Source organism: Dyella flagellata (assembly GCF_030160275.1).
Lineage (GTDB): Bacteria > Pseudomonadota > Gammaproteobacteria > Xanthomonadales > Rhodanobacteraceae > Dyella_B > Dyella_B flagellata.
Genome location: NZ_BSOA01000012.1, coordinates 173,014 through 230,684, shown reverse-complemented (window position 1 = coordinate 230,684; position 57,671 = coordinate 173,014). Strand labels below are relative to the sequence as shown.

49 protein-coding genes and 1 pseudogene (2 of these 50 only partly in view) are annotated in these 57,671 nt (G+C 60.3%); 33 read left to right on the top strand and 17 right to left on the bottom strand.

The window, feature by feature from the left end; all coding sequences use genetic code 11:
* From QQJ96_RS07410 to QQJ96_RS07390, 5 genes are all read left to right on the top strand, one after another.
* Positions 1 to 89, top strand: the 3' end of a protein-coding gene (locus QQJ96_RS07410; protein ID WP_284331336.1) for an efflux RND transporter periplasmic adaptor subunit. It extends 835 nt beyond the left edge of the window; only the last 89 of its 924 coding nucleotides appear in the window; its start codon lies beyond the left edge, outside the window; it ends in the stop codon at positions 87 to 89.
* Entirely contained in the window at positions 89 to 1,492 is a 1,404-nt protein-coding gene (locus QQJ96_RS07405; RefSeq protein WP_284331350.1) for an efflux transporter outer membrane subunit, read from the top strand. The genes QQJ96_RS07410 and QQJ96_RS07405 overlap by 1 nt, the downstream gene beginning before the upstream one ends.
* A gap of 145 nt (positions 1,493 to 1,637) precedes the next feature.
* A complete protein-coding gene (locus QQJ96_RS07400; protein WP_284331335.1) occupies positions 1,638 to 2,339 on the top strand; it encodes a hypothetical protein in 702 nt (233 codons plus the stop codon).
* A gap of 106 nt (positions 2,340 to 2,445) precedes the next feature.
* On the top strand, positions 2,446 to 3,705 hold the full coding sequence (locus QQJ96_RS07395) for an acyltransferase family protein (protein WP_284331334.1): 1,260 nt from the start codon (positions 2,446 to 2,448) through the stop codon (positions 3,703 to 3,705).
* 58 nt (positions 3,706 to 3,763) lie between these two features.
* Positions 3,764 to 4,999, top strand: a complete 1,236-nt coding sequence (locus tag QQJ96_RS07390) for a PQQ-dependent sugar dehydrogenase (protein WP_284331333.1) — start codon at positions 3,764 to 3,766, stop codon at positions 4,997 to 4,999.
* Between the two features lie 22 nt (positions 5,000 to 5,021).
* On the opposite strand, the gene QQJ96_RS07385 is transcribed toward QQJ96_RS07390, so the two are convergent.
* The 6 genes and pseudogenes from QQJ96_RS07385 to QQJ96_RS07360 all read right to left on the bottom strand — a co-directional run bounded on the left by QQJ96_RS07385 (position 5,022) and on the right by QQJ96_RS07360 (position 12,949).
* A complete protein-coding gene (locus QQJ96_RS07385; protein WP_284331332.1) occupies positions 5,022 to 6,503 on the bottom strand; it encodes an asparagine synthase-related protein in 1,482 nt (493 codons plus the stop codon).
* A 107-nt stretch (positions 6,504 to 6,610) separates the two neighbouring features.
* Positions 6,611 to 7,963: pseudogene (locus tag QQJ96_RS07380) on the bottom strand (FAD-dependent oxidoreductase); the annotation flags it as partial.
* Positions 7,964 to 8,348: 385 nt separating this feature from the next.
* Complete coding sequence (locus QQJ96_RS07375; RefSeq protein ID WP_284331330.1) at positions 8,349 to 8,699, bottom strand: DUF3147 family protein; 351 nt, start codon at positions 8,697 to 8,699, stop codon at positions 8,349 to 8,351.
* 28 nt (positions 8,700 to 8,727) lie between these two features.
* Positions 8,728 to 9,756, bottom strand: a complete 1,029-nt coding sequence (locus QQJ96_RS07370) for a YncE family protein (RefSeq protein ID WP_284331329.1) — start codon at positions 9,754 to 9,756, stop codon at positions 8,728 to 8,730.
* A gap of 148 nt (positions 9,757 to 9,904) precedes the next feature.
* Entirely contained in the window at positions 9,905 to 11,560 is a 1,656-nt protein-coding gene (locus QQJ96_RS07365) for an ankyrin repeat domain-containing protein (protein WP_284331328.1), read from the bottom strand.
* 189 nt (positions 11,561 to 11,749) lie between these two features.
* Positions 11,750 to 12,949, bottom strand: a complete 1,200-nt coding sequence (locus tag QQJ96_RS07360; RefSeq protein ID WP_284331327.1) for a M24 family metallopeptidase — start codon at positions 12,947 to 12,949, stop codon at positions 11,750 to 11,752.
* 280 nt (positions 12,950 to 13,229) lie between these two features.
* On the opposite strand from QQJ96_RS07360, the gene QQJ96_RS07355 reads away from it, so the two are divergent.
* The 11 genes from QQJ96_RS07355 (at position 13,230) to hmpA (ending at position 32,750) form a co-directional block, all read left to right on the top strand.
* Positions 13,230 to 13,637: a DUF1801 domain-containing protein gene (locus QQJ96_RS07355; protein WP_284331326.1), complete on the top strand. Its 408-nt coding sequence runs from the start codon at positions 13,230 to 13,232 to the stop codon at positions 13,635 to 13,637.
* A 533-nt stretch (positions 13,638 to 14,170) separates the two neighbouring features.
* On the top strand, positions 14,171 to 14,356 hold the full coding sequence (locus QQJ96_RS07350; RefSeq protein WP_284331325.1) for a hypothetical protein: 186 nt from the start codon (positions 14,171 to 14,173) through the stop codon (positions 14,354 to 14,356).
* A gap of 82 nt (positions 14,357 to 14,438) precedes the next feature.
* The gene (locus QQJ96_RS07345) at positions 14,439 to 15,290 is read left to right on the top strand and encodes an isocitrate lyase/PEP mutase family protein (RefSeq protein WP_404649141.1); all 852 of its coding nucleotides are present in this window, start codon (positions 14,439 to 14,441) and stop codon (positions 15,288 to 15,290) included.
* 203 nt (positions 15,291 to 15,493) lie between these two features.
* Positions 15,494 to 16,822: a response regulator c-di-GMP phosphodiesterase, NosR family gene (gene nosR / locus QQJ96_RS07340; protein WP_284331323.1), complete on the top strand. Its 1,329-nt coding sequence runs from the start codon at positions 15,494 to 15,496 to the stop codon at positions 16,820 to 16,822.
* A gap of 29 nt (positions 16,823 to 16,851) precedes the next feature.
* A complete protein-coding gene (locus QQJ96_RS07335) occupies positions 16,852 to 18,636 on the top strand; it encodes a histidine kinase (RefSeq protein WP_284331322.1) in 1,785 nt (594 codons plus the stop codon).
* 249 nt (positions 18,637 to 18,885) lie between these two features.
* Entirely contained in the window at positions 18,886 to 21,852 is a 2,967-nt protein-coding gene (locus tag QQJ96_RS07330; RefSeq protein WP_284331321.1) for a bifunctional diguanylate cyclase/phosphodiesterase, read from the top strand.
* 295 nt (positions 21,853 to 22,147) lie between these two features.
* Positions 22,148 to 22,786 (top strand): carboxypeptidase regulatory-like domain-containing protein, encoded by a 639-nt coding sequence (locus tag QQJ96_RS07325; protein WP_284331320.1) that lies wholly within the window; start codon positions 22,148 to 22,150, stop codon positions 22,784 to 22,786.
* Positions 22,787 to 22,790: 4 nt separating this feature from the next.
* Complete coding sequence (locus tag QQJ96_RS07320) at positions 22,791 to 25,136, top strand: putative bifunctional diguanylate cyclase/phosphodiesterase (RefSeq protein ID WP_284331319.1); 2,346 nt, start codon at positions 22,791 to 22,793, stop codon at positions 25,134 to 25,136.
* On the top strand, positions 25,133 to 26,359 hold the full coding sequence (locus QQJ96_RS07315) for a porin family protein (RefSeq protein ID WP_284331318.1): 1,227 nt from the start codon (positions 25,133 to 25,135) through the stop codon (positions 26,357 to 26,359). The genes QQJ96_RS07320 and QQJ96_RS07315 overlap by 4 nt, the downstream gene beginning before the upstream one ends.
* 534 nt (positions 26,360 to 26,893) lie before the next feature.
* Positions 26,894 to 31,312, top strand: a complete 4,419-nt coding sequence (locus QQJ96_RS07310; RefSeq protein ID WP_284331317.1) for an autotransporter domain-containing protein — start codon at positions 26,894 to 26,896, stop codon at positions 31,310 to 31,312.
* A gap of 229 nt (positions 31,313 to 31,541) precedes the next feature.
* Positions 31,542 to 32,750 (top strand): NO-inducible flavohemoprotein, encoded by a 1,209-nt coding sequence (gene hmpA, locus QQJ96_RS07305; RefSeq protein ID WP_284331316.1) that lies wholly within the window; start codon positions 31,542 to 31,544, stop codon positions 32,748 to 32,750.
* A gap of 10 nt (positions 32,751 to 32,760) precedes the next feature.
* Here the strand turns inward: hmpA and QQJ96_RS07300 are convergent, their stop codons facing one another.
* Positions 32,761 to 33,195, bottom strand: coding sequence for an RrF2 family transcriptional regulator (locus QQJ96_RS07300; protein WP_284331315.1), 435 nt, complete (start codon positions 33,193 to 33,195; stop codon positions 32,761 to 32,763).
* 120 nt (positions 33,196 to 33,315) lie between these two features.
* Between QQJ96_RS07300 and QQJ96_RS07295 the strand changes: the two genes are divergently transcribed.
* The 4 genes from QQJ96_RS07295 to QQJ96_RS07280 all read left to right on the top strand — a co-directional run bounded on the left by QQJ96_RS07295 (position 33,316) and on the right by QQJ96_RS07280 (position 37,462).
* Positions 33,316 to 34,398 (top strand): sensor domain-containing diguanylate cyclase, encoded by a 1,083-nt coding sequence (locus QQJ96_RS07295; RefSeq protein WP_284331314.1) that lies wholly within the window; start codon positions 33,316 to 33,318, stop codon positions 34,396 to 34,398.
* 369 nt (positions 34,399 to 34,767) lie between these two features.
* A complete protein-coding gene (locus tag QQJ96_RS07290) occupies positions 34,768 to 35,157 on the top strand; it encodes a hypothetical protein (protein WP_284331313.1) in 390 nt (129 codons plus the stop codon).
* Between the two features lie 77 nt (positions 35,158 to 35,234).
* Positions 35,235 to 35,918 carry a hypothetical protein gene (locus tag QQJ96_RS07285; RefSeq protein WP_284331312.1) on the top strand — a complete coding sequence of 228 codons (684 nt, stop codon included), beginning with the start codon at positions 35,235 to 35,237 and terminating at the stop codon, positions 35,916 to 35,918.
* A gap of 650 nt (positions 35,919 to 36,568) precedes the next feature.
* A complete protein-coding gene (locus QQJ96_RS07280) occupies positions 36,569 to 37,462 on the top strand; it encodes a DUF3800 domain-containing protein (RefSeq protein ID WP_284331311.1) in 894 nt (297 codons plus the stop codon).
* 196 nt (positions 37,463 to 37,658) lie between these two features.
* Here QQJ96_RS07280 and QQJ96_RS07275 read toward each other — a convergent pair whose 3' ends face one another.
* Both QQJ96_RS07275 and QQJ96_RS07270 read right to left on the bottom strand, forming a co-directional pair.
* Positions 37,659 to 38,339, bottom strand: coding sequence for a response regulator (locus tag QQJ96_RS07275; protein WP_284331310.1), 681 nt, complete (start codon positions 38,337 to 38,339; stop codon positions 37,659 to 37,661).
* Between the two features lie 65 nt (positions 38,340 to 38,404).
* The gene (locus tag QQJ96_RS07270) at positions 38,405 to 39,172 is read right to left on the bottom strand and encodes an Hpt domain-containing response regulator (protein WP_284331309.1); all 768 of its coding nucleotides are present in this window, start codon (positions 39,170 to 39,172) and stop codon (positions 38,405 to 38,407) included.
* A 171-nt stretch (positions 39,173 to 39,343) separates the two neighbouring features.
* Here QQJ96_RS07270 and QQJ96_RS07265 point away from each other — a divergent pair, with 171 nt between their 5' ends.
* The 10 genes from QQJ96_RS07265 (at position 39,344) to QQJ96_RS07220 (ending at position 48,685) form a co-directional block, all read left to right on the top strand.
* Complete coding sequence (locus QQJ96_RS07265) at positions 39,344 to 39,577, top strand: helix-turn-helix domain-containing protein (protein ID WP_284331308.1); 234 nt, start codon at positions 39,344 to 39,346, stop codon at positions 39,575 to 39,577.
* Positions 39,578 to 39,760: 183 nt separating this feature from the next.
* Positions 39,761 to 40,285 carry a hypothetical protein gene (locus QQJ96_RS07260; protein WP_284331307.1) on the top strand — a complete coding sequence of 175 codons (525 nt, stop codon included), beginning with the start codon at positions 39,761 to 39,763 and terminating at the stop codon, positions 40,283 to 40,285.
* 142 nt (positions 40,286 to 40,427) lie between these two features.
* A complete protein-coding gene (locus QQJ96_RS07255) occupies positions 40,428 to 41,018 on the top strand; it encodes a hypothetical protein (RefSeq protein WP_284331306.1) in 591 nt (196 codons plus the stop codon).
* Positions 41,019 to 41,630: 612 nt separating this feature from the next.
* The gene (locus tag QQJ96_RS07250; protein ID WP_284331305.1) at positions 41,631 to 41,981 is read left to right on the top strand and encodes a helix-turn-helix domain-containing protein; all 351 of its coding nucleotides are present in this window, start codon (positions 41,631 to 41,633) and stop codon (positions 41,979 to 41,981) included.
* Positions 41,917 to 42,906: a reverse transcriptase family protein gene (locus tag QQJ96_RS07245; RefSeq protein WP_284331304.1), complete on the top strand. Its 990-nt coding sequence runs from the start codon at positions 41,917 to 41,919 to the stop codon at positions 42,904 to 42,906. The genes QQJ96_RS07250 and QQJ96_RS07245 overlap by 65 nt, the downstream gene beginning before the upstream one ends.
* A 210-nt stretch (positions 42,907 to 43,116) precedes the next feature.
* Positions 43,117 to 43,554: a hypothetical protein gene (locus tag QQJ96_RS07240; RefSeq protein WP_284331303.1), complete on the top strand. Its 438-nt coding sequence runs from the start codon at positions 43,117 to 43,119 to the stop codon at positions 43,552 to 43,554.
* 2,390 nt (positions 43,555 to 45,944) lie between these two features.
* Entirely contained in the window at positions 45,945 to 46,247 is a 303-nt protein-coding gene (locus tag QQJ96_RS07235) for a hypothetical protein (protein WP_284331302.1), read from the top strand.
* A gap of 36 nt (positions 46,248 to 46,283) precedes the next feature.
* A complete protein-coding gene (locus tag QQJ96_RS07230; RefSeq protein WP_284331301.1) occupies positions 46,284 to 46,790 on the top strand; it encodes a hypothetical protein in 507 nt (168 codons plus the stop codon).
* Between the two features lie 114 nt (positions 46,791 to 46,904).
* On the top strand, positions 46,905 to 47,324 hold the full coding sequence (locus QQJ96_RS07225) for a hypothetical protein (protein ID WP_284331300.1): 420 nt from the start codon (positions 46,905 to 46,907) through the stop codon (positions 47,322 to 47,324).
* Between the two features lie 707 nt (positions 47,325 to 48,031).
* On the top strand, positions 48,032 to 48,685 hold the full coding sequence (locus tag QQJ96_RS07220) for a GNAT family N-acetyltransferase (protein WP_284331299.1): 654 nt from the start codon (positions 48,032 to 48,034) through the stop codon (positions 48,683 to 48,685).
* A gap of 134 nt (positions 48,686 to 48,819) precedes the next feature.
* Here QQJ96_RS07220 and QQJ96_RS07215 read toward each other — a convergent pair whose 3' ends face one another.
* Positions 48,820 to 49,497 carry a hypothetical protein gene (locus tag QQJ96_RS07215; protein ID WP_284331298.1) on the bottom strand — a complete coding sequence of 226 codons (678 nt, stop codon included), beginning with the start codon at positions 49,495 to 49,497 and terminating at the stop codon, positions 48,820 to 48,822.
* A 21-nt stretch (positions 49,498 to 49,518) separates the two neighbouring features.
* The gene (locus QQJ96_RS07210; RefSeq protein ID WP_284331297.1) at positions 49,519 to 49,764 is read right to left on the bottom strand and encodes a hypothetical protein; all 246 of its coding nucleotides are present in this window, start codon (positions 49,762 to 49,764) and stop codon (positions 49,519 to 49,521) included.
* Between the two features lie 144 nt (positions 49,765 to 49,908).
* Between QQJ96_RS07210 and sctU the strand changes: the two genes are divergently transcribed.
* Positions 49,909 to 50,982 (top strand): type III secretion system export apparatus subunit SctU, encoded by a 1,074-nt coding sequence (gene sctU, locus QQJ96_RS07205; protein WP_284331296.1) that lies wholly within the window; start codon positions 49,909 to 49,911, stop codon positions 50,980 to 50,982.
* 301 nt (positions 50,983 to 51,283) lie between these two features.
* On the opposite strand, the gene sctT is transcribed toward sctU, so the two are convergent.
* From sctT to QQJ96_RS07175, 6 genes are read right to left on the bottom strand one after another with little or no spacing between them, the layout of a single operon-like run.
* Entirely contained in the window at positions 51,284 to 52,075 is a 792-nt protein-coding gene (gene sctT, locus QQJ96_RS07200) for a type III secretion system export apparatus subunit SctT (protein WP_284331295.1), read from the bottom strand.
* Between the two features lie 10 nt (positions 52,076 to 52,085).
* On the bottom strand, positions 52,086 to 52,352 hold the full coding sequence (gene sctS / locus QQJ96_RS07195) for a type III secretion system export apparatus subunit SctS (RefSeq protein ID WP_284331294.1): 267 nt from the start codon (positions 52,350 to 52,352) through the stop codon (positions 52,086 to 52,088).
* Between the two features lie 9 nt (positions 52,353 to 52,361).
* Positions 52,362 to 53,027, bottom strand: a complete 666-nt coding sequence (gene sctR, locus QQJ96_RS07190) for a type III secretion system export apparatus subunit SctR (RefSeq protein WP_284331293.1) — start codon at positions 53,025 to 53,027, stop codon at positions 52,362 to 52,364.
* Positions 53,028 to 53,040: 13 nt separating this feature from the next.
* The gene (locus tag QQJ96_RS07185; protein ID WP_284331292.1) at positions 53,041 to 54,024 is read right to left on the bottom strand and encodes a hypothetical protein; all 984 of its coding nucleotides are present in this window, start codon (positions 54,022 to 54,024) and stop codon (positions 53,041 to 53,043) included.
* Positions 54,025 to 54,621 (bottom strand): response regulator transcription factor, encoded by a 597-nt coding sequence (locus tag QQJ96_RS07180; protein ID WP_284331291.1) that lies wholly within the window; start codon positions 54,619 to 54,621, stop codon positions 54,025 to 54,027. It abuts the gene before it with no gap.
* Positions 54,621 to 55,712 carry a sensor histidine kinase gene (locus QQJ96_RS07175; RefSeq protein ID WP_284331290.1) on the bottom strand — a complete coding sequence of 364 codons (1,092 nt, stop codon included), beginning with the start codon at positions 55,710 to 55,712 and terminating at the stop codon, positions 54,621 to 54,623. Before QQJ96_RS07175 ends, QQJ96_RS07180 begins: the two co-directional genes overlap by 1 nt.
* A 204-nt stretch (positions 55,713 to 55,916) precedes the next feature.
* On the opposite strand from QQJ96_RS07175, the gene QQJ96_RS07170 reads away from it, so the two are divergent.
* Positions 55,917 to 56,255: a FliO/MopB family protein gene (locus tag QQJ96_RS07170; protein ID WP_284331289.1), complete on the top strand. Its 339-nt coding sequence runs from the start codon at positions 55,917 to 55,919 to the stop codon at positions 56,253 to 56,255.
* Between the two features lie 381 nt (positions 56,256 to 56,636).
* Positions 56,637 to 57,671, top strand: partial view of a type III secretion system export apparatus subunit SctV gene (sctV, locus tag QQJ96_RS07165; protein ID WP_284331288.1) — the 5' portion only. The gene runs 1,032 nt beyond the window's last position; only the first 1,035 of its 2,067 coding nucleotides appear in the window; the start codon lies at positions 56,637 to 56,639; its stop codon lies off the right edge, out of view.

The following is a 57,671-nucleotide window of genomic DNA, read 5'->3' as shown; positions in this document are numbered from 1 at the left end:
TGCCGGCGGGCATTCGCCTGGTGGCCGGCCAAACGGCTACGGTAGTGGTGCATTCGCCCGGCGCCAAGCAGGATCTGTTGTCGTGGTAATGCATCGAATTGCGCTGGCATTGTGTGTTTGTACCCTCGTTGCCGGTTGTGCCGCGGTCGGTCCTGACTACCATCTTCCTGCGCAGGCCACGGTGAATGCGCCGGCGGCGCAGGGCGGCTTTGTTTCCGCTTCCAATGGAACGAGTATCTCGGCGCTGCCGGAGCATTGGTGGAAACTGTACGATGATCCCGCGCTGGATCGCCTGATCGGGCAAACGCTAGCCGCCAATACCCAGCTGCGCGTGGCTGAAGCGAATCTTCAATACAGCGATGCCTTGCGCACCGAAGCGGATTCACAGCACTTCTCCGGCAGCGTGGACGCCGCCACCGCATGGAACCATCCATCGGAAGAAGCGGTATTGAAGCATGTTGGCGTCACGCCTTATCAGAATTACAACGGCGGCGTTTCGGTCAATTATGACCTTGACCTGTTTGGGGCGATACGTCGCGGTGAAGAGGCCGCCCGTGCGAACGACGAAGCGGCCGAAGCCGCACGCGATCTGGTGCGCATCAACGTAGTTGCCGAGACGGTGCGCGCCTATGCCGATGTCTGCAATGCGGGCCATGAAATTTCGCTGATGCGACAGCGCATCGGCGTCGAGCAGAATGACGTTCGGCTCACCCAGTTGATGGTCTCGCACGGACGCACGTCGCCGGTCGAGGTTGCGCGGCAACAGGACACAATGGCAACCGTGCAGGCCCAGTTGCCAGCGCTGGAAGCGGCGCAGCGCAATGCGCTGTTCCGCCTGGCGACCTTGGCCGGGCAGCCGCCAGCGAATTTCGATCGGGCACTGCTGGCCTGCGATGCGCCCTTGCAGTTGGATCAGCTGCTGCCGGTTGGCAATGGACAAGCCATGCTCAAGCGGCGGCCGGATGTGCGCGCGGCAGAGCGACACCTCGCGGCGGCCACCGCGCGCATTGGCGTGGCGACCGCGGCGTTGTATCCAGATATCAAATTCGGCGTTTCGGTGGGCTCCACTGGCAAGGCCGTGGATGCGTTGACCGGATACACCAACCGTTTTGCCATCGGCCCGCAAATCAGCTGGAACCTCAATCGTAACGTCGTGCGCGCGCGCATCGAGCAAGCCAACGCGCAAACCCGCGCCAGCCTCGCGGCTTTCGATGGCACGGTGCTGGAGGCCTTGCGCGAAGTTGAAACCAGCTTGAACAACTACGCCGCCGATCTCGATAAGCAGCACCAGCTGCAGCTTGCGCGCGACAATGCGGCGCATCGTACCGAGCAGATGGAAGAGCTGCAAAAAGGCGGGCGCATCGACAGCCTGACCCTGCTGGCCGCGGAGCGTGACCGCTGGGCCGCGGAGCAGCTGCTCGCCACCGGTGAGGCGACGCTCAATCACGATCAGGTCGCGATCTTCCTGGCCCTGGGCGGCGGCTGGCGGTAATGTCGGCCTGGGCGGATGTCGATCCGCCGCCTGCTTGCTCGTCGTTCAAGGGCACGGCTTGAGTTGGGCTGCACATAAGTCCCGACCAGATAGCCCGAGTGCGCTTTGACCATCTGCATGGGGTCCACCTGAGGGGAGCCGAAAGATGAAGACAAATGCCCGCTTTTTCAGCTGCTTGCCGATGTGCTTCGCCCTGATCGCCGCTGCCGCTGCGGCGCAGCAGCCACCGACCAGCTACCCCCGCATGGCGCCACTTTCCCAATACCTGATGGCCGACCGGGCGGCGGAAATCGCCCTGGCGCGCAGCGCGGCTCCAGCGGCGATCTCCGACCATGCCACGGTCCTGGTCCTTCAGCCGCATGGTTATGTGACGGCGGTTGAAGGCAACAACGGCTTCGTTTGCGCGGTCGAGCGCTCGTGGATGTCGCCTTTCGACGCCCCGCAGTTCTGGAATCCAAAACTGCGCGGGCCGATCTGCTTCAACCCCGAGGCGGTCAAGTCGATCCTGCCCATCACGTATAAGCGGACCTCGCTGGTGCTGGGCGGGAAGTCCAGGGAAGAAGTGAAGAAGGCCATCGAAGCGGCCTATGCGGCCAAGCAATTGCCGCCGCTGGAACCCGGCGCGATGTCCTACATGATGTCCAAGCAAGGCTATCTCGACGACCAGTACGGGCACTGGAAGTCGCACCTGATGTTCTACACCGCCACGAATGCGAACTGGGGGGCGGACCAGACCGGATCGCCCGTGATGTTGAATCCGCAGTTCCATGGCGAGCCCGAGCCGGTCAACGTGCTGATGATAGCGGTCGGCCAATGGTCCGATGGCAGCGCCGCACCAAGCATGTAGTCCCGCGAGCGTACCGCCGACTTGAGTAGGCTGGGATGGTAATCCCAGCTCTTCTTTGGACTATCATCCAGGTAGTCGCCGTTGGCCATCTTCACAAGGAACGTGCATGCCTGACGCATTTGGTGGTTCCAGCGACGTTGTCCGGTCCAATGGCAACCACCGGGTGAGTTCTTCCGCAATTTCGACTGCCGAAAACGCGGGACGCAATCTTTATATCGACATCTTGCGCGGCATCTCCATCATGCTGGTGATGTTGCTGCATTACAGCCTGGCCTATCATCTGCAGACCAGTCCGCTGCAGGCGTGGATTTCGATCCCAACCTTGCGGGCCATCTTCTATAACGGCAATTACGGCGTCGACATGTTCTTCGTGATTTCGGGCTTCCTGATCACGTCCAACATCCTAGGTCGCTATAGCTCGCTCGCCGGCATCGACAGCGTACATTTCTATAAGCTGCGCTTTTTCAGACTCTACCCATTGGTCGTCGTGGCCTTGGCGATCATCACTGCGCTGGGTCTGGCTGGGCTATCTCATTTCTCCAACATCCATCGCGGCACCAACCTGGGCAACGGGTTCTTCCTGATCGCGGACCTGTCGGTGCTTACGTTCTGGCATAACATGCTTATGCAAGGGGTGGGCTACTTCAACTATGCGATGAACATCTACTGGTCGCTGTCGGTGGAAGAAGTGTTCTATCTGCTGTTTCCGTTGGTGCTGGTGATCGCACGGCGACGTTGGCAACTGATTGCCCTGGCAAGTCTTTGTGTGATGGTGGCGCCGATCTACCGTGGCCTGCACCAGGACGACGAACTGTTTTTCATGTATGGCAACGTGGCTTGCGTCGATATGCTGGCCTACGGCTGCGTGGCGGCTGTCGTCGCAAAAAACCTGCAGTGGCCGAACGCGCTGCGCTGGAGCCTTGCCGTTTTGGCCTGCGTGGCGATGGCTTCGATCTATATGCAAGGCATCAACGGCCATGAGGCGCTCGGAGCCACATTCCTGGGTATCGCAACGGCGCTGTTTCTAATCGCCGTGTCCCGGCTTCCCGCTGGCCGCTACTCCCGTCGATGGGGAGGCCCCATGGCATGGCTAGGCGCACACAGCTACGAACTGTACCTGTTCCATATCGTGGTGCTAGGCATCATCGCGGAACTGGTGCCGAGGGCTGCAATGACGGCAGGGCACAAGCTGCCTGTGCTTGCGATGTTTTTCATTTTGTCCGCGATGCTGGCCTGGGTTGCTGCCCGGTTCTGTGGCGATCCGCTGAATCGATGGTTGCGCCGCCGTTTCGCGCAGCGCGGCGCCGAGTCGCGGGAGTTTGCTCAGGAACTCGCCGCCAGGGATGGGGTTCAAGCGGTGGATTGAACTAGTATGCGTAGGCGCCGGGGGGCGCAGCGCATTTAGGGATGAAATGGGGAATGCTATGAGTCGTCATGATGACAGTCGTTGGCGCCATCTTCTTGGCGGTCTTGCCGTTTGCGCCGTATTCGCGCTCGGTGCCGCGCCTGCGGCGCAAGCCCGCCAGGGCTATCAGACTACGGGCCACTGTGGCGATTACCCGCGCGTCAACCTGCAGACCGCCCCGGGGGTCTGTGTTGGCCTGGTGGCGCAGCATCTGGGTTTTCCACGTGGCGTGGCCACGCTGGGCAACGATATTTACGTAGTCGACAACGGAGACTGGGTTGCCGACAAAGGCAGGCTGTTGCGGCTGCGTGGCCATCAGCCCCCTGAAGTGCTGCTCGATCGGCTAGACCGGCCCAATGCGATCTTGCTGACGCCGGACAAACGGCTGCTGATTGGCCTGGCCGGCCGCATCATCAGCGTCGACCCCGAGGCGGCCAACCCGGCTGCAAGCGTACGCGACGTGGTGGTGAATCTTCCCATTACCGGCCGCCATCCGCTGCCGGCGATGGCGCTGGCGCCGGATGGGACGCTGTATATCAACGTAGGTAGCGCCAGCGACAATTGCGACCAGGATCTGGGCAAGCCGTCCCGGCCGGCGGTGTGTCCCGAGACCCAGGAAACGCCGCCACGCGGAGCCGTGTTGAGTGCGAAGCTGGGGACAGGAGAGCCACTGGATGCCGTGCGGTTGCCGGTATTCGCGCGGGGCTTGCGCAACAGCATGGCGCTGGCGGTAGGCGAAAACGGGCAAGTCATCGATGCCGTCAACGCACGCGACGCCATCAACGCGATCGACCCCAGGCTTTCAGACGAGGAACTTCCTCACGATACACTTGATTACCTGGTCGCCGGGGCTGACTACGGTTGGCCGTATTGCTTCGACAACGATCGCCCGAGCCCCGAATACGCACAGTACGACTGCAGCAAGAAAGCGGTGCCGGCGCGCTTGTTACCACCGCATGCCGCGCCGCTGGGCATGCTGATCTACCACGGTCATGCCCTGCCGGGTCAGCAGCGCCATTTGATCATCGGCTATCACGGCTACCGCAACCTGGGGCACCGCGTCGTCAGTCTGGCGCTGGATGAAAAGCTTCGTCCGCGCGGCGAGCCGCAGGACCTGGTTTGGGGCTGGAGCAGCGCGCCGGGCGATCATCCCATGGGGGCGCCCGTATCGCTGGTGGAAATGCAGGACGGAAGCCTGTTGGTTACCGAAGACCGCAATGGGACCTTGCTGAGGATCGCACCGTCCAAGCCCTAGGCGGTGTGAGCCGATAAAAAAGCTAGCGAGGGGAGGAGGGCGCATCCCCCCCTGTGGGGTCATCCAGATGAGCTATCAGCCACGGCAGCGTCACCGCCAGCAGATAGAACTTGGACGCGAAAAACTTGTTGTCCAGGCAATGCCGGTGCTGTTCCAGCCATTTCGGTGCGCCAGGTAGAAGTTCGCATGCCTGCAAGGCGAAAGCGTGGACCTGCTCGAAGCGCCGCTTGGCCAAACCCTGCACATCGAAGCGGAACGAGCCCTTGGCTTTTACGTAAGGCAGCCGGTCAAAGTGGCGCGCGATGTGTCGGCGCATCAAGACCTTGCTCTCGCCGCGGGGGCCGATAAGGCGATCGTCCGGGACGTCGTTGAAAATCCAGTCGCAAAGCAGCCGATCGCAATACGGGTAGGCCAGCTTCAAGCCCATGGCTTGCGCCGGATACATGCCCTTGGCGAAACCGGCCGCCTCCAGCACGACCAGCACGATCCGGCGCACGGCTTCGGCCGACCGCGCCGATTGCATGTCCTCCTGGAACGCTTCCATGCGCTTGCGCGAATAGCTGGATACATGCCAGCCGAGCAGTTCATCCACTTCGTCGTCGCTGAAACGGGAGCCCGGAAAATGGCGTTCGAACGCGTTCATCTGCAGCGTGCCGAGTGTAAAGCACAGCCTGAAACTGCGACGGACGAGCGGGTGCTTGAGCCATGCGCCAGGCATGCGCACGCCTCTGGCAATCAGCCCAAGCAGGTGGTCCTTGAGGTGCAAGGGCGAGCCAATGTACGGGTCCACGCCCAAGCCATCGATGATGCCATCGCCTTGCTGATGACTGATCTCGGCGGCGAGATCCGCGTAAGACAAGGTCGCAAAGTCGGCGGTGAGCAGCGGCATGCGTGGCGCCATGGCCAGGTAACGGTCGTAAGCCCGCACCGGGTCGCATACCAAGCCTTCATGGCGCAGGCCAAGCTGGTTGGCCACGAATCGCGCGGATTCGATTTCGTTCTCCTCCTTGCCGCCCAGATAAGTGATGCAGGTGGTATCCGGGCGCGCGTCCGCGAGGGCGATGGCCAGCGAGGTGGAATCCTTGCCGCCGCTTTGCAAATGCCAAGGGTTGCGCATGTTGGCCGTGCTTTGTTCCACTGCACGAACAAGGAGCTGGTGGTAAGTGTTCAACAGGATCTCGTCACTTACCGCACCCGAAGGCGGCCGCGACAGGGCCGAAGTCGACTGATAGGCAAAGTGAAAACGCAGCTCGTCTTCCATGCCGTGCGGCAAGGCGAAGCCGGTGGCAACGTTCTTTACATCCCGATAGATGGTGTGCGGCGGATAAACGAAGGCATTGCGCAAAAGATCGGCGAGCGAGACATGATCGATGGAGCTGCGGTTGGCGCAGCGCGATGCCAGGCAGGAAAAATCGGCGGCACCGGCATAGGGGCTGGTCTGAAGATAAGTCTTCCTGCTGGTTCTGGGCGTCTCTGGCGGCCACCCAAAAAGCCAGGTATTCATGCTAGACCCGCAGTCGACTCAAGCGTACGCGTAGGCAGGGGCAGCATGGGGTGCGGACGTGCGGCGCGCTCTGCGCCCATGGGGCCTGCACCCAGGCAAGGCAAGGAGAGTGGCGAAAGAGTGGCTCGCAGGGCGGATACCGCCGTATCCATCGATACAGCGGCAGGATTGGGGGCATCGCGCAGCAAGCGTTCCAGCAATTGATCCTGCGCGCGACCACGCTCATAGGCGTAAGCGTAGGGAAGCTGGGTAAAGGTGACCATGCGGTAGCGCGACATGAAATGCTGTGGCGCCCATCGAGTCAGCCGTGCACCGAGTTCAAGCTTCGCCACATAGTGCGGATCGGCGACCGAGTCGCGCATTTCAACGTAGTTTTCCAGCGTCATGGCCGCAATGGCATCGGCATTGGGCTTGCGCAGGTGCTGGAACTGCGCAAAGGCATCGGCCGTATCGCGGTGGGAGTTCGCCAGCAGGTCGGCCAGAGCCAGGGTGTCTTCGAAGCCGCAGTTCATGCCCTGGCCATGAAAAGGTGCGATGGCATGTGCCGCGTCGCCGACCAGCAGGGCGCGGCCATCGATATGCCAGCGATCGAGATAGAGCGTGGAAAGCTTGCCGACCGGATGGCCATCGTAATCCTCCGCAAATCGCGGCATCCGCGGCAACAGATCGGGGAACTCCTGCTGGAACAGGGCTGCGGCGGCCGCAGCGTCGGGTGCCGTATCGAAGCTGGGATGAGGCCCATGCGTGGGCAGGAACAGCGTGACGTTGAAGCTGCCGCTGATATTCGGCGTTGCGATGCACATGTGACGGCCGCGAGGCCAGATGTGCAGCGCATGGGGTTCGATGGCGAAAGGATAGGCGCCGGCGCTGGGCGGAATTTCCAGCTCTTTGTAGCCATGGCCCAGTGGCTCGACCCGAATGCCGAGCGGCCGGTGCAGATTCATGCTGGCCCGCAAGGCGGAGCCAGCGCCGTCAGCGCCGATCAGCACGCCTGCGTCATGCTCGCGCATCATGCCAGTCTCATCGGCCAGCGTGATGCGTTGCGCATCGATATCGGCAGCCGCCAGCATCTGGCCAAAGTGGAACTTGGCGCCGGCCGCTTCCGCAGCATCGAGCAGCAACGTATTGAGGCCATTGCGTGAAATCGACCAGATCACTTCGCTGTCGTCCACGCCATAACGCTGCAGTCCGGAAGCTCCGTGCAGCGGATGCACCATGCGGCCACGCATCATCACCGATCGCTGCAGCGCATGTTCGGCAAGTTCGGCCACGCGTAACGCCTGCAAACCGCGCTCGGCAATGGCCAGGTTGATCGTGCGGCCACGCGAGAAGCCTGTAACGCGTCGCGGATCGGCGCGCTTTTCGAACACTTGCACCGCAAAACCGCGCATCGCCAACAGCCGGGCGAGCAAGGCTCCCACTGGACCACCACCGATCAAAGTCATTGCTTGCTTGGCCATGCCGGTTCCTAGTCACGTGGATATTCATGAACGTGCGAGCTCGGCCATGAAGACTCTTAGGGCGGCTATGAAAAACTTATAAAGCGGTTGTCACGAATCGACGGCAACGCAAGCTCACACCGGGCCGTCAATGGTTTGTCGAAGCGGTGTCTTTTGAGGGAGGTCGCGCAGCAGCGACGTCGACGCCGGGAGATCTGCAAAATAAGGCGAATCGTTGCGATGGGTTTTGTGAAGCTCAAGCACGAATAGCCTGGACCGTGGCCGTGAAGGTCATGTCTGACTTGTGTGATTAATCGTACTTATGGCCGATCCGCATAAACGGGATCAACTTTTGGCGGTGTTCACATTCCTTGACGGCTAATGGGTGCGCCCTTGGCCAGGGCGATCAAAGCAATTTGATGCCGAAGGGTTTGACCGCGAAGGCGAACAGCACGAACGAGATGATGGTGATCAGCGCGCTCAGCCCCAGCGCCGGCCAGAAGCCGAAGCGGGTGTACAAGGACGGAAAGGCCAGGAACATCGGCAGTGTGGGTACCACATACCAGAACGTATACCAGGCATGGTTGGTGATTTTCGAGGCGGGCTGCTTTTCGACATGCAGCCAGGTCAGGGCCAGCAGCGTGACCAGCGGCAGCGATGCCAGCAGCGCACCCAGGCGATCGCTGCGCTTGGCCACTTCGGATACCGCGACCACGATCGCGGCAGTGATCAGATACTTGGTGATGATCCAGGGCATGGGCAGGCTTTGGGCGGGGCCGATGGGATTAGGGGGTAGCCTGGCTGGGCTTGGTGATTCGCAGCTGAGGTCTGCCTGCCACGGACTTGAGCGGAAAATAAGCCTGATGGGTGGTTTCGTCCACAGCGACGACGTGGGCATTGGGGCCCAGCATGGAGGTGCCCAACAGGCTGACCGAATGGCCTTGCACGCGGAACACCGAAACCTCGCCGGATTCCCCCGCGACGTAGAGCCAACCTAGCGCGGAGTCGAAGGCCAGCACATCCGGATCCTTGGCTACATCGAAGCTCGACAGAATGCGCCGCGTGGCAAGATCCAGCACGATCAGCTTGTCGTTGTCCTCGCAGGCGATGAACGCAAGCCGCGTGGACGGGTCGATATATAGCCCGTGGTTGCCCTCCGCACCAGGCAAGTCGATCCGGCTGATCACTTGATCGGTGGTCGGATCAATCTCCACTAGCTGTTCACGGGTCTGCACGTTCGCAAAAATATGCCTGGACACCGAATCGTATTGAGTGTTGCCTACTTCGCCGCCCAGGGGAATCGTGGCCACGCGCTTGTTCGTGCGCACATCGATCACCGTATCGGTCCGACCGTGCTCATCGGATACGTAGAGCTTATGTACCTCAGGAGCGTATGCCATGCCATCGGGATAGTTGCCCGCCGGCACGCGTGCGGTAATCTTCAAGGTATCCGGATCGATCGCTACCACCTCATCAGTGCCTGTGGCCGAAGCGTAGAGGCGGTGCAGTTGAGGCACGAATAACACGCCGTGCACATCGCTGACGTTGGCCACGTCCGCGACGACCTTGCGGTTGTGCGTGTCGAAGACGGTGACTACGCTGTCCCCGAGGTGTGCCAGGTAAAGGCGGTGAGTGCTCCGGTCCAGACTTGCGTAGTCCCAGCGTGTAGTCCCGCCGGTCAGGGGCACATCGGCCACCGTCGTCAACGGCAAATGGCCCTTGGCGGTACCGCTGCTGGCCGACTGCGAAACGAGCAGCGCAATTGCGGTTATGGCAGGTAACGCGAGCTTGCGATGAACATGGCGCTGAGTCATGGCTGTGTCCTGGAGGCGGGGCTTGGCCAAGCTTCTTGGCTTCATTGACAGGCTTTTCACTTGCGGATGCGCACCCCGGGGACGTCCCAAAATATAACCCGGGCCAAGCATCATTCGCTCGGCTCGGGGTTCCTGACGTGTTGCTTCGCTAGCTTGTCTCGTCCGCCGGACCAAGCAGAAAGTCTGTGACCTCATCGGAGAACCAGTAGGGGCTGCCGGCGACCGTCACGCCATCCTTGCCGGAAGGACTCGCTGCTGCTGCTGCCGGCATGCCATGGGCGCGCAAGATGGCAGCGCACCCCAGCCAGTCACCGGCGCCTTCGGGCAGATTGGTTGAGGCCCAGGCCAGGGTTCCGCAAGCGTTGTCGCCGAAACCCTGTTGCTCTTGCCAGCTGGCACCGTGTTCGAGCAGGAAGCGGGTGAGTTCGGTGTCGCCGCGGAACACTGCGTGATTGAGCGCCGAAGCGTCCCAATCGCCACCGCGTACAGTAATGGGCCAGCCCAATTGGATCATGAGCTTCACGGCGTCATTGCAAGCTTGCGCCGCCAGCTCCGGCAACAGTCGCTGTTGCGTGTCGGACAAGGTCTGGAGCAGGTCTGGCTGTTTGGCGAGCAGCTGACGTGCCGTAGCGGCATCGTTGGCAGCGCAGGCTGCGACAAAGCGTTCGCTCATCGATAGCGATGCGCCGCTTTCGGTTTGCCGTAGCAGCGTGGCGACATCCATGAGACCAAAGCGCAGTGCTAAGACGTATGCACTGATGCCATCGGGTGTACGCACTGCAGGATTGGCACCCGCGGCGAGCAACGCTTGGACATGGGCGGCGGAGCGACGCCTGCGAATCGCCCACAACAGCGGGGTACCCCAGTCGGAGGTGGGCTTGCTGCCGGCCGGTTCGTTCGCATTGCCACCCGCTGCAAGCAACAGTTGCAAGGCTTCGAGATTGTCCATGTCCAGCACGCGATAGAGTGCGTTCGAGCCGGTAACGCGCGCACCAGCGCTCAGCAATAGGCGAGTGCAGGCGGGATTTTCCAGTGAGTGATAGAGCGATTCGCCATCGTTGGGATTAGCGCCTGCATCGAGCAGCAGCTGGGTCAGTAGCGGGTCGTGATGTTGACCGGCTGCGCCGTACAAGGCGGAAAGCGGTTCGGCCGTGGACGCCTGGTCCGGCCAATCTTGCCCCCAACGATTGGCGACGGACTGGTTCGGGTCGATACCGGCGGCCAGCAGGAAGCTGGCACAGGCGCGCAGGCGTTCGGCGAACTCGGGCAGCCGCAGCAAGCTCGAATGGCATATCGCCACCAGTGGCGGTAATTGCAGCGGGCCGCCCGGTCGATGAATCCACCGAGGATCCTGGCTGTGCGTCTTTTGCAGCGTCGCCAGTTCACCGATCGCACAAGCCAGATAGGGATCGTCAGCGGGCAGGCTTGGGTTTTCCGCCAGCATGCGTGCTGCGGCGGCTGGGCTTGCCTGATGCATGCCGCCACTGATGTGGCCCGCATAGACCAAGCTCAACCAGTTGCGTATTGTTTCGTTGCGATCGACCGCCTGCGCGTTGCGCGCAAGCACGAAATGCTTCAGTTCGGTCCACGACGGGAAAGCGTATTCGCGTGCCAGGCACGATTGCGCATCATGCAGGCGCAAGCCGAGTTCTGTCATGGCTTGATCGTCCTTGCCGGCAGCCGCCGGCAGGCATGCGCGTAGACGCGCAAACGCTACCGGATCGCCTTGCTGGTACCCAGCAAGCAGATCCTTGGCCTGTTTCTTCAGATGGTCGAGCTGCGGGCGCTCAGGAAGCCGCTTCATACGAAAACCTCCGTGCAGAAAGCGCCGATGACCCGCAAACTCGGCTGCACAAAGGTTGGCCTGGTTGGCTAGCAAACAAGTGGGTTCAACCCTTTCCGCGGGTCCGGTAGCGGCTTGTACCGCGGGCAAACGATAGCGGCTGATTTTGACGGATGTCAAACCAAACGGCGCATCCTTGCGCCGGCGGCATCAGGCGAAGGGCTGATCGATGGCGGGCGAGGGTGGGGTAAACCAGGCGGCACCTTCTTCGGTGACGTAGAAATGATCCTCCAGGCGCACACCAAAACGGTCGGGCACCACGATCATCGGCTCGTTGCTGCAACACATGCCGGGTTGCAAGGCGGTGCGGTCGCCGCGCACCAGGTAAGGTGTTTCGTGAATGCTCATGCCGCAGCCATGGCCGGTGCGATGCGGAATGCCGGGCAGCTGGTAATCCGGCCCCAGCCCAGCCTGTTCGACCACGCGGCGGGCGGCGTAATCGGCATCCTCGCAGTGCACGCCGGGGCGGATCGCATCGAAAGCGGCCTGTTGCGCGGCCTGCTCAAGATCCCAGATGCGGCGTTGCTCATCGCTGGCTTGACCAAACACGTAGGTGCGCGTGATGTCGGAATGATAACCCTGCACCGTGCAGCCGGTATCGATCAATACAATGTGGTTCTCTGCCAGCGTCTGTTCACCGGGAATGCCATGCGGATAAGCAGTGGCCTGGCCAAACTGCACCACACAGAAGGTGGAGCCGTTGTCCGCGCCCATGGTGCGATGCGCCTCATCGATAAAGCGGATGATCTCGCTACGGCGAATACCTTCGTGCAGGATGCCAGCTGCCAGGCGATGCACCTGCAGGGTCATAGCAGTAGCCTGTTTCATCAGCGCCAGTTCGGCCGGGGATTTGCACATGCGGCAACCATCGACGATGGCGCTGGCATCGAACAAGGGCTTGCCGCCAAGTACGGCGCGCAGGCGTTCGCCCACAACGTAAGCTGCGGCTGGGTCCAGCGCCAGCTGGCCCGCGCCGCGTTCATTCAATGCGTTGGCCACGAGCTGTTGCGGGTTTTCATGCTCCTCCCATAGACGCACATCGGCCTGGATGCGCAGCTCATGCGAAAGCGAGCCCACCTCGAACCCCGGGCAGATCATGATGGGATCGCCACGGCGTGTCAGCAGCATGGCGACCAGGCGTTCGGTGGCGCCCCAGCCGATGCCAGTGAAGTAGCGCAGGGAAGTGCCGGCGGTGATCAGTACGGCATCGATGTCCAACGTATGCAACAGCGCGCGTGCGCGCTCGATGCGCTGAACGTATTCCTCGGTGGTGATTCTTTGAGCAGGCGTGGCCCAAGGCGCCAGTGAAGCCCTCGCCTGGGCGATCTCCAAACCACCGATCTGTTTCATTTCCTGGTCACTCCTGCAAATCGTCGCTGCCGCTTAGCGGAATCACGCATACTGGCTTTCCTCAGGCCAGGGCGTCTAGAAAAACTTGCCACGGACCGATGTGGAAATCGGCATAAATAGATAAAGCCATGCTGCGTAGGCTGGGATGCCAATCCCAGTATTGCCATGCACGCCGCACGCGATGCTGGGATTGGCATCCCAGCCTACACCGCGCCAAACCGGATATAGTCTCCTTTCAACAACAAGCCCAAAGTCTCCACGCTAGAGAGGGAAAGCCGGTATGACCAAGAGCGAGTCGCAGCAAAGCCCATCGCCCTCTCAACTGATCGACGCTCGGATCAAGGAGCTGGGCGACTGGCGTGGCAAGCTGCTCGCCCAGCTGCGTACCCTAGTCAAGGAAACGGACCCGGAGGTGGTCGAGGAGTGGAAGTGGCGCGGGGTTCCGACCTGGTCGCACGACGGCATAATCTGCACCGGCGAGACTTACAAGAGTCACGTGAAGATGACCTTCGCCAAGGGCGCGTCGCTGGACGACCCCGCGAGCCTCTTCAATTCCAGCCTGGAAGGGAATACGCGTCGTGCCATCGACTTCCACGAAGGTGGGAAGATCAACGAAAAAGCGTTGAGGACGCTGATTCGTGCAGCCGTGGCGCTAAACAAGTCCAAGGCTAAGACCAAGAGTCGCTAACAAAAAATGGTAAAGGTACGGTGAAACGGCCAACGAGCCGGCACAAGCTCGGCGGGTTGTGGCTGCAGTGGTGAATATTGCTCTCAGCAGGTTCTACAGCGCTGCTATAAGCACAAAATAATGAGAACTATGCCAATGTTGTAGAGGGTATTGCTATGCGATTCTGGATGGTTGTTTTCCTCTTGTCCCTTGTCGCTTTTGTGTTTTTTTCCGGCTGGACGATTCAAACTATTTGGCTGGCTAGCTTTTTCTCAAAAAGCCAAGCAGCGTTTGACTCTAGGATGGGCTTGTTGTTGGTTGTAACTGGACTGTGCTTTGTTTCGATGGTTGTGTCGATTGCTATATGCATAGCCCATCGCGTAAGGATGGGGCATAAGTCATAGAGGCAATCGGGGTCACCCTGGACTAGTCCTTCGCTAACACGCATCAGGCCGATCTGGACCAGCGCCATGGAATAGTCCTTTGTTTGATTCGATCGGCGCAGATGTATCTGCCGACTTCCTCTTTAATCATTCTGGGTGTGGTTGTCGGAAATGAAGCTTTCCTATTTCTTCATTTTTTTGGCCATCAGTTGCCTGGCAGGCCTCGGCGCGGTCTATGTCGCCCATCTGAATTTTTGGACGGGGTTTCTTATTGGTGCTTGCGCGCTATTGGTCAATGGAGCGGCGGCTGAATTTGAGGATCGGCGAGTTGGCAGGACGCGCGACAAAAAAGGGTAGTGAAGTTTCGTTTGTCATTGCCCAGTGGTGGGGTTTGGACGCAGAATCTCTCCACACCGGCAGCTTCCACTTGGAGTCCCGTATGCCCCTGGCTAGACCGTCCGTGTCCGATAAGCGCAAGGCGTTCCGTGACTTCCATGTCTCCGGCTGCTTCGTGATCCCCAATCCCTGGAACGTCGGCACCGCGCGCTATCTGCAGGGGCTGGGGTTCGAAGCGATCGCTACGACCAGTGCCGGCCACGCGCATGCGTTGGGTTATGCCGACGGCGCACAAAGCCTGGATGAGGTGTTGGCGCATTTCCGCGAACTGGCGGAAGCCACCGACATTCCGCTCAATGCCGATTTCGAGAACGGCTACGCTGACGAGCCCGCGGCCGTTGCCGAAAACGTGAGCCGTTGCGTGGAGACCGGCGTGGCGGGACTGTCCATTGAAGATTCGCCCAATGACGGGGTCAAGCCGCTTTACGATTTTGATCTTTCCGTGGCGCGGATCAGGGCGGCCCGTGCAGCGATCGATCGCATCGATGGCGAAGTGGTGCTTACCGCGCGCGCCGAAGGCTTCCTGCATGGCGTTCCCGATCTCGACGAGGTGATCCGGCGTTTGCAAGCCTATGGTGAGGCCGGTGCCGATTGTCTGTACGCGCCTGGCCTGACCACGCGCGAGCAGATCGAGGCGGTGGTGAAGGCGGTTGCGCCCTTGCCGGTGAATGTACTCAATTCAGGGGTGCCGAGTTTCAGCGTCGATGACCTCGCGGCGATGGGCGTGCGCCGTATCAGCGTGGGCGGTGCACTGGCGCGTGTGGCGATCGACGCCTTTATCCGCACTGCTACCGAAATCGCCACCCGGGGCCGGTTCGACAGCTTGAAAAGCTGTATCTCCCATGCCGAGCTGGACCAGTTTTTCAGCGCGGACCACGAGCGGCGGTTGGCGTAACGGCAGCGGTTGAGCGTGATGATAATGTGAATATTGATGGCGTTCGCAAGGCTGAAACGTCGCGCTAAAGGATCGTCCGTCAGCCGTCGATAACCTCACCAAGCCATGGTGAGGCCTATTTTGTGAATGCAGCTGACGATACGAGTCTTTCCTCGGTAATGGAGGCCTGTGCTTCGGCACCTGCCTGCGACGAGGGCGAAGGGATGCCGAAGAGACCGGCGATCCTGCTTGTCGATGACGAACCGAATGTGCTCTCGGCACTCCGGCGCCTGTTGCACAGCGCGCCTTATCAGATCCTGACGGCCAACAGCGGCGCGGCCGCGCTGGAAGTGCTTGTCGCCCACGAAGTGGATCTGATCATTTCGGACATGCGCATGCCGGGCATGTCCGGCGCGGAGCTGTTGTCGCGTGCGCAGGCGCTGTACCCGGATTGCATGCGCATCTTGCTGACCGGTTATTCGGAAATCGACGCGGTGGCCCGAGCCGTCAATGAAGGCGGCATCTACCGTTACCTGAACAAGCCCTGGGATGAGCACGATCTGTTGCTCACCATCCGGCAGGCGCTCGAACAACGGCGTTTGCGCAGCGAGACGGCCAGGCTGTTGCTGCTTACGCAACAACAGAACGATCAGTTGGCGGCATTCAATGCCGAGCTGGAAGCCAAGGTGAAGTCCAGGACCGAGGAAATCCGCCAGACCGTGATGTTCCTGGAGGACGCCCAGCGCGATTTGAAGCGCGGCTTCATGACGATGGTGCAGGTCGGCGCCAGCATGATCGAGCTGCGCTGCGGCGCCATCGGCGGCGAATCGCATCGAGTGGGGCAGTTGGCCAAGCACCTGGCGCTAGCGCTCGGGCTGGATGGCCTGGATGCGCAGGATCTTTATTTTGCGGGGCTGCTGCATGGCATCGGCAAGCTGTCGCTGCCGGATGAAATCCTGCACAAATCCATCGATCGGATGACGCCGGCGGAAGCGAACACCTATTACCGCCACCCGCTGCGCGCGCAAATGCTGCTTACGCCGGTTGCGCAACTCAACCCGGTCGCGCACATCATCCGGCACCAGTACGAGCGCTTCAATGGACGCGGCATACCCGATGGCCTGGCCGAAGGAAACATCCCCCTCGGTTCGAGAATCCTGGCGGTGGCGCGCGATTTTGAAGGGCTGCAAAGCGGTGCGATCACGAGAGAGCGCCTGCTTGCCGAACAGGCTGCCGAGCTGATCAAGATGCAGTCGGGCTTGCGCTATGACCCGCAGGTGGTGGAGCAATTCCTGGAGCTGTTGAAGGATCCGTCCCTGCTGGGTGGTTCAACGCCGTTCCAGCAGGTCGCCAGCGGGCAATTGAAGTCGGGCATGCGTCTTGCCGATGACCTGCGGACTGGCCGGGGTGTGCTGCTGATGACGAAGGGGAGCGTGGTTTCGGACTATCAGGTATCGGTCGTCAGGCGTTACGAAGCCCAGGAAGAGACGCCATTCACCATACTGATCGAGACGTCCGATGCCCATCCCGTCACCCGGCAGGACGCCGCCTAGCCGGCTGCGCGAGCGAGGTGGGCAACGCGATGCACGGAACCTATGATCTTTCGCTCGTTGCGCTGTCCCTGGTGGTCGCCACGCTGGCGTCCTATACCGCGCTGGACTTGAGCGGGCTGATCTCGCTGCTCGAACGGCGCCTGCGTTTCGGTTGGCTGGCCGCGGGCGCCGCCGCGATGGGCACCGGCATCTGGGCCATGCATTTTATCGGCATGCTGGCGTTCTCCTTGCCGGTTCCGCTGGGCTATGACTTCCGGATGACCTTCCTTTCGCTCGCCATTGCGATGATCGTGTCCTATTTCGCGCTCAACGCGATTACCCGGCCCCGGTTGAAGCGTGAGCGGCTCGTGGTGGGCGGTGTGTTGATGGGGCTTGGCATAGCCGGCATGCACTATGTCGGCATGGCTGCCTTGCAGATGAGTCCGCCGATCAGTTATGACCCGGTGCTGTTCACCGCTTCGATCTTGATTGCCATCGCGGTATCCACCGCCGCACTGTGGATAGTGCATCGGCTGAGCCTTGAGAGCACGTCCCGCGTTATCGCCAAACGGATTTATGCGGCGGGTGTCATGGGGGTGGCGATTACCGGCATGCATTACACCGGCATGGCTGCTGCGCACTTCATGCCAGGGGCCATCTGCACCACGGTCAATGGCATCCGCGGGCCGTGGTTGGGCGGGACCATTGCCTTGTTTACCGTCACCATCCTGACGGCCACCCTGGTGGTGTCGCGCTTCGACGCGCGCACTGCTTTTTTGCGTGGAAGAAACAACGCGCTCGAAGCGCAAGTGAGAAGGCGTACCGGCGAGCTTGAGGGTGTGCTGCACCAGTACGAGCGCACCGTGCTGGCGCTGGAGCAGGCGCGCAAAATGATGGAAGAGGAGATCGAACAGCGCAAAGCGGTGCAGCGTCGCCTGGAAATCGAAAAGGAGCAGCAATACCGGCTGATTCGAGAGTTGGAAGAGACTCATCGGCAGCTGCTGCAGAGCGAAAAGCTTGCGTCGATCGGCCAGCTTGCCGCGGGTGTGGCGCATGAAATCAATAATCCGATCAGCTTCGTGCATGCCAACCTCAACACCTTGAAGAGCTGGGTGGGGCAGCTGCTGCAGGTGATCGTTGCGCAGGAGGCGGTAACCGGCGCCCCTGCCGCCAGCATGCTTGCGCCGGTCTCCAGTATGGCCGGAGACCTCGACCTCGACTACGTGCGCAACGACATCATGATGCTGGTCGAGGAGTCGATCGAAGGAGCCTTGCGGGTGCGCCAGATCGTGCGCGACCTGCGCGACTTCTCCCGTCCCAGTGGCGATGAGTGGGCGCTGGCCGATCTGCACGCCGGCTTGGAGAGCACGTTGAATGTGGTGTGCAACGAGATCAAATACAAAGCCAGCGTCGTACGCGAATACGGCGAGCTGCCGCCGATCGAGTGCAATGCGGCGCAGCTCAATCAGGTGTTCATGAACCTATTGGTGAATGCCGCCCAGGCGATTCGGGAGCAGGGCACGATTACCATCCGGACCGACTGTCAGGGCGACAGCGCTTCGGTCGCTATTACGGACACCGGGGCTGGCATACCCGACCACGTGATCGGGCGGATCTTCGATCCGTTTTTCACCACCAAGCCGCTTGGGCAGGGCACGGGGCTGGGGCTGTCGATTTCGCACGGCATCATCGAGCATCACCGTGGGCGCATCGAGGTCGAAAGCCGGCCCGGTCACGGCACCACGTTCACTGTCACCGTCCCGGTCAACCGTAGCGAGCGTGCGGAGGTGAGGGGGCCACTCTTGCGCGATGTTTCGCCCAGAATCGCCTCGTAGGCTGGGATGGCAATCCCAGCTTCCAGGACGTGGCAAGGGAAGCTGGGATTGCCATCCCAGCCTACGCACTGAGGCGAGTACTTGCTCCCTTCCCTACGTGTAGCACGGGTGGGAGCTACATGCCGCGCGCCTGCGGCATACATGTACCCAACAGGGGCACCTCGTCATGTGGCGGGCGGTCCTGGCCCTACCCAACCCTTGGCACAAGGATTGCAACACCCTCGGCTGAGGAGGGTTTGAACCTTCAGCATGAACACCATCAGGCGCCAGATCCAAAGCTTGCTGTGGCCGTTGGCAGCGATCGCGGCGGTGACTCTGATGGCCTTGTGGCTGCGCCAGCATGAGGTCATCACGTCGTCGCCGGCCGTGTGGCTGGCGGACGGCGTATGCCTGGCGATCCTGATGTATCGAGGGCGGAGCGGGGCTGCCGCGTTGGTGACGGGCGCCTGCTGCACGATCTGGCTCGCGGGGCTGGCGATGGGGTTGTCGCTAGGGGACAGTCTGGTTCAGGCCTTGAGCGACGCCCTGGAAATAGGGGTTGCGCTGTGGGCCCTGTCGAAAAAGGACCATGCGACGCACCTGGAAACCCCTTATGGCACCAAGCGCTTCATCATCTGGGCGCTGCTGGTTGCGCCTTTGCTGTCGTCACTGGTCGTATTGAGCTGGCTTGTCTTGATTGGGCAAGCCCATCCCTGGGGAACGGGTGGGCTACGGTTCGTGTCGCACGCCTTGGGGAATGCGCTTGCCGTGCCCTGCACGATGGAGGTGCTGCGCTGGCGTGGCGCGCCTGCTTTGTCGAGACGCCGCACGCGCCGGTGCATGCAAGCCCTGGTGGGCCTGATTGCCGCTTCGGCAGTGGCATTCGCCCAGCCCATGCTGCCGGTGCTGTTCATTATTTTTCCGCCACTGATGCTGCTGGCCATGACGGGAAACCGCCGCTGGGTGCTAGCCGGCATGGTTGCCGTGGCGGCGGTGGGGGCCGCCATGACCTTGGCAGGGCTTGGGCCCATCCACCATCAGGCGCATTTCCCCACCTGGAACGCGCTGCTGCTGCAATTGTTCATACTCTCCTGCATGGCAGTCGTGCTGCCGTTGACCGCTTCCATGGAGCAGCGGCGCAAGCTCAGCCGCACCTTGCGGGGAAGCGAGGCACGCTACCGCATGCTGGCCGAACACTCGCACGATATCGTGCTGCTGCTCGACGCCGATGGCTATTGCAAATACGTGTCGCCGGCCATCCAGGACATGCTGGGCTACCCGGCCGGCAAGATGTTCGAAAGCTCGCTGCAGAGCCTCGTTGACGATGACAGCCAGGCCACGGCTCGTGACCTGTGGATGCAACTGCTGCAAGGCCAGCCTCCCGCGACGGCGTTGCTGCGCATGCGGCATGCCAATGGCACTTATCGCATCATGGAGGCTACCGGCGGGCTCATCGATGAAGAGCCCGACCGCGTCGTGCTTACCTTGCGCGATGTAACGGCGCGCATCGCCGCTGAGGAGGCGTTGCGTCAGGAACGCCTGATGACGGACGTGACACTGCAGGCCATCGGGGATGCGGTATTCACGCTGGACCGCCATGGCAAGCTCGAATTCGCCAACCCGGCCGGCAAGGCGCTGCTTGATCGCTCTGTTGCGCCCGATGAGGCGACGCTGGAGCAACAGCTTCCGCTATGGCGCGAAGGGCGGCAGATGACTGACCTGCATCCGGCTTGCATGGTGCGCAAGACCGGCATGCCGGAAGGTCCCTATCTGTGCGCGCTGGAGTTGAAAGACGGAACACGCCATTCCATCGAATGCTCGGCTACGCCGATTCACTCCAGCGCCGGCAAAGTGATCGGCGCCGTCTTGGTGTTTCGCGATGTCAGTGCGGTGCTGGAACTGTCCGAACGCATGGCGCATCTGGCGCACTTCGACGCCTTGACGGGGCTGCCCAATCGAGCGCTGCTGCTTGAGCGGCTGGATATCGCCTTGGCCAGGGCCAAGCAGACCGCGCATCATCTGGCGGTGCTGTTCATCGATCTGGATCGCTTCAAGCAGATCAACGACACGCTTGGCCATGGGCCGGGCGATGAGCTGCTGCAGCAAGTCGCCGATCGCTTGCAGTCGGTGGTGAAGAGCGGGGACACCGTGGCGCGCCTCGGCGGCGATGAGTTCGTCGTGCTGTTGCCGGAGCTGTCCGGCAAGGCGGATGCTGCCGTGGCAGCGAGCAAGGCCTTGGAGCTGCTGAGCCAACCCATACGGATCGGGCGAAGGGAACTGCAGCTCTCGGCGAGTATCGGCGTCAGCCTGTTTCCGGACGATGGCGACGATGCCGATTTGCTGATTCGCCACGCGGACATCGCCATGTACGCGGCCAAACGCCAAGGCCGCAACGACCATCGCTTCTATACCGCGGCGATGGAGGCCAGCGCGCAGAAGGAATTCGACCTGGAAAACGCTCTGCGTTTCGCAGTCATGCGTTCGGAGCTGTTCCTGGCGTTCCAGCCGCGCGTGGACATGAGTTCGAGGAAGATCATTTCAACCGAAGCCTTGATGCGCTGGCGCCGGCCGGATGGCGAGGTTTGCCTGCCGGATGAGTTCATTCCCATCGCCGAAGCCAGCGGGTTGATTCTCGCGATGGGCAGCTGGGCGCTGAAGGAGGCCTGCCGCGCATGCAAGGCGTGGCAGAACGGCCCGCTGCAGGGCGTGAGCGTCAGTGTCAACATTTCGCAGGTGCAGTTCGTACGCGACAACTTCCTCGGTTTCGTGATGGAGTCGCTGCGCGAGACCGGCCTGCCGCCGCACCTGCTCGAACTTGAACTGACCGAAAGCATGCTGATGGAACCGAGCGAAGCGATCCAGCAGCGCATCGCGGGCTTGAGCGCGCTTGGCGTGAAGCTCTCCATCGACGACTTCGGTACCGGTTTTTCCAGCCTGGCGTACCTGCGCCGATTCGCGATCGATACGTTGAAGATCGACCGCAGTTTCGTCATGCACATGACCGAGGATCCGGAGGACGCTTCGGTGATCCACGCCATCATTGCCCTGGCCATCAGCCTGGGCAAGCGAGTGGTGGCCGAGGGCGTGGAAACCATGCAGCAGGCCTCGCAGCTGGCCGCCTTGGGCTGCCATGAAATGCAAGGCCATTGGCTGGGCCGTCCCGGCAGCGTCGAACAACTGGCGATGCTTGCCGCGGGCAAGACTAAGACGGCGTCTTTCCGTTCAATGCGCGGGTGATGTGAGCGGACCGGGGCAAGGCCTACAGGCACCTGATTAGCGCCATGTCTTAGCTGGTGAGTACTTACTCCCTCCCCTACGTGTAGTAGGGGAGGGCTGGGGTGGGGTGAAGCAACCTCGCGGTGAACTTGAACGGTGCGGCAAGCTCGTACAACCCCACCCCAACCCTCCCCTGCAAGCAGGGGAGGGAGTTGCATATCGCGCAGCTGAGACATGGCGCTAATCAGGTGCAGGCAGCGGCCAGCCGACGATGTAGTATCCTCCAAGCCATCCAGCAAGCAGGGGACTTCTGTCGATGAAGCGCTGGGGTTCACGACTGCTGTGCGTGTTCGTTTGGGGCGCTGCCATGGCGGCCCAGGCCGGAACCTTGACGGTAAGCGCGATCGACAGCCACGGCCACGCTGTCGGCGATGCGGTGATCAGCATCGACCGCGCCAATCCGCCGGCTGCGGCAAGCACGCATTACGTCGACCAGAAGGCTGAAACCTTCATCCCCTACGTGGAAGTGATGCACCCCGGCGACAGCGTGGTGTTCCGCAACAGCGACAACACGCGTCATCACGTCTATTCGTTCTCCCCGCTCGCAGCGTTCCAGTTCATCCTGAGTCCGGGTGAAAGCTCGGCGCCGGTGCTGCTGGACCACACCGGGATTATCGCGGTGGGCTGTAACATCCACGACCGCATGATCGCGTACCTGGTGGTCACTGCCGATCAGTCGCAGGTGACCAGCAAGCAGGGTAAGGCTCGTTTCGATGGGCTGCCGCCCGGCCGCTACACCGTCAGGATCTGGCATCCGCAGCTGTCGCCAGGTCATGCGCCGGCGAGCGTGACCGTCGACGTGCCGGCCGAGGGGGCAGCGCCCGCGCTGCCGTTTACGTTGCGGCTGCTGCCCGATCCGCGCGGCAGCGCCGATCGCGAACAGCTGGATTATTAGCGCCATGCGCCTAGTCATCGGCTTCCGCCTTCGCCTTGCGCTGTTCTTCGTGGGCATGCTGGTGGCCGTGCAATTGATCACCGGAGCGCTCGTCTATGGTGTGACGCGTCACGCGCTGGTGGTGGACGGCGAGCGGCAGCTTGCCGCCAATGCCAAGGCCTTCGACGCGCAAATGGATGATGTTGCCGCACGCATTGCCGGCAACGTGCGCGTCATGGCGCTGGACTTTGCATTGCGTCAGGCCATTGCCCAAGGGGACCGTGGCACCGTGCTCTCGGTGCTGCACAACCACGGACGCAGGGTAGGGGCCTCGCGTATGCAGCTGATCAACCTTGACGGCACCATCGTCGCCGATACCGCTGACACGCACGCCAATGGCCAGGCGTTTCAGTTTGCCGAATTGATCCAGCGCGCCTTCTATCAGCAAACCGCCGTCATGGCCGCCGTGCAGGGGCATGTGTACTGGATCATCGTTGTACCCATCTACGCGCCGCAACCCGTGGGGCTGGTGGTGGTATACGTGCAAGTTGACGACCAACTGCTCGCCCATATGCAGGAGCTGAGTACCCTGCGGCGCGACCTCGTGCTGGAAGTGCAGCTGGCGCCGTCGCAATGGCAAGCCGTGGCGCAAGGTGACCGCTCGACACCTTTTGCGCGTGGTTTGCAGCATGTCGCGGGAGATTTTCCCGTGCAGCCCAGCCTGCGGCGTATCGCGCAGAGTGATTACATCGTGCTGGCGCAGCCACTGCAGCATCCGTACAACAGCGCACCCGTGGTCGTGTTGTTCGGTTATTCGCTCGATGATGCCTTGCGGCCTTATCACAACCTGGCGTTGGCCTGGTCGGCGCTGCTTGCGCTCGGCCTTGCCGCCGGCCTGTTCGGCGCCTGGATGATCGCACGCAACGTGTCGCGCCCAGTGGAGTGGCTGGCCACCGTCGCCAAGCGCATCGAGCAGGGTGATTACCGCATGCCACCGCGCTTGCATCGCCATGACGAGATCGGTGCGCTGGCCAACGCCATCGGCACCATGGCGGCAGCCGTCCAGCAACGTGAGGAACGCATTTCCTATCAGGCCACGCATGATGCGGTGACCGGCCTGCCCAATCGCATGGCGATAGAGGCAGCCATCACGCGAAGCCTGGATGATGGCGTGGCACTTGGCAGTTTGCTGATGATCGGCCTTACGCGTGTGCCGGACATCATCAAAACCGTGGGGCATGGCCTTTGCGATCGGCTGATGCGCGACGCCGGCGAGCGCATCCAGCGTGTAGCAGACGGCGCTGAGGTGGCGCGCGCTACCGACAGCAATTTCGTCGTGTGGCTTGCTGGGACCGACCGCGACGGTGCGGTGCAGGTGGCGATCCGCATACTCGACGCGCTTGCCACGCCTTATACGGAAGCCGATGTAAGCATCGATATGGTCCCCGCGGTTGGCATCGCCGCTTATCCGGAGCATGCGATCAAAGCCGTTGCGTTGCTGCGCTATGCGGAGACGGCGCAATTCGCGGCGGTCGGCTCGTCCAAAGCCTGGGCGTTCTATCAGGCTGCGATCGATCCGCACCGTCCCGAGCGGCTTTCACTGATGGGGCAATTGCGCGATGCGCTCGCACAGGATCAGTTGCAACTGCACTATCAACCCAAGCTGGCTCTGGCAAGCCGCCGCCTGGACGGCGCAGAATCGCTGGTGCGCTGGCAGCATCCCTTGCGCGGAACGATCATGCCGGACGCGTTCATCGGCATGGCCGAAGATACCGGCAATATCCAGCGCCTGACCCGCTGGGTGCTGGAGGCGGCCATCGCACAGGCCAGCCAATGGCGTGTAAACGGTCTGCAGCTGGGGATGGCGGTGAACCTGTCGGCTCGCGATCTGGGCGACGCCGACCTGCCTCGCTACATCCTGGGGCTGGCCGCCATGTATCGATTGCCGCATGAGCAGTTGACGCTGGAAATCACCGAGCGCGCGGTGATCGGCGAATTCGAAGCGGCCTTGCGCGTGCTGCACCAGCTGAGGGAACAGGGCTTTCGCATCACCATCGACGATTTCGGCGTGGGGCAGTCATCGCTGGCCTATCTGCACAAGCTTCCCGTCGATGAGCTGAAGATCGACCAGAGCTTCATCAAGCATCTGATGGATGATGCCAATGACCGTGTGATCGTGCGTTCGATCGTCGAACTCAGTCACGGCCTTGGCTACAAAGTCACTGCCGAGGGGGTGGAGAACGAGGCCACGCTCGACTATCTCGCCTCGATTGGCTGTGACCACGCCCAGGGATTTTTCGTTGCGCGGCCGATGAGTGCCGACGCGCTGGTCCAACTCACCACTACTGCCTTGCATCAGAGCCACGCATGAACTATCGACTGTGCTCGATCATTGCGTTATGGGGTGCCGCCATGGCGGGGCATGCGCAGGATTTCACTTTGCATGCCTATGCCGACGAGCGACTGGTGGCGGCGCCGGACGACAGCAGCTGGACGCGCGGCGGTTTTGGCAAGACGCGCTACGGCGATGGCCAAACCAAGTTTCATTTTGGGGGCGCCGCGGTGTACGGCGCGGCGCAAATCACTCCGGGACTGCTTGCACTGGCCCAGCTGCAATACCAGACCAGCGGTCACAGCGGCTTGAGCGTGCTGGAGGCGTGGGTGCGCTATCGCCCCGTATCCACTACGCCTTGGCGCTGGTACGTGCGAGCCGGTGCGTTTTTTCCGCCGGTATCGATGGAAAACGATGGCGTTGGCTGGACCAGTCCCTGGACGCTCAGTTCTTCGGCGATCAACACCTGGACCGGTGAAGAGTTGCGTGCGGTTGGTGGCGAGTTTGCACTGGAGCATCGCGGCGAGGCCAACAGCTGGGATCTGCGTGCCGCCTTATTCCGCCGGGACGACCCTTCCGGCACCGTGTTGGCCGAGCGAGGCTGGTCGATCGGCGACCTGGTTGCCGGCATCGGCAGCCGCTTGCGCGAACCTGATGCCGTAGTGAGTTATGAGGGAGGCACGCTGCCGCGCTACTACGATCCGTTTCGGAACATTGGGTCATCGCATTGGGGCGACTACGTGGCCCTCAGCTGGCATGCGCCAGGTGCAACGCGAGTGAGCCTTATGCACTACGACAACCGTGCCGATCCGGGGGCAACCGCGCCCTATGCCGGCAACGATGAACAGGCCGCCTGGCGTACCCGTTTCTGGAGCGCGGGCGCGCGTACCGAAACCGGCGCCATCACCTGGATTGCCCAGGCCATGGATGGCGATACCACGGTCGAGCCAGTGGAAGGCCGCTATCGTCTCACCCGCTTCCGTTCCGCTTTTGTGTTGGCAGGGTGGAACCGCGGCGCATGGCGTCCGGCGTTGCGCGTCGAGCACTTCAGCACGCGCAAACCATCCAGTGAACTTTTCTCGCATCCCGGCGAACACGGCAACGCAGTGACGGCGGCGCTCAATTGGCGGCCGCGTGATTATCTGCGCCTTACGGCGGAAGTGCTGCACATCGACAGCACGTCTACGCTGCGTGCCCAGTATGGGTTGCCCGCGCATGTGATCGATACGCAGCTGCAGCTGAGCATGCGGGTGTTGTATTAGCCGCGCGCGTAGGCTGGGATGACAATCCCAGCTTTGCTATTCATGCAAGCCTCGCCATGCTGGGATTGCCATCCCAGCCTACGATGATTGCGTGTGCGTCATGCTTTCGCAAAACTGACAAGGTGGTTGTGCCCTGGCGGCGACGTGCAATACCGCCGCACGCTCTACGCATGGCGAGTACGGCGAGGTAGGGTTTTTCATCTGCGTTTCGTCATTAACCCGGGGAGTGCGTATTTCGCTACTCGGTGGGGACAAATGAAAAAGTTCAATGACATACCGCGACGGCATGCTGGTGCGGTAACAGGCGCCATTCCACGGGGCAGCAGCCCGCGGCCGGACAGCGCAAACACGGCGTTTTAATTCGGCGGCGCCAGCAAACAGGCATCACTTCGTCGAATCGGCGGGTGGGCCCTTAATTTCCAAGCATTTGCGCGGTTCGCCGGGGAGGGCGGGGCGTGGCGCATGCATGCGCCACCAGGTGGTCCGCGTACGTATCGACCATTCCATCAAGCGGTAGATCCATGAGGGGGAGTCATGAAAACACGTAATACCCGGCGCCAAGCCGGCCATTCGAATTCGCCGAAACTGCTGACGGCGATGATCGTCATGGCGCTTGCCGCGCCCTTGTCCTTGCACGCGCAGACTTTCGTGCCGGCCGGGCCGGGCGTGGAGTCCGGGCCGTCCTTCCTCATGAATGGCGCCGATAATCCGCAGCCGGGCCAGCCCACCAACACGGTGCCGTACTACGCCACGCAGTCGGGCGCGGTCCAATCGATCGCCGTGGATCCGTTCAACACGCAGGTGGTACTGGTCAGCTCGCCCAGTGGCGGTATCTTCCGCAGCACGGACGGCGGCAAAAGCTGGGCCGCGATGACCGACAGCCTGGGCTCGTTGGCCGTTTCCCAGATCAGCTTCGATACCACCGATGCCAGCGGCAACACGCTCGTGGCCAGCATCGGCAGCACCACCAATGGCGCCACCGGCACGCATTTTGATCGCGGCGGCCTGACCAACCAGGGCCTGCTGTATTCCACCGACGGCGGCAAGAGCTGGAGCGCGATCGGTCAAAGTTCGCTGCCCAACATCAGCATGCTCAATGTGGTGGCACGTGGCCAGGTGATCATGGCGGCGGGCTTCGAGGAGGAAGGCGAAAAACCCAACGGGCCCAACACCGGGCTGTATCGCAGCACCGACGGCGGCAAAACGTTTGCCCGCGTGGATCAGGTGGCGGGCTCTGGCCTGCCGCCGGGCCCGACCTCGGCGCTGGTCGGCGATCCCCACGATCCGAACCGCTTCTATGTCGGCGTGGCCGGCACCAGCAACACGGCCGTGTATACCAGCGATGACGGCGGCAAGACCTGGAGTTCGATCTTCAGCGCCGCCAACGCCAATGGTTCCATCAACGCCAGTACGCCCACCATGCTGCGCGTGGCTGCCGGTCCGAACGGCTCGGTGGTGGTCGGCGTGGTCAACATGGCCCTGGGCCAGCTCAACAATGCCTTCCTGTCGTCGAATGGCGGCAAGAGCTGGGTGGATCTCAGCCCCTCGCTGGCCACCGGCACGGTATCCAATGAGAGCACGGGAGGCGTTTCGCGCGCCGCTGCCTACCAGCTCTCGCGCTACCACGAAGTGATTCCCGGCCTGGCGATCAACCAGGGCGGCCAGGCGATGACCAACTCGCTGGTGGCGATCGATCCGCAACATCCGAACGTGGTCTACATCGCCGGTGATGGTCGCTACGACAATGTCACCGGCAGCACTTTCGAGGGCGTTTCCGCGCTTCGCGTGGTGGTGAACGCGGACGGCTCGATCACTTACGCGCCGCTCACCGACAACTTCACCAGCGACCATTCCACCGTTCACCCGGATGCGCGCGCCTTCGCCTTCGACGGCCAGGGCAACCTGCTGATGAGCACGGACGGCGGTCTGTACTGGCGTACCAATCCCTCCAGCGACAATGGCGTCTGGCGCGGATTGAACAACGGCCGCCAGGCGCTGGAGATCTACAGCATGGCGCTGGATCCCAACACCGGACAGATCGCGCTGGCCGCGCAGGACAACGGCGCGGCGCGGCAAATGCCCGGTCATTCTTCCATCTACCAGCAGATCGGCGGCGGTGACGGCACCCTGGCCCTGATCAATGGCCAAAGCACGCCCGGCTACAGCTACACCTACGTGGCCAGCCAGTACCTCGGCGGCCTGACGCGCTACAAGACCGACGCCAATGGCAATTACGTCAACACCGTGCCGTGGAACGATGCCAACGGCAACCTGATCACCAACTTGCCGGTGAGCACGGACTTGTATTTCGCGCCGGACAGCACCGGCCAGTTCGCCACGGTGGCGAACCAGAACGTCGGCGCCAACGTCGTCGCGCTGAACAACAACACGATCAACTTCGTCAATCCGTTCGTACTCAACCACGTCGACCACAGCCTGATGGCTACCGGCGTGACGCCGGGCGTGTTGGTGTCGCAGGACAACTTCAATGTCGCGCCGACGCCTTACGTCGCCGGTGACAACGCCTGCGCACAGGGCTGCTATCAGATCTTGCCGTCGTACTTCGCGGGGACTACCGGCTTCGTCTCGGCGCTGGACTTCGGCACCAGCGACAACACCTACGCCCTGCTGGCGGGAACCTATCTGTACCAGGATCCAGTAAGCGGCAACAACTCACGCTTGTTTGTCAGCACCGGTACTTCGCTCAGCAGCATCAACCTGCAGCCGGTGTTCTCGTATCCGGTGGCAATGCATGCACCCAATGCAGTGTTGTTCGATCCGCGCACACAGAACCGCTTCTTCGCCGCGGCACCGGGCACGGACGGCAACGGCTTCCTGTGGGGCACGGTCGACGGTGGTGCTACGGGCAAGGACCTCACCGCGAACTTGCCGGCAAACTTCATTCGCCCGGATGCGCTGGCCTTCATCAACAGCAACGGCGTCAACGCACTGCTGGTCGGTGGCATGAATTCGGCGGCCAACGCCGGCAATCCGCTGGTGTCGGCCGAAAGCGACGCTAACGGCAACCTCAGCAACTGGCGCAGGCTGGGCAACGGCCTGCCCAATGTGCAGATCACCCAGATCGACTATGAGCCCGGCCTGGACGCGATGGCCATCGGCACCTACGGCCGCGGTGCCTGGATGCTGTACGACGTCACCAGCAACTACGCCAGCGCCACGGTGCTGCAGTTCGGCCTGGCCAACAACGACTCCAGCCCGGATGCATCCTTGCTTACGGGTAACCGCCCGCTGATCAAATACGGCACCGGCACGCTTACCCTCACCGGCAACGCCAGCTACACCGGCGGCACCACCATCAATGCCGGCTCCGTGGTCTTGAACGGTTCGGTGCTCAACAATGTCACGCTGAACTCCGCTGCGACACTGACCGGCGCGGGCTCGGCCTCCGGCCAGCTCAACGTGCTGGGCGGATTGGTGGCGCCCGGCAGCGCCAGCGGCAATACGCTGACCGTGGGGAGCCTGGCCAACCAGGGCGGCACTCTGTTGTTCTCGTATGGGGCCAGCGGGCAGAACACGCATTTGAGCGTAAGCGGCCAAGCCAATATCGGCGGCATGAAACTGCTGCTGGCCCCGACCTCCACGCCGGCGCCGTTCTTCAGCAGCTACAACTTGTTGAGCGCCGGCAGCCTGGTGGGCCAGTTCGTAAACGCCAGCAGCGCATCGGGCCCTACCGCCTGGGTGAACCTCGCTTCGATGCAGCCAACCGCCAGTCAGTCCCAGCCGGTGCCTGCCTCCGTGCAGCCCTCGCTGATGGCGCGACTGGAATATCTCGGCAACGTGTCGCTGGAAATCCTCAACCCGCAAAACTGGACGGCAGTAGCGGGCAACCGCAACCAGTACGCGGTGGGCCAGGCACTGAACAGCCTGCAATACACCGCCTCGGCAAGCATGCTGGCCGCACTGGGCAACGCCGCCAGCGGCAATGTGCCGATGAACCTGGAGGCACTATCCGGCGAAAGCAGCGTAGCTTCGGCACGCGCGATCAACCTGGCTGGCGATCGCTTCCAGTCTGCCGTTGACGAGCAGATGCTGGACGCGCCAGGCTGCCTGGACGGGCAGGCCGACCCGGCCGGTTGTCGCAACCTCGGCAAGGATGTGGGCGACCATCGCCTATGGGTGCAGGCCACCGATATCGGCACGCGCTTGGATGGCGAGTTCCAAAGCAACCGCTTTGACGGCAACGGCATCGCTTTGGGCGGAGAAGTCGCGTTGGGCGAACAGGCCAAGCTGGGTTTCGCGTTGGGCCACAGCAACGTCGACACTCGCACCCCGGCGCTATCCTCCAGCGTGCACTCGGACTTCAACATGCTCGCGGCCTACGGGGCCTACCAGCGCGGCTCCTGGTTCATCGGCGGTGTGCTGAGCTACGCCAACGGCTGGAGCCGTGCCGACCGTAGCGTGGTCCTCGGCAGCGGCGGCACGCAGTCAGTGAGCGGCAAGCCGGATGCCAACGCCATGGCCTTGCAACTCGATACGGGCTTCGACATCCGGCTCGCGCATGGCTGGTTCGTGCAGCCGTATGCCGATTTGGCAGCGTCCCGATCCTGGCAGCAGTCCTACAGCGAGTCCGCCGACAATGCGTTCGCCCTGAGTTACGGTCACATCGACCAGACCCGCTACGACGGCGACCTGGGTGTGAGGCTGGGCGCTACGTTCCAGGCCGGCAAGACAACGATCAAGCCGTACGTGGGCGTGGCCGAAGCGGCTGCCTGGGGCGACCTCAAGCCGCAAACGCAGGTGACTTTCATCGGTGCGCCCGGCACCAGCTTCCTGGTCCGCGGTAACAGCGTGCCGAGTTCATGGCTGAAGGCGCAGGCCGGCGTGCAGATGAGCATCGGTAAGTCGGTGCTGCTAGATGTGAGCTACCAGGGCGCGGTGACCGGCCACCTGCACGACGACTTCCTCAACGCCGGCCTGTCGTGGCGGTTCTGAGCAACAGTATGTAGGTTGGCTTGTAAAACCCAGCATCGCGATGCGTGCATGCATCGCGATGCTGGGATTGCATCCCAGCCTACAAGGCTACGGGGTGTAGGTAGGCTGGGTTGCGAAACCCAGCAATTCCGTTCATGCCTACGGGGCGCGGCAGGGTGCCGCAGTGCAGCAAGCTGCGTTTTATAAGATGTATTCTATATGCATCTTTATGGACGACAGGCACTCCCCCATGCTTACCCCGACCCAACGCAACATCGTCAAAAGCTGCGTGCCAGCGCTGAAAGCCCATGGCTTGGCGCTCACCAAGAACTTCTATGCACGCATGTTCCAGGCCAATCCCGAACTCAAGCACTTGTTCAACATGAGCCACCAGGCCACCGGCGAACAGCAGCAGGCGCTCGCGCTGGCGGTGCTGGGCTATGCGGAAAACATTGATGATCCGTCGGTGCTAACACCGGTGATCAAGGTGATCGTGGCCAAGCATGTCAGCATGGGCATTCGCGCCGAGCACTATCCCATCGTTGGGCGTCATCTGCTCGCGGCGATCGCCGAAGTGATGGGCGATGCCGCAACGGCTGAAGTGCTGGAAGCGTGGGCTGCCGCGTACGGGCAGCTGGCGGACATTCTGATCGAAGCGGAGCAGGCCTTGTACACACACGCCGCCTTGGCGGAGGGGGGCTGGTCCGGCTGGCGTCCGTTCCGGGTGACGAATGCGGTGCGCGAAAGCAGCGAAATCGCCTCCTTCTACCTGAAGCCGACCGATGACGGATCGCTGCCGCCGTTTCAGCCGGGACAATTCGTCTCGGTGCGCACGGTGGATGAGAGCGGCATGACGCATATCCGCCAGTACAGTCTGTCGGATGCGCCGCATCAGGAATATCTGCGCCTTACCGTCAAGCGTCAGGATGCCAGCGGCAGCGCGCCAGCAGGCATTGTTTCCACGGCGTTGCATCTGGATGTGCGCGAAGGCGATGTCATCGAGTTGTCCTTCCCACAAGGCCATTTCGTGGTGGACCAGGCCAAGGATACGCCCCTGGTGCTGTTGAGCGGCGGCGTAGGCATCACACCCATGCTTGGTATCGTGGGTCATATCGCCAAGGAGCAGCCGCAGCGTGCGATTCATTTCGCTCACGCGGCGCGCAATCGCGAAGTGCACGCCATGAACGACTGGCTCAGGAGCATGGCTGACCGGCATGCCAAGCTGGATGTGGAGATCTACTACGAGGAAGTCGATGCCGCCGACGTGCCCGGACGGCATTACGACAAGCAAGGCCGCATCGATGCCGGGCAGATTGCAGTACAGGATCACCTGAGCAATGCGGACTATTACATCTGCGGCCCGCGCGGTTTCATGAGTGCGCAGATCGATTCGTTGAAGCAGGCGGGCATTCCGGACGCGCGTATCCATGCCGAATTTTTCGGCGCGTCGTTGAGTTGAGCGGCTAAACTCAGGCCACGATGTTGAGCGCGATCCGCAGTTTGGCCGGTCGCGCCACCAACTGCTTCAACGTGCAGTTGTCCAGCACACCCAGAAAACTTTGGCGCGCTTCGTCCAGCACGTGGCGCAGCGCGCAGGCGGGCGTAATGCTGCAGGTGTTTTCCGAGCCGAAGCATTCCACCAGCGCCAGATCCGGTTCCATCGCGCGGACCACCTCGCCGATGCGGATCTGCTCCGGCGTGCCGGCCAGCTTCAGCCCGCCACTGCGTCCACGTAGCGCATCGACATAGCCGAGTGCCGCCAGGCGCTGGGTGACCTTCATCAGGTGGTTTTCGGAGATCCGGTATTGCGTGGCGACTTCATGGATGGACGAGCGACGATCGCCTTGCACGGCCAGGTACATCAACAGGCGCAGGGCGTAGTCGGTCTGATAGGTCAGTCTCATCGCGGGCTCCGATAGAACCCCCATGCTACACGTGCCGGCTTGCGCTTGGCGCCGTAGCGAGGGCAGCAGCCGGACGGGTGGGCTTAAGAAGCTACCCGCGGCGGCCGATATTGCGGGCATATGAACTCGCTTTCCCGTACCGTTCCATCCCATCTCCTCGGCGCCCTAGTCGCCGCGATCAGCCATGCGCATACGCTGGAGGCCCTGGTCAGGCCCTTGCTTGAACTCCTGCAGACGGCCACTGGCCTGGAATCGACCTACCTGACCCGGCTGGACGAGCCGGAGGGCATGCTGCAGATCCTGTACGCCCGCAACACCCAGCGCCTGACCCTTCCGGAGGGGCTGAGAGTGCCCTGGGGAAGCAGCCTCAGCCAGCGCGCGGTGCAGGAAGGCCAGTTCTATACGGATGACGTGGGCGGCTGCTGGGAAGACAGCGAAATAGCCAAATCCCTGGGTGTGGTCACCTATTTGAGCACCCCGGTCCGCGGCAAGGGCGGTGAGCTTTTTGGCAGCTTGTGCGCCGCCAGTGGCGAGCGCAAACCGCTGGCGGAGTCGGCCAGCCACGTGCTGGCGCTATTCGCCCAATTGATCAGCCAGCAGATGGAGCGCGAGCGGCTGCTGGCCGCCTTGCAACAGGCCAATAGTTCGCTGGCGGCGATGGCGCTGACGGATGCCGTGACCCAGCTGCCCAACCGGCAGGCCGTGCTGGAGGAAATGCAACGGCGTCTGGCAGCCCCCCAGGAAGATCGGGCCCTAATCGTGGCTTTCATCGACCTGGATGGTTTCAAGCCGATCAACGAGCGGTTCGGCTATGAGATCGGCGATCAGTTCCTGCAGACGGTGGCGAAGCGACTCAGGCGGATGCTGCGCGATAGCGACATGGCGGCACGCATGGGCGGCGATGAATTCGTGGTGCTGGCGGTAGAGCAGCATGCGAAGGCTCAAGCCGCCGCCGTCGCCTTGTCCCGGCGATTGGAGGGCGCCACCCAAGGGCGTTTCAAGCTGGACTCCGTGCTGGTCGACTATGACGGCGCTAGCGTCGGCGCCGTTGTGGCCGAGCCCGATTGCAGCAACGCGCAGGCACTGCTGAACCAAGCCGAGGCGGCGATGGCTGCCGTCAAGCAGGCGCGCAAGCGGGGTGCTTCATCACCGCCAGCGGCCAACGGGACCGTTGCCCGCTACCAGTGGCCCGTCATCGAGTAAGGCGGAAACTCCTGCGACCATGGTGAAAACCCTAGCGCGCCTCGCGGTTCGTAGGCTGGGATGCCAATCCCAGCATCGGGATGCTGCCAAGCAAGCTGGGATTAGCATCCTAGCCTACACGCTGCGGGCCTTCTGGACGTCATGCCGGGCGCGTAGGAATCGATCAGAGGCGCCCTAGCACGGCGACCATGGGGAAAACCCTAGCTAGGGAATGGCCTAGTTGGAGGGGAGATGGCGGGTTTTCATACTTCGCCCAGGTCTTGCAGCTAAAGCACTGCTGCATTGCCGATCTACGCCAATGCTGGGCAGCTGGCGTAGCGAAGCAAACCCGGCTGATTTGCGACCCCCATCCTTGAAGAGGACAAAATCATGAGTGCGCATCCCATTTCCTCCGGCTATGTCCACGCGGCCGGCGCTGTCGCTAACGGTGGCATCAGCCGCGCAGAAGCCAATGAGCGTGTCCGTAACGCGCTGAACGAATTCCAGAACCAGGTTTCCCCGCAGCTGGCCGATGTGCTGTGCAATTGCGGCAACAATTCGGAAGGCTATCTTGAAGTCCTGGCCAGGGTGCTGGGCGACAAACTGAATACGCAAGCCGACAAGCTCAAGTACGACGCCGCCCACGTGAATTCGGCCGATCCGGGCCAGACCACCGAGTTGAGCGCGGAAGCGGAAGAATTCAGCCAGATGATGGATGCGTTCAACAACGTCATCAAGACGCTGGGCGAAGCGCTCGACACCATGGTACGCAAGCAGTAAGCAGCCACGTGCTATCAGGGGCCGGGACACGCCGCGTGTCCCGGCTTTCTTTTATGCATTCATGGGTGCAAAGCATCATGCATACTGTTCGTCCGCACGGTTTTGCGTTGATGACGGCCATCGTGCTCGGCTTGCCATTCCAGCATGCAAAAGCTGCCGGTCTTGGTGCAAGCGACATGGAAGGCGTCTGCCTGGTAAAAACCTTCCGCACCGGCGTAGGCGGCATGCGTCTGCCGGTTTGGCGGCCGTATCTATTGCTGAAGGACGGCAGCGCCTATGCGAATCCGAAACTGGCACCCGATACGCTCGATCCGGAGCAATCGCGTCAAGACGAAGCCGACCGATGGGGCAGCTGGTCGCAGCAGGGCAGTGACAAGACGCTGAGCATGCCCGGCCAGGGTGCGATGTCGAGCGCCCAATGCCTGCCTCCGGCGACAGCGGGAATGTCGATACAAGGCAGCTACAAACATGTGGGCGGTGGCGGCAACACCATCAGCGGTGGACATGCCTCCTTCATGCGCAGTGACAGCTATCGCTTTTATGCCGATGGCCGCTTCAGTAGCGGCAGCAACAGCGGGTTGATTTCGCCGGGCGCATCGACGGATGTGGAGGACGCCGGGAAGACCGGGCACTACCGGATTCACGATTACTCGATCGATCTGCGCTACGAAGATGGTAGCGAGGCGCAACTGTTTTTCTATGCCGATGGCGATCGGCTGTTGCATATTGGGGATGAGGATTTTGTGCCGGCGGGTGATTGATAGGGCTGGGTTTGCGCCTTGATCTATTGCCACGTTTTGCATGTCGCCGACTTGCTGCGTTGACCGCAGCGCTTTTGGTCGCAAGCGACCGAGTTACTTTGGGTGTCGGCCATGACCGAACACTTGCTGCGCAATCTTGGAAAGGCACTCAGAGCGAGGCGTGAAGCTGCTGGCTACTTTCATCAGCGTAGTAGATTTGGCTCATTGGCAGAGAAGTCCCTTTCAGCCAAGAAAAAAGGGTCCCTCGCGGGACCCTTACATTTGGTGACAGACCCTAAGGCCGGCGCGCTTAGATCGCGCTTACGACGTCTTCTTCAGAGTATCGCGGTTTACCTAGGACTTACCTGTCGAGATCCATCGTAACGAACTAGGGTGTCGATTGACAAGTTCTTATGAATCAGACCCTTACTAGCACTCCCATGAGCGGCAGCGTATGGAAAAGCCCCTAAATTCAAGGCTAGTCCAGCTTGCAGAAGCCCGAATGCTTCTGCGCGCTGATCGTGGTGACCGAGCGGGAAATTTTCTTGCCTGTTGATGCTCAATGAAACTGCATCAATAATCTGGCCTTCGAAGCGTTGAGGTTGCCTCCTTGGGAGCGCCCCTCGCGGCGGCTTATAGGACTTCAAGCACAAAGCATATAGGGACTGCTCGTGAGTTGGCTGCTATTCCTCGACGAATCAGGACATGATCACAAGAACTGCCCCTACGAGGTCCGCGGGGGCATTGCCATTCACGCAAGCAAGCTCTGGCCTTTCGTCAAGCAACTGCTTAATGCAGAAGTCAATGCTTTCGGGGCGAATCTTCGTGAATATAGCAAGGAGCTAAAAGGGGCGAAGTTGCTCGACAGGGATCGCTTCAAATGGGCCCGGCAGTCGGAAAGAATGCCCGACAATGCGCGTCGCAAACATGCACGTGCCTTTCTGACAAAAGGTCTGGAAAAGAAGCCGCCATCCAGGGATGAGTTTACGGCTTATGGGCAGGCATCTATCGAGATGGCTCGGTCTGTTTTTGAAAGTCTTCGAAACAACGGGGCGCTTGTGTTCGCTTCCATTGTGCCGAGAACGATTAAAAAGCCTGCATCATTTGAAGCTGATGAATACCTTCGCAAGGATCACGTATTTTTGCTGGAAAGATTTTTTTACTTTTTGGAAAGCAAAAAAGAACATGGTCTCCTCGTATTCGATGCGGTCGATAAGGGGGCTGACCAAAAATTTGTTCGGCAAATGGAGCGATATTTCACCAAGACGGCTACGGGGCTCTACCGTAGCAACTGGATCGTCCCTGTTCCTCTATTTGTGGCGTCCGAAATGAGCCTTGCCGTTCAGGCTGCTGACTTGGCAATCTACTGCATCAATTGGGGTTTTCGCCTTCCCACGCTTGGACTGGATGAACCTGTTCGGGAAGAAATAGCAGAACAATTTGGCCCGTGGCTAAGAGAGCTGCAGTATCAACAGCACGTGACCACGAATGGGGGACGACAGTTTGATTCATATGGAATCACGTTCGTCCCAAACCCATATGGCGATGGCGACAGACAGGCATAAAAAAGGAGATAAAGCACGTCAAGCCACTACAAGAGCCGCTTGGCGACAGAATCTCCACTTCCAAAGATAGCGACTAAAGGCGAGGATTGCAAGCTCACCATTCAGATAAACCGACAGCAATAGAGCAATAGGGCACAGGCGGTTAATACTACCATCCGTTCATCTGATCCCGATTTTGACCCGGCGCTGGGCCCACTCACCCCCGCTGATACCGCACCTTGAACAACTCGTGGTCGTTACATAGTCCCAGCTTGCGAAAGGCCGAATGCTTCTGCGCGCTGATCGTGGTGACCGAGCGGGAAAATTTTTGGGCGATGGCCTTGATGGACATGCCATCGAGGATGCAGCGCAGCACCTCATGCTCCCGTGCGGATAGCTTGGCGGTGTCCAGCAACTCATCGCTGAGATCCTTGTCGGACTCGTCACTTCGATCGATGGGGTTGATAGGCCCTGCAAGGTCGCTTAGCTGCCGGCTGAAATAGGTTCGGCCCGCGGCCACCGCACGGATGGCCACGTACAGTTCGGACTCGTGCTCCGTCTTGCCAATGAAACCGTGGGCGCCGGCCCGCTGCGCTACAGCCATCGTCGCGGCGTTGCAGTGGGAAGACACCACCAAGATCGGTATATGCGGATGATGCAGATGTAACGAGCGTAGCAACTTGGCGCCATCGGTCTCCGTCGCCCCCAGGGCGTAGTCCGTCACGATCACGTCGGGTTGGTCTTGCTTTAGCGCCTCGAAGAGCTGCCGAGGCGTGCAAAAGCTACCGGCCACGTCCACGCTGTAATCATGCTTGAGCACCAGCTCCATGCCACGGCGTACCAGTATGTGGTCTTCGAGCAACATCACGCGCAAGCGCGGCGACAGGGTGTCGGACATGGCCTACTTCCTTTTCAGATGAGTCTGGCGTTCCCTTTTCCTTTCTCGTCGACCGCATGGTCTGCCTAGTCAAAGTGGCGGGCGATAGCCACTTTCAACGCCGCGAGCGTGCGTTGTATTTCCTCGGGCGGAAGCGGCGCATAGCCTCTAGCCGCGAGTTCCAGCCGATCCGCCAGCGCAGCTGCCTGATTTGCACGCAGCACCAACGCAGCGCCCTTCGCGCGATGCGCAAAGTGCACCATGTTGAGCGTGTCCTGCCTTGCCAGGGCTCGCTCATACTCCTGGATGTCCACATCGATACAGGCGCGGCACCATGGGGGTGGAAGGGGTTCATCCGGCGCTTGACCGGCGGGAGGCGGTAGGTCGAGCCATCGCGCGAGGGTGGCATACAGCGCCTCGGGGCGCAGGGGCTGGTGCAAGACGCCATCCAGCCAGCTATCCAAGGCGCGACGCCTGTTCTCGCCGCCTTGCTCCATGATGGCGACGAGGGGAATGCGAGTGCGCTTTGCGAGCTTGGCCACCGCCAAACGCAGCAGGGCTTGGTAGACGGTTGCGTCCGGCCCTTCCAAGGCCATTAGGATCACGTCGGGCGCCTCACGATCGATGGCATTCAACGCCGCCAGGCTGTCAGCCACTGGGAGAGGGTCCAGGCCAAGCGACTTGAGTTGGTCAGCCAGCACGGTGCGGCCCTGGCGATCCTTGGCTACCACCAGGATGCGTGCAGGCGCCTTGGGGCGCGCGTCGTACACCGCGGTGGGTTCTCTAACTGCCAAATGCATAAACCGCTCAGCTTGGCGATAAGCGTAAGAGATGAGGTTGGGAGATGCGTTCATCACGAATACTCCAAAGTGGTCACGCCGCACGTAGCACACGGCGCGAGGCGTATAGGACCAACTGGTGCCTTGAGGCCAGAGCATGACATGGAACTTTAAAGTAGTCTATATAAAAGAGGTCTACTTTTAAATCTGTAGAGCCAAAAGGGGACTGCTCATAGGGTGTCGGCTATGACCGAACACTTGCTCCGCAATCTTGGAAAGGCGCTCAGAGCGAGGCGTGAAGCTTCTGGCTACAGCCAAGAGAGCTATGCGGACGCCATAGGCATGCACCGTACCTACTACAGCGCCGTAGAGAGAGGGGAAAAGAACCTCCAGCTCGACACACTTCAGCGCATATGTGCTGGGCTGAAGTGCAAGATGTGGGAGGTCTTGAAAGAGGCGGAATCGAAAACGCACGGATGAGGGTGCGCTGGCACGTAAGAGCTTTAGAGGGACGGCCGAAGGGTTGCTAACCTAGACGCCAAAGTTAGATTGCGGTCCGAAGCTGGTAAGCAAGTCCATACTTCGCGAGCTCTCCAATTACCCAATTGTGACCGTCTGGCATTCTAGTGAAGAACCCGATACATCGACCGTAGGAGCAAGATCATGGATCCAGTACTGATGGCTGGTGAGCTTGTCGAGATTGCTTCCAGCCTGCCACCCGACTCGATAGTGTGTTTAGAGCTACCTGCCTCGGTGATTAACGCGCATCAATTTTCATCTTCCAGCGAGAGCTTCTTCGCTGTAGCCGTTGAGAAAGCGTCCATCTCTTCCGAGCGACCGGATGGAAGCCCGGGCGGGACGATACAGGCTGGACCGGAAAACGCACTAAGAATTTCACTAGCGCCAGGTGAAACGGAACGGTTGTTTCTTTTGCGAAAGAAAGCAGTTTCGGACATGAATGCGCTCTTTGGGGACGAACAAGAAATGCTGTTCGAATTCGCTCGGGCTCAAAGAGCGCTGAAAGCAGCTTTGTCAATTCGCGACATGATGATGGGGCGAAAGGAAGCTGGTCTTTCAAATGGAAGCATTGGATTAGAGAGTGCAATAAAAGCAGTGGACGACGCTATTGAGAAATTTCTGGCCTGTGAGATTCCGATTAGTGTTCCTATTCCTGATGGCAAAAAATAGATCAAAGGGCTCTGAAGTTGGCAAAGGGGACGCTTTTCTTGGCCTGCCGAGAAAGGGCACATTTTTGGGGTAGGGAAGGCGCTGCCCCCTTTCATTGTATTGATGCATTGATCTGTCTGATTGTGCCTCATGTTGGAGATTGATGATGGGATTGTCGTTGGATGTTTCCGCATGGCCCGCACAAGAAGGGCCTTTAGTGGTCCCTTGGACTGAGCCCGGAAATCCAGCGCATTTTCATGCGTTTTCGATGGCTGAAGATTGGTTGGCCTTCGTGCATAGCTTCAATCTATCGCCATCCATTCCGCAGACGGTCGCTTTGAAGTATCTGCGGGCGCAAAAGCTCTATGCATTTGCGTGGTTCGACTGCGACTTGATCAAAGCGGGTGAGCTGGTGGCGCTCAGTGCGCTCGAACGCGCCCTGAAAGAAAATTATGAGGGAAAGTTAAAGAAATCGGGTCTTGCAGCATGGGTCGAATACATGGCCGAGCATGATGGGCTCACTGACAAAGTGCTACCGATCGCCCTGCGATGTGGCCAGCCCGTTGTGCAATATCTGTATGAGACAGATGCCGCGATCGAGGCGCGCAAGAAGATGGGCGCCCTAGAACCGAATACTCTGGCGCGTATCCGAAACGGTCTTGCGCATGGAGATCCCTTTGACGGACTGAGCTGGCCGGGGCTGTTGGAGATCGTTCGCGATTTGATTGAGTATGCGTATCGCAGGCGACTGTAAATAAGAAGCCCGGACATTCCCGGGCTTCTCAATCTCTTTTGGGGTGGTTACTGCGACCAAGCTGGTCGGCCCGGGCAACGAATCAGGGCGAACAAACTTCGCCTATTGCGAAGTTTGTTCGCAAGGGAATAGAATGGCCCCGGGCACTGATGGGTCGCTGGTTGCTACCCTCGCAAATGTGGAACCTGCTGTTGAGGTTCGTGGAGGTTTCTTACCTCTGTCCTTCCCGGGAGCACGGTCGCGACCGGGACGATGATGAGACGGGCTCGACGTCGCGCGGTTAGGTGACGACGAGCGAGGGTCTCGTCGTCACCGTGGAAAGAAGGGCGAAGCGTGCTGTCTGACCCGTTCTCTGGGTTGCGAGGGTCCGACGGGATTGATTCGGATGGTCCGAATCAGTCGCTGAAGGAAACCAGGAGAACACCATGAAAGACGCAGTTGCTCGACCGCATCCTTGGCGTAAGTGGATATTGCGTCACCTAAAGGCGGGGCTTCAAAACCCCCAGGTATTCCGCTGGTGCATGTTTGGCCTGCGGGTGCTCGAAGAAATTCGCCGTTGGTGGTCATGATGCTTGCGCAACGCTCTTCTTCTCCAAGCTTTTGGAGATTGTCATGTTGAACCAAGCGCTTCGAATGGCTCGGGAGTTTCATCGATTGACCCAGGCAGACCTGGCAGCACGGCTTGATATCTCGGCTTCATATTTGTCGGAGATCGAGAACGGAAAGAAGCGTCCTTCATTGGACATCCTAGATGGTTACGCCAGGATCTTCGGTGTTCCGGCTTCCACATTTCTTTTGTTTGAGGAACGATCGAACGGAAAGGCAGGAGACGGAAAGGCCTCAAAGGCCGAAAAGCTCCTCAAGTTTTTTGATTGGGTCCTCAATCAGGAGGCCGACGATGAAGCCCACGGCGCGAAAAAAGAAAGAACGCCTAGAACGACCCAAAAAGCAATACGCACTTGATCAATGCGCGCTTTTTGGGATCAAGGGCGTCGGTCAGCTGATGCGGGTGCTGCGATGGTGCAGCACCCGCGCTGAACTTGAAGGTTTCGACCAAATTAGGGGCAGCTATAAGGTTTGGGAAAATGAAAAGGGAAGGCTCATCCAGGCAGCTGGGCCGGACATGCGTAAGATTCAGGCGCGCATCGCCGTCCTTCTCCGTCGGGTCGTGCCACCGGAGTATCGGCACTCCGGGGTGCGTGATAGGTCATTCCTGACCAATGCCAAGTTCCATTCCTTGGATGAGCCTTCCATCAAGCTCGACATCAAACATTTCTATCCAAGCACCTCTTTTGCCCACGTTCGGCGCTTCTTTACGCAGGAAATGAAGTGCGCTGGGGATGTGGCGTTTCTTTTGGCAAAGCTCTGCTGCTATCAGCGCCGCCATCTTCCGACGGGAGGGGTTCATAGCGAAGTTCTTGCTTTTTATTGTCACCGGAAAATGTTCGAGCAGCTCTATCAACGAGCCAAGTCACGCGGTGGAGTGATGACCATCTACGTGGATGACATCATGCTCACGATGCCTGGGGCTTCTTTGACGGACCTCGAATGGGCACGGCGCCTTTTTGCAGGCCACCGGATGACCATTCATCCAGGCAAGTCGACGGTATTGCCTAAGCATGGGCTGAAAACGATTACCGGTGTGGATATACGCCGGGGTGAGCTGAAAGCCCCCGTCAGCCAACATCACCTTATTCGCAAGCGCCACGCTGAGCTTGCCATAGCGAAGGATGGACAGGAGGCGGCCACATTAGCGAAGAGCCTGGTGGGCCATCTGGATCATGTCGCACAGATTGAGCCACGGTTACGCAGCAGGGCTGCCGGGACTCGCGCTCTTCTGAAACACTTGGTCCTTCCGGCGAGCAACGAGAATAAAGTTCGCCGATAGAAACGGCGAGGTCAGAATCCCTAAAAAATGTCGCCTTTGCGGGTGGCATCGACGGGGCCACTCAATTGCCTCTAAGGGGGCAATTGAGGATCCCCTTTATTTGAGACTGATGCCGGGCGAAAGGGGCAGAACACAGTATTTGAGGCAGGAGAAGCGATCTTCGTAGCTCTCCCCATTTTTACGCCAGCATCAAGAAGTAGGAGGACGGCAATGGTCGGTGAGTTCGCAGCAGCAACAGCTTCACTTAAGACAGCGATGGACATCGGCAAGGCAATGCTCGATGCAAAGGGCGCCTATGAACAGGCGGACCTTCGCTTGAAGATTGCGGAGCTCATGGGTGAGCTGGCGACGGCTAGAGGTACCCTTGCGGACGCCGAGGACGCGGCACGTCAACGGGACGCCGAGATAAAGAGGCTAAACGAGGCGTTGCAGATCAAGAGCATCATCGTGAAGGACGGGGACGCCTACTTCGACATCGATGCGGACGGCAAGCCTACCGGTGAGGCCTATTGTATGCGTTGCTGGCAAGCCGATCATAGGCTGTTCCATCTCTCCTATCCTCGGCGTATGGACCACCCGACCGTCTGCCCTCAATGCAAAACCCAATACAACTTCTATCGGACTCAGCGGCACGAGAAGAAGGGGTGATTCAGTACACCTTCCAAGTCGCCTTTGATGGGTCCGAAGTCGCCTTGCCCATCTGGGCAACCATGAATGGGCGTTTGTGATCTAACTCAATAGGCGCACGGATATGGGCTGCCGATCTGAAGACGCCATTCTCTTGTTTGATGTGTTGAGGTGGAAAATTATGAGCGAAGGAGAAATCTCAGCGACCGACCCAAATCGAGAGACTGGTCTTGGCAGAGTGGCACTTTGGCTGGATGTCGACGATCTACGATGGCTGGCTATGCACTGTGACTGCGGTGATTCAACCTCGGAAGCCGAGCGAGATCGATGCGGTCGGATTCGCTTCCGCGCCAATGCAGCCTTACACAAGGCAGGGTTAAAGTGACTGATAGGGAAGCGGGCGCAGTTAAATGGGGCTAAGGATCGGCTCTTAACCGCCCACTCCGTCCCCTTTGGTTCCGGTCCCCTTTGGTTCCGTGGTAGGGAGCTGGGCTAGTTGAGGTTCCTGCTTTCGACCTGTAGCGGCCATTCGGAGATACATTTAGCACTCGCTTCAGGGGTTGCCTGCGCCAATGTCACCTACTCGACAACAACAACGATGGGCCACCCGCTTGGCGAGGAAGAGGGCTCAATCTGACGCGCTTACACAATCATTTAGTTCAGAGGTGTCACGTGCGAACGACCCGCGCGTGACGTGTCCATGTTGCGGTCAATCTATTTATCCGAAGACAATGGACTATATGCCAAAGCCTGGAACATTCAAGCAATATCGCTGTGTGCACTGTGGCGCTTGGCTCACTATAGATCTTCGATCGCGAATCAAGCTTATTGTCATGGGATCTATAGGGGCCGTAGTGGGGACTGCCGGTTACATCAAACTGCTAATCGCCATGGGAGTTCCTGTGCGCGAACACCAGAATGCCGTCCTCTGGCCATTCGCGATAGTGGGTTTCTTTTGCGGCCAACATGCCTTGGCTCGCTACATGCGAAAAATCGTGCGGTGGAAAGCAGTGGAAGACTGACGTGCCGTTCAACCAGACGATTCGGGACGCCCGCCAAATCGCCTTTGATGGGTGTCCACAAGTCGCCGGGTAGTCGCTCAGATATCCGCTTCCGATCCGAAGCGGATGGTTGAGCTATAGCTCAACGAAATTATCTAATCATTCGTGTTCAAAAGGGGAAATTAATGACTAATCGTCAGGCAAAGGCTTCAGTTCTTATCTTCATAGGCATAGTACTTATGATGACCACAGAGCCACTTGCAAAAGCACTTGCTAGTTCGACGCCACCGCTGATCATGGCGGGAGTTTACAGCTTGAGTCCGCTTGGACTCATATGTCTTGTCATTGGCATTTATCGCGCAGTGACGAAAGGGAAGCAAGCTTGAACAGACGAAACATGAGTTCTATAGGTGGAGCTACATCGCATATTGGAAGATGGGCCTAAGTCCGCTTTCGACTGCGGATTCAGCCGGTCGCTGACCAGGAAGATCTTGTACCCGTACCGTTGGAGTTCATCAGAATGCGTTTTGCGAGTATTTTAAACTTTTTGGGCGCAGTAATTTTCGGCTTGATAGCCTGCTACTACGCTCCTTGCGTTAGCGCATCGGATCTGGATATCGGTTGGAATTTGACCGTACGGCAGTGTGGAAGACTCTCGACGGGACGCGACGCAGTAGTTATAGCTCACGGAGTATCAGCGGGTTCAGGCTCGGAAGGGCCAGGCATAAGTATCACAGTGAATGAAGAGTCACCTTCCGGGTTGCGTTGGGCGTCTAGGTTTACCGCCTTGCATATTGGTGACGAGTTCTTAATAAGAGGATCGATATACCATGTCTCTTCCATATTTGTAACTGCGCCAAAGCCAGTGGCGCCCTATCGACCCGGGATGATCGGTAGTGGTTGTGTTGAAAATGATTCAGGTGCATCCGTCCGAGATGAGAATCAAAAGCTTCCTGTGGAAGATGAAGACGGTATCGTGTTGCCCGCTTACCTTTCCGTCGGAAATAGGCCATGCAGTTTGGAGGTTTCGGTCGCGTCCCTGGAAACCAAGGACGATCAAACGTCAGTAGTGAAATTGGAATGGCACGAAGACAAAAATTACAATGGCTACCCTGGATCGTGTCGCGAATCCGAAAGTACCTCGGGGAGCCTTAGGGAGATGGATCTCTTGAATTTGCCGGGCTATGGAGCTTTTCGCGTTCAATCCATCTTGGCAAGATCAAAAAAGCACGCGGATTGGGTTGTGCTTGTGCCGATTTCAGGTGCTACGCAAATAAGCGAATGAAAGATGTCTTGCGTGCATGCGTCGTTGGTGATCGCCTATGCTCCTTGTGGTTAAGGTCGCTTGGGCGCAAAGCGTCCGCTTCCGACCCGAAGCTGACACTGCGCAACTGAGAAGAGGCTTGGATCATGAAGTTGGTTCCTTCCCTGATGACTCGCATCCTTCGAGACTTTTGCCATGTCGAATGGTACGAAGTGAAGGAATTGAGGGTGCTCATTGCTAGTGGCGATGCTAAGTTCGACGTCGAGTTGTTTAAAAAGGAACTGGCGGAATGCATCATGAGCTACCCGGCAATTCCGGTCGTAGAGATCAACCGTCTTAGCGGCAACGAGTTTAGAACGCAGGATGAAGCCCGCCGTTGGCTGACCGAAATCCGGCGAGACGTGCTCGAGTTTGAAACATCCGCTTCCGACCCGAAGCGAATACTTTGATTCACTAGCTGTGACGGTCGACGAGGGGGTTGCAAGGTGACCATTGAAGTCTTTGAGAAGTTGCTAAGCCCGTCTACGATGCTGGACGGCGAGCAATCACTTCTTGGCATGAAGAGCGAAGCGATCCCGCTGCTCCGGGACCTCCTGGACGGAACCGCCAAGAACGCCAATGGCGTCGCCTACCGCAATCTTGGCTTGCCCCTTCATTGCGCTTTGGAGGTCGCTAGCCGGCTAGGTCCCGAAGCCAGGCCATTGGAAGGCCTTCTAGTGAAAGAGCTTCACGCCGGCAAGGCGGTAGCGGCTACCGCCTTAGGGCAGGCAGGCGAGACGACAGTGGAGGCACTTGCGATCAGTTTGGATCCGCCTGCTGCTGCGCGATTTGAGCTAGAGCTACCCTACGAGGCTGGTCTGGCGCTGATGCGGTTGGGCGCTTCTGAACACCCGAGCGTGCTGCGTTCAATTGAGGCGTCTAAAAGCGCGAAAGCGAATTGGACTAAGGTTCGCGAATGGGCCGCCAGGCGGAGTGGAATAGCTTCGGGCTAAAGTCTGCCACTGACCCTTGCCTGCCAGGTGAGATTTGGACTGAGGATGGAGCCCGTATGTATTGCCCATACCGTGGATCGCAACTGATCTTGACTGAAAATGGAGAGCTTCCTGATGAAATCACTTCATCGATCAATTTTCATTCTGGCCATTCTCTTGGCTTCTAGTGCAGCGTGCAGCGCCGACTTTTCCGGCCAGTGGGCGCTGTCCGTCGAGAATCCCGAACACCATATCGTTGCCACTCTCAAGGTGGAGTTCACGAACGAGAAAGCAGCATCTTGCATGGGTGGCGAGTGGAAAGTCCTGAAAGTCATTTCCGCGATGACGAAAGACAAGAATTTCTTCCCAGCGGCAGATCCACTCTCCTATCAAATTGAGGGCGGGAAACTGACGATTGGTCGAAACGAGGTATGCGATGCATACCTTTGGCTCCAAGGCGCACTTGGAGGAGTCTCGGTGAGGGGCGACTACTTCCGTCTAGGACTTGGAGGAACCACTCCGCTGGGGTACTTCGACTTGAGGCAAGCCAAATGACTACGGAGCTAGCTGTTCTTTCAAGCCGGCGATAGTTCGCAGCGCTGGTAAGGTGGGCACTGAGTGTCCGCCACCCAAGGCGGACTAGTCACGATCGGAGAGATGGAGTGGTTGAGATCCGAATAGCACCAGCTGCCTGGCTGTTACCGATGGTCATCGGCGTTTGCCTTGCATCTTGTAAGGGGGCCGATGCCCCTGCACCTCTTGGCGCACGACCCGTGCAAGAGCTTCATGCAGCTTGCGCAGCCCTCGCGCAGTTTGCTAAGGACTTGCAAGCGCAGCACCCTGAGAACGACTTTCAGCGATTTGCCGCCTCCCCAAATAACTATACGTTTGTCGTTAAAGAGAGTCGCGACTCCTACACCTTCTACTTTGGGCTCAAGCCTTTTCACGGACGACCAGTAATTGACGAGGGAGCAGTCTACAAAGTGGACAAGGCCGACGTGAGAGCCGTGAGGGTCGCACCTCATTGAAACGTCCGCTTCCTTCCAAAGCGGGGAAGTTGGGGAACACCTCAACCTACACACCACCGCCCCTAGGGAAACCCCCAGCTAGCCAAACCCCTCCGCAGGAGTAGTAATGCGTACCAAGGGGCAGGGGACAAAAACTTTTCCGCGATGCGATAGCGGCAGCAGCAGGCTGCATGCTCATACTCGTCTGAGCGCATCCATTTGCCATTCCGCTACGCTGGGGGAGCAAGGGCCATCATGTCGGAACCATCCCAAGCAGAACCTCCTTTGGGGATGCTCGACCCTCCTCGATCATCCGCCGTCAGTGAGACACACAGCCATGTAGCGTCAAGCGCCGCAGCCGGTAAGTCCACGCGCCTCGCGTTGCCGCAGTCGCGAAGGATGCGGCTATGCGAACTCGGCTATGAAGATATCCCCCGGCTGAGTAGCCTCTTCGCGCAAACCAAAATGCATCCCTTGCTGTTGGACAGTCCTACGCGTTTCATCGATGTTGCCGCGGTCGTAGCTTGTGTCCATCGGCTTTACGCCACGTCGCAGGGGCTTGGAGCCTGGCTGGCGGAGACGCTGGATGGCGCGTTCGTTGGCCTGTTTTCCCTGCTGCCTATCGAAGGATCAGCCGATGTGGAAATTCATGTGCGGCTGAAACCGGAAGCCTGGGGTCGCTGGTATGCGATCGAAGGAACGCAGCTGTTATGTCGGCAAGCGTTCGAGGTGGTGGGGTTGCCGCGTTTATTCGGCTATTGCCACCCGGATCAACAGCGAGTACGGCGGATCATGGAGCACTTCGGTTTTCGTGATCGAGGATTGTGCGAGCATCGCCGTCAAATCGCCCATTGTTATGAGCTGGATGCGGAAACGTGGCGGGAGCGCAGCGCTATTGTTGCGCATTGAAGGCGTTAAGGATGCTCTGATCGTGTCCGTTACCGCACATTAAGTGCGTCTGGCGATGCGTAGGCTGGGATGGCAATCCCAGCTCCGGGATGCCGCATGGGTGCTGGGATTATCATCCCAGCCTACAGGTTGGTTCAGAGTTGATGCACGATCCAGCCCGCTGGCATGGGCGCGACCGGCGCGGTGCCGCGAATGGCGGCCTGCACGACATCTTCTGGGGTACTGTCGGCTTGCTGCCAGCGTTGCGCGAGGCGGCCAAGGATGTCGCGCGTGTCTCGGGTATAGGTGCCCTCAAGCTCGGTTCCGACATCGGCGCCCAGCTTGCTGGCGTAGACCATGCGCAACTGCGGATTGAGTTCGAACAAGGCCAGCAGTTTGCGCATCGCATCGGCGTAGAGTGCCAGCTCCAGCATCGGGCGCTGGGTCTGTTGGCAATACCACACGGTGAGGTATTCGATCGGACCAAGCAGGCGGCGGCGATTCATCGAACCCTGGCTGTAGCAGTTTGCATCCTCGGCAGCGCTGCGGCAGGAACCGCCCCATGCGCTCAGCTGGCCGGCCGGAAGGTCCATGCGCTGTGCCGCGGCAGCCAGCAGGTCGGCGACGCATTGCTTGGCGGCCGCGTCTTCGCTCTCGGCAATGATCAGCAGCATCTTCAAAAACAGAGGGTAGGCCTCATCGCCCAACTGGCGCACGATGCGCTTGGCCAGCGTAAGGCGCAGCTCCATCGATGACTCTTGCTGCAGCGCGCCCACCAAGCGCCGCGTCGTTTCCAGCAGCGGTTCGGCCAAGGTTTGCAGATCGGCGGGCATGCGCGCGGTCTACGGCCCGTTTCAGCCGAGTGGCGCCAGGATATGGTTGACCAGTTGATCGAGCTGGGTGGCGGAGGGAGCGTAAAGGTCGGTGCGCGCATTCAGCAAACGCTCGGCGGCGCTGGTGCCGGCCCATACATCCAGTCCTAGCAACTGATTGCCGGTGGCCGTGCGCAGCTGCGCGGAAACGCTCAGGCCGGCCGGTGCCTGGACCGCGTCCGCGCCGGCCAGCGGCAGCAGACGTGATGGAAGCTCGGTAGGGTTCATGGCGTCTGGATACGATGCGATGTCTGTAGCGAGTCTAGGTCCGATACCGCATCACGCCAGCTGGGGGAATCCCTAGGTGGTGGCTATCCTCGGACCGGCGCACACTGCGCAACGTTGGGCTTGAACCGCGCAATCAGGTGAGGCATGGCGGGGCAGAACCAGGATAGTGGCGATCGCACCGAAAAACCGACCGCCAAACGGCTGCGCGATGCGCGCAAGGACGGCGATGTTCCCAAGAGCCGTGAGCTGACCAGCACGGTGCTGGTAGTGGCCTGGCTGTTGCTGTTGATGATGGGCATGCCGCTGATCCGCGCGCGCTTGAGCGGTTTGTTCGATACGGTCGTACAAGGCGTGCATCAACCGTTCGACCAGGCCTTGCACAACGTCGGTTGGGCTGCGTGCGTCGCCTTCTTGTGGTTGACGGTGCCGCTTTTGCTCTGCGCGGCAGTGGTCGCCGTGATGGTCGAATTCCTGCAGGTCGGTCCGGTCTTCGCGCCCAAGAAGATCAAGCCCGATGCCAGCCGGATGAATCCCGCCGAAGGCATCAAGCGCCTGTTCTCGCAGGAGAACCTGGTGGAGGTGATCAAGGCGATCGTCAAGAGCAGCTTGCTGATCGGCTTGTTCGCGTGGGTGTTGTTCGCCCTGATCGGCCAATTCGTGAATCTGCCTTATGTGCCGCCGCAGGCGACGGGCGAGGCGCTGTGGGTCGCCGTGAAACGCTTTGCTACCGGCGTGATCTTCGTGTTCTTTTTTGTCTCTGCGCTGGACGTGTTCTACCAGCGTTATGCCTTCACCAAAAAGATGAAGATGAGCCGGCGCGAAATCAAGCAAGAGTTGAAGGAGAACGAAGGCGATCCGATGATCAAGTCCCGCCGCCGCCAGCTGCATCAGGAATGGTCGCAGCAAAACACCCTCGCGGCGGTACGCAAGGCCAGCGTGGTGGTCACCAATCCCACCCATCTGGCGATTGCGATCCGCTACGAACAAGGCGAAGACGATCTGCCGGTGATCGTCGCGAAAGGGGAGGATCACGAAGCGGCGCTGATCCGCCAGGCGGCGGAAGAGGCCGGTGTGCCGATCATGCGCAACGTGAGCCTGGCGCGCGGTCTCTATGAGAAGGTGGAAGTGGACGACTATCTGCCTGGCGATTTCTTCGAGGCGGTGGCGGAGTTGCTGCGTTGGGCAGAGTCGATTCGCGAGTCGCGCGACGGCAAGTAACGACAAGTTTCAATTCGCGAATATCTGCTCCCTCCCGTACGTGTAGGGGAGGGTTGGGGTGGGGTGAAGCAACCTCGCGGCGAACTTCAACAATGCGGCAAGCTCGTGCAACCCCACCCCAACCCTCCCCTGCCAAGCAGGGGAGGGAGCTACTACTTGCTCCCTCCCCTACGTGTAGTAGGGGAGGGCTGGGGTGGGGTGAAGCAAGCTCGCGATGAACTTCAACAATGCGGCAAGCGCGTGCAACCCCACCCCAACCCTCCCCTGCCAAGCAGGGGAGGGAGCTACATATCGCGCGCGCCTACAAAATACGCTTGAGCGCCACCAGCAAGTCCCGGTTCTCGTACAGCTTGCGCATCACCACCTCGATCATGGCCCCCAGCGCCAGCAGCAGTACCCAGGTCGACAGCCACGACTTGATCGGCATCGCCAAGGAAAAGACATTGAGCTGCTGCGCATAGCGGTTGACCAGGCCCATGGCGATATCGACCAGGGACATCACCACCAGCATCGGTGCGGAGAACACCAGCACTGCCGTCATCAGATAGTTGAACTGCCCGACGAAGAATTCCATCCCGCCCGGACGCAAGGGTGGCAGCAGGCTGGCTACCGGCCAGATCGCATAGCTCGACATCAGCAGGTCCAGAAACACCATGAAGGCGCCGCTGACCATGAACAGCCAGGTCGCCACCTGCATCAGGAAGACGCCGGTGATCGTGCTCTGCTGGCCGGCAAGTGGGTCCATCTCCATCGACATCGACGTACCGGCCTTGGTGTCGATCACGCTGCCGGCGGCACCCAAGGCCCAGAAGACGGTGCCGAAGCAGAAACCGATCAGCAGACCTACGAACACTTCCTTGCCGAGCACCATTACCCAGGTGGCCCCTTGCATGATCGTCGTGCTTGGATGGGCGGCTGCCGCGAGCGGATAGACCAGGATCGCCAGGCTCACGTAGAAGCTGTTGCGCACCAGGGCAGGCATCGTCTCGGAGGTCATCAACGGCAGCACCAGGAACGCCGCGACGATGCGCGGCAAAGTCAGTGCGATGCCGTCGAGCTGATTGCCGAGATCGTCAACCGAAAAAGGAGCCATCGGTGGGTGGTCAGCTCAGCATGCCGGGAAAATCGGTGAACAGCCGGTCGGCGAACTTGAACAAGGTGCCGCCGAGCATCGCCGCGGTTGCCAGCAAGGCCAGCACCACCACTACGAATTTCACCGCGTACGGCAAGGTCTGCTCCTGGATCTGCGTGGCGGCCTGCAGGAACGCGACAATCAGGCCGGCGATGGCCGCGGCGAGGATGGGCGGCGCCGACAAGGCCAGCACCAGCCATAAGGCTTCGCGTGCGAGCTGGACTTCCTGATCGTACATGCGCCGCCTCTATTGATAGGTGAGTACAAGGCCATGGATCAGCTTGGCCCAGCCGCTGAGCAGGATGAACAGCAGCAGCTTGAACGGCAGCGACACCATGGTGGGCGAGAGCATGATCATGCCCATCGCCAACAGGATGTTGGAAACCACCAGGTCGATCACCAGGAACGGCAGGAACAGCAGGAAGCCGATCTGGAACGCTTGCGTCAACTCGCTGACCGTGAAGGCGGGCATGATCACGATGAAGTCGTCGGCACTCAGTTCCTTCTGTCGCTCCGGCGGCAGCAGCCGCTTCGCGCTTTGCAGGAAAAAGTTGCGTTCAACCTGATGGCTATGCTTGATCAGGAATTGCCGCAGCGGTTCCTTGCCCGTTTGCACCAGGGTGCCCAGCTTATCCATGTTCATCGGCCCCGGCGCCTGCGTGCTCATTTGTGTTTGCACGCTCTGGTAGGTGTCCATGATTACCGGGTTCATCACGTAGACGGAAAGTATGATCGCCAGGCCGTTGAGCACTACGTTAGGCGGCACTTGCTGCAGCCCCAGCGCGTTGCGCAACAGGCTGAGCACGACCACGATCTTGGTGAAGGAGGTGACCATCACCGCCACGAACGGCGCCAAGGCCAGGGCGACGACAACGGTAATGATCAGGGCCGGCGAAAAGCTGCTGAAATCCACGTGTCGTGCCCTTCTATGGGTTGCCGCGATGGGTCATGCGTACGCCCAGCCATTCGCCCAGCGCAACGATCACGCCTTCGCCACAGCGACGCTCGCCGAGAAAAATCTCGACCGTGTTGCCGAGCAGCGAGCTGTCGTAGCTGAGCACGCTGCCCGCTTGCAGGGCGCCTGCTTGTTCGGGGCTTAGGCTGAGCCGGGTCAAGCGAAAGCGTGGCCGACGGGCATCGACGGCGCTCGACAGCAGCGGTCGGGCCGCTATCGTCCATTGTCCGTTCCGGCGTTGCACCAGCCAGCCGGGGGGAAGGCCGAACATGCTGCGCGAGGTATCTCGGTCGGGCAGCAATTGCGCGTCGCAGTCTGCTCCTTCGCTGACGAACAGCACGTCGCCCAGCGACAGTTCCGCAGCGGTTGCCAGATCTAGCGCGCGACCCTGCAGCAGCAGATCGAACGTCAGCACCGTCGCGTCGCCGAGCATCGACAGTCTGGATGGATCGCGCTTCCAATCGGCGCAGGCGGCCAGCAGGCGGATCTCGGCCACTCCCAGGCCTAGCCAGCCTTGCACCGATTGACCCTCTTCGCCTTGCCAACTGAGCGCCAGCCACAGGGAAACGCTGTCCGCGCCGGCAGCCATGAATCGGCTAGCCACGAAACCACCGCCAAACACGCGGCCGAGTGCCTCAAGCATCGGCTCATGGGCAAGCGACCAAGCTAACAGGCGCGCGTCGCCGGCATAGTCCTGCCATTGCGCATCACCCAATGGATTGGCGGTCTGCTCCCGCTCCAGTGCAACCAGCAGCCGTCCGTGCGGGCCGTCGAGGCAGACGCGTGCCAGCGTTGCGGCGTGGCGCTGGCCAACGCCGGCGTGCAATTGAAGTGCGCCGTGATCCTTAAGCGCATTGCCGCGTGACAACAACACGCGTGCGGCTTCGCTTAGCGCTTCGCCGGCTTCGTCCGCCACCTGGCCGCGATCGATCATGAGCGTCGTGTCGCGCAGCATTCAGCTTTGCCCCAATACGACGCGGGTAAGCTCCACCACATTATGGGCTCCCAGCTTGGCCATCATGTTGGAGCGATGCAGCTCCACGGTCTTGGGGCTGATGTTCAATTCGTCGGCGATCACCTTGTTGAGCTTGCCGCTCATGATGCCGTCCAGCACCTGCCGTTCGCGGCGGGTGAGCTTGGACAACGCACCGGACGCCGCCTGCGGCGCATGATTGGCCAGTGCGGTATGGATGGCGTCGATCAACAGCGGCGCGTCGAACGGCTTTTCGATGAAATTGGCGGCACCGTGGCGCATCGCATCGACCGCCAGCGGCACGTCGCCGTGGCCGGTGACGAAAATCAACGGTATCGACAAGCCGCGATGAACCAGCTCCCCCTGCAATTCCAGGCCGCTCATGCCCGGCATGCGGATGTCGCTGACTATGCAGCTCCTTGAGGGCGGAGCCTCCCGCGCCAAGTCTTTCAGCAGTGCTGAGGCACTGGGAAAATCGCGGACCTGGAAGCTGGCTTGCTCGAGTATCCAAGTACAGGATTGACGAAATTCCTGGTGGTCGTCGACCAGGTAGACGCGGGTATCGAGCGCAGTCGTCATCAAGCCAGCCCTCGTGGCACGGTGAACACCAGCGCGGCACCTTGCCCGTTCTCGTGGTTCGGCTCGGCGAACAACCGGCCTTCGTGGTATTCGATGATGGAACGGCAGATCGCCAGTCCTATCCCCAGGCCGTCCGGCTTGGTGGTGTACATGGGCGTGAACAGCTGTCGCATGCCGTTCTCGTCGATGCCGCAGCCCTGGTCGATAACGCGAATTTCGACCATGTCCTCATCGTCCAGTCGCGCCGACAAGTGAATGCGCCGGTGCGCGGGCGCGGTACCGTGCATCGCTTCGATGGCGTTCTTGATCAGGTTCAACAGCACCTGCTCGATCATTACGCGGTCGGCGAAGATCGGCGGCAGGTCTTGCGGGATGCTGCTGACGATGTGCACTTGGTACTGCTCCGCTTCCAGGCGCAGCAGCTCGATAACCCCCCGGATCAGCGCGCGGGCATCCAGGTTCTGCCGGTGGGGTTCGCGACTGCGCACGAATTCACGGATGCTGCCGATGATCTGTGCCGCGCGCTCGGTCTGGCGTTTGGCCAGATGAATGCCCTGGCGCAGGCGCTGGTCTTCCGATTCGCCGTCGACGATCTGCTCGCAGCCCGACAGGTAGTTGATCGCCGCGGACAGCGGCTGGTTGAGTTCGTGCGCCAAGGTGGTGGCCATTTCACCCACGCTCATCATGCGCGAGGTGGAAAGCAGTTGCTCATGCTGCTCGCGATGCCGGCGCAGCACTTCGACGCACTCGCTGATGTTGATCAGGAACACGGCGTCGGCGCGATCGCCCAGCACCAGCTCGCGGCGCTCCATGCGATACCAGCGGCGGGTATCGGGTGCGAAGTAGATGCGCGCGCCGCTCTTGCCGTCCGTCGTTTCGAACGTGTTTTCAAAAGCTTCGCGCGTTGGCATGCCGGCAAGTTTGGGAAATTCCGCGCGGAAGGCGGCATTGCATGTCAGCGTGGCGTCAGGTTCGCGCCGAAATACGATGCATGGCCAAGGCAATGCGTCGATCAGCGCATAGCCTGGTCCCTCCATGCCGGATACATCCGCTGCGTGGATCTGTTTGCGGTCGAGTCGCGCCACAGGCATAGTCGCCTATCCTTGAATAACTTGGGTGTCGCTCCGGTGGTGGCGGCGCGACATTAGCTATTTGACTTATGCGGCCTCGATCACGGCCGTCTTTTTTCGTGCACCACTACATCGTGCAACCATCCACAAAGATAATCGAGCAGCTTGCGGTGTTATGTTTCAGGTGAAATGTCGAGTTCAAATTCAGCGGAGCGGGATAATGCCATGAAGAAACGACTATGCAACGTGCTGGTCGGCCTATTTTTGCCAAGTGCCGCCTTCGCGGCGGATGCCGCGGGGCATGACGGTTCGCTGTTGAGCCTGTTGGTGCCGTTGATTGCAGTGACTATGGCCATGCTCGCGATGCTGTGGTGGCTCAAGCGTGGCAAGGCGCTCAGCGGCAACGGTCCGCTCAAGGTGGTGCAAGCGGTAGCGGTGGGGACACGAGAACGCGTTGTGGTGCTTGATGCACAAGGGCGGAGATTAGTGATTGGCGTCACACCGAGCAAAATCGAACTGCTGGCGGAGTTGCACGCTGGGGACGAGCCTACAAAAAACAGATGAATTTTTTGTGATGGCGCACAAATGCGATGCGAATCACGTGTCATCTGAGATGCAATAACCAATTGCAGAAAATTTTCTTCGAATCTTTAATCCATTTAATTTTATGAATAACGAACCTAGGGTCGCCCCTAGGTTTCGCTTTTTGCAAACGCTGGTAGGTTCGCCTCCACTGATGCCGACAGGGGGCATTGGCCATGTGTAGGGAAGGTTTGAAGCCATGGCGGCGGCAAGGAGAAATCGGGGGGCGCAAGCCGCTCGGTTTGCGTGTTACCGCCCGCTGGAGCTGCACGTGTTGGCCAATCACGTTCCACTTCACATCGACATCTGCGCACCGCGGCGGCGAGCCCGGAGCTTGCGGTACGCAAGCAAGGTCGCCGGGTAATGGCGCTGGAGTCGATTCTTTCGCGGCTAGGCTCAAGCAGGGGCGGGTCGCGCAGCTATAGCGACCTGGTGCTGGTGGCCGGGGTCGTGGCGATCATCGGATTGATGATCCTGCCGTTGCCGATGGTTGGCATCGACGCGCTGGTAGCCTTGAACATGCTCATTGGCGTGGGTCTGCTGCTGGTCGCCATCTACATCCCCGCGCCGGTGGCCTTTTCCAGTTTTCCCAGCGTGTTGTTGCTGACTACACTGTTCCGCCTTGCGCTGTCGATTGCGATCACCCGCTCGATTCTGCTCAATGCCGACGGTGGCCGCATCATCGATACGTTCGGCAACATGGTAGTGGGCGGCAACCTGATCGTTGGCCTGGTGGTGTTCCTGATCATCACCGTGGTGCAGTTCATCGTGGTCGCCAAGGGCGCCGAACGCGTCGCCGAGGTGGCCGCGCGCTTCTCGCTCGATGCGATGCCAGGCAAGCAGCTATCGATCGATTCCGATCTTCGTTCGGGTTTGCTCGAAAAGGACGAGGCGCGCCGGCGCCGGCGATTGCTGGAAGTGGAAAGCCAGCTGCATGGATCGCTCGACGGCGCCATGAAATTCGTCAAGGGCGATGCGATCGCCGGCATGGTGATCATCATCATCAACTTGCTCGGCGGCCTGGGCGTGGGCGTGCTGATGCACGGCATGAGCCTGGACGACGCCATGCACACTTATAGCGTGCTTACCGTCGGCGACGGCCTGGTCGCGCAGATTCCAGCCTTGCTGGCTTCGATTTCGGCCGGCCTGATCGTCACGCGTACCGCCGGCGACGAGGAAGAACGAAATCTCGGCGCGATCATCGCCAAGCAGATCTCCAGCGAACCCCGCGTCATGATGATCGTCGGCTGCATCGCGCTGGGCATGATGCTGGTGCCTGGCTTCCCGCTGGTGGTCTTTCTTCCGATCGGCGTAGCGATGGTCGGCATGGCGTCATGGCGCATGCGCGAACGCGTTGGTGTGCTGCGCAAGCTGTTCAAGGTGCCGGAAAGCCAGGCC

What these genes read in the sequence shown, in the direction of transcription:
- QQJ96_RS07405 (WP_284331350.1), top strand. Translation starts at nt 89, where the DNA reads ATGCATCGAATTGCGCTGGCATTGTGTGTTTGTACCCTCGTTGCCGGT.
- QQJ96_RS07400 (WP_284331335.1), top strand. Translation starts at nt 1,638, where the DNA reads ATGAAGACAAATGCCCGCTTTTTCAGCTGCTTGCCGATGTGCTTCGCC.
- QQJ96_RS07395 (WP_284331334.1), top strand. Translation starts at nt 2,446, where the DNA reads ATGCCTGACGCATTTGGTGGTTCCAGCGACGTTGTCCGGTCCAATGGC.
- QQJ96_RS07390 (WP_284331333.1), top strand. Translation starts at nt 3,764, where the DNA reads ATGAGTCGTCATGATGACAGTCGTTGGCGCCATCTTCTTGGCGGTCTT.
- QQJ96_RS07385 (WP_284331332.1), bottom strand. Translation starts at nt 6,503, where the DNA reads ATGAATACCTGGCTTTTTGGGTGGCCGCCAGAGACGCCCAGAACCAGC.
- QQJ96_RS07375 (WP_284331330.1), bottom strand. Translation starts at nt 8,699, where the DNA reads ATGCCCTGGATCATCACCAAGTATCTGATCACTGCCGCGATCGTGGTC.
- QQJ96_RS07370 (WP_284331329.1), bottom strand. Translation starts at nt 9,756, where the DNA reads ATGACTCAGCGCCATGTTCATCGCAAGCTCGCGTTACCTGCCATAACC.
- QQJ96_RS07365 (WP_284331328.1), bottom strand. Translation starts at nt 11,560, where the DNA reads ATGAAGCGGCTTCCTGAGCGCCCGCAGCTCGACCATCTGAAGAAACAG.
- QQJ96_RS07360 (WP_284331327.1), bottom strand. Translation starts at nt 12,949, where the DNA reads ATGAAACAGATCGGTGGTTTGGAGATCGCCCAGGCGAGGGCTTCACTG.
- QQJ96_RS07355 (WP_284331326.1), top strand. Translation starts at nt 13,230, where the DNA reads ATGACCAAGAGCGAGTCGCAGCAAAGCCCATCGCCCTCTCAACTGATC.
- QQJ96_RS07350 (WP_284331325.1), top strand. Translation starts at nt 14,171, where the DNA reads ATGAAGCTTTCCTATTTCTTCATTTTTTTGGCCATCAGTTGCCTGGCA.
- QQJ96_RS07345 (WP_404649141.1), top strand. Translation starts at nt 14,439, where the DNA reads ATGCCCCTGGCTAGACCGTCCGTGTCCGATAAGCGCAAGGCGTTCCGT.
- nosR (WP_284331323.1), top strand. Translation starts at nt 15,494, where the DNA reads ATGCCGAAGAGACCGGCGATCCTGCTTGTCGATGACGAACCGAATGTG.
- QQJ96_RS07335 (WP_284331322.1), top strand. Translation starts at nt 16,852, where the DNA reads ATGCACGGAACCTATGATCTTTCGCTCGTTGCGCTGTCCCTGGTGGTC.
- QQJ96_RS07330 (WP_284331321.1), top strand. Translation starts at nt 18,886, where the DNA reads ATGAACACCATCAGGCGCCAGATCCAAAGCTTGCTGTGGCCGTTGGCA.
- QQJ96_RS07325 (WP_284331320.1), top strand. Translation starts at nt 22,148, where the DNA reads ATGAAGCGCTGGGGTTCACGACTGCTGTGCGTGTTCGTTTGGGGCGCT.
- QQJ96_RS07320 (WP_284331319.1), top strand. Translation starts at nt 22,791, where the DNA reads ATGCGCCTAGTCATCGGCTTCCGCCTTCGCCTTGCGCTGTTCTTCGTG.
- QQJ96_RS07315 (WP_284331318.1), top strand. Translation starts at nt 25,133, where the DNA reads ATGAACTATCGACTGTGCTCGATCATTGCGTTATGGGGTGCCGCCATG.
- QQJ96_RS07310 (WP_284331317.1), top strand. Translation starts at nt 26,894, where the DNA reads ATGAAAACACGTAATACCCGGCGCCAAGCCGGCCATTCGAATTCGCCG.
- hmpA (WP_284331316.1), top strand. Translation starts at nt 31,542, where the DNA reads ATGCTTACCCCGACCCAACGCAACATCGTCAAAAGCTGCGTGCCAGCG.
- QQJ96_RS07300 (WP_284331315.1), bottom strand. Translation starts at nt 33,195, where the DNA reads ATGAGACTGACCTATCAGACCGACTACGCCCTGCGCCTGTTGATGTAC.
- QQJ96_RS07295 (WP_284331314.1), top strand. Translation starts at nt 33,316, where the DNA reads ATGAACTCGCTTTCCCGTACCGTTCCATCCCATCTCCTCGGCGCCCTA.
- QQJ96_RS07290 (WP_284331313.1), top strand. Translation starts at nt 34,768, where the DNA reads ATGAGTGCGCATCCCATTTCCTCCGGCTATGTCCACGCGGCCGGCGCT.
- QQJ96_RS07285 (WP_284331312.1), top strand. Translation starts at nt 35,235, where the DNA reads ATGCATACTGTTCGTCCGCACGGTTTTGCGTTGATGACGGCCATCGTG.
- QQJ96_RS07275 (WP_284331310.1), bottom strand. Translation starts at nt 38,339, where the DNA reads ATGTCCGACACCCTGTCGCCGCGCTTGCGCGTGATGTTGCTCGAAGAC.
- QQJ96_RS07270 (WP_284331309.1), bottom strand. Translation starts at nt 39,172, where the DNA reads ATGAACGCATCTCCCAACCTCATCTCTTACGCTTATCGCCAAGCTGAG.
- QQJ96_RS07265 (WP_284331308.1), top strand. Translation starts at nt 39,344, where the DNA reads ATGACCGAACACTTGCTCCGCAATCTTGGAAAGGCGCTCAGAGCGAGG.
- QQJ96_RS07260 (WP_284331307.1), top strand. Translation starts at nt 39,761, where the DNA reads ATGGATCCAGTACTGATGGCTGGTGAGCTTGTCGAGATTGCTTCCAGC.
- QQJ96_RS07255 (WP_284331306.1), top strand. Translation starts at nt 40,428, where the DNA reads ATGATGGGATTGTCGTTGGATGTTTCCGCATGGCCCGCACAAGAAGGG.
- QQJ96_RS07250 (WP_284331305.1), top strand. Translation starts at nt 41,631, where the DNA reads ATGTTGAACCAAGCGCTTCGAATGGCTCGGGAGTTTCATCGATTGACC.
- QQJ96_RS07245 (WP_284331304.1), top strand. Translation starts at nt 41,917, where the DNA reads ATGAAGCCCACGGCGCGAAAAAAGAAAGAACGCCTAGAACGACCCAAA.
- QQJ96_RS07240 (WP_284331303.1), top strand. Translation starts at nt 43,117, where the DNA reads ATGGTCGGTGAGTTCGCAGCAGCAACAGCTTCACTTAAGACAGCGATG.
- QQJ96_RS07235 (WP_284331302.1), top strand. Translation starts at nt 45,945, where the DNA reads ATGAAGTTGGTTCCTTCCCTGATGACTCGCATCCTTCGAGACTTTTGC.
- QQJ96_RS07225 (WP_284331300.1), top strand. Translation starts at nt 46,905, where the DNA reads ATGAAATCACTTCATCGATCAATTTTCATTCTGGCCATTCTCTTGGCT.
- QQJ96_RS07220 (WP_284331299.1), top strand. Translation starts at nt 48,032, where the DNA reads ATGTCGGAACCATCCCAAGCAGAACCTCCTTTGGGGATGCTCGACCCT.
- QQJ96_RS07215 (WP_284331298.1), bottom strand. Translation starts at nt 49,497, where the DNA reads ATGCCCGCCGATCTGCAAACCTTGGCCGAACCGCTGCTGGAAACGACG.
- QQJ96_RS07210 (WP_284331297.1), bottom strand. Translation starts at nt 49,764, where the DNA reads ATGAACCCTACCGAGCTTCCATCACGTCTGCTGCCGCTGGCCGGCGCG.
- sctU (WP_284331296.1), top strand. Translation starts at nt 49,909, where the DNA reads ATGGCGGGGCAGAACCAGGATAGTGGCGATCGCACCGAAAAACCGACC.
- sctT (WP_284331295.1), bottom strand. Translation starts at nt 52,075, where the DNA reads ATGGCTCCTTTTTCGGTTGACGATCTCGGCAATCAGCTCGACGGCATC.
- sctS (WP_284331294.1), bottom strand. Translation starts at nt 52,352, where the DNA reads ATGTACGATCAGGAAGTCCAGCTCGCACGCGAAGCCTTATGGCTGGTG.
- QQJ96_RS07185 (WP_284331292.1), bottom strand. Translation starts at nt 54,024, where the DNA reads ATGCTGCGCGACACGACGCTCATGATCGATCGCGGCCAGGTGGCGGAC.
- QQJ96_RS07180 (WP_284331291.1), bottom strand. Translation starts at nt 54,621, where the DNA reads ATGACGACTGCGCTCGATACCCGCGTCTACCTGGTCGACGACCACCAG.
- QQJ96_RS07175 (WP_284331290.1), bottom strand. Translation starts at nt 55,712, where the DNA reads ATGCCTGTGGCGCGACTCGACCGCAAACAGATCCACGCAGCGGATGTA.
- QQJ96_RS07170 (WP_284331289.1), top strand. Translation starts at nt 55,917, where the DNA reads ATGAAGAAACGACTATGCAACGTGCTGGTCGGCCTATTTTTGCCAAGT.